This is a genomic window from Xanthomonas sp. WCS2018Noco2-27 (genome assembly GCF_031843525.1).
GTDB lineage: Bacteria > Pseudomonadota > Gammaproteobacteria > Xanthomonadales > Xanthomonadaceae > Xanthomonas.
On record NZ_JAVTIK010000011.1, the window covers coordinates 115344 to 172197 of the forward strand.

The window sequence follows — 56854 nt, forward strand, 5'->3', positions numbered from 1 at the left end:
GACAAAGCCGCACAACTGCTGCGGTTGCAAGCCTTGTGCTTGCAGCCAGCTGCGATCGGTCGCCAGCAGCCCGGCGATGTGGGCACCGGCCGAGTGCCCCATCACGGCCAGCCGCGTGGGGTCGCCGCCGTACGCATGCGCGTGCCGATAGCTCCAGGCGGTTGCGCTGGCGGCGTCGGCCATGAACCCTTGCAGGCCCACCTGCGGGAACTTGCGGTAGTCGGCCACCATCGTGACGACACCTTGACGGGCCAGCGCGCGGCCCATCCAGCGATAATTGGCGCGCTTGCCGTGTTTCCAGGTGCCGCCATAGAAAAACACCACCACCGGAGCGTCCACCACACCCCGTGGCTGGTAGACGTCCAGTGCCAGACCATGTTCGGGATCGAAGACCTGGTTGGGATGTTCGACGACGCCATCGCGGCTGGAGGCGGCATTGATGCCACCGAAGAACACGCTGCTGCAGGCCGTCAGGCTGAGCGAGCCGAGCAGCAGGAGGGCGGGACGGATCCAGCGGAATGCGCGAAGAGGCATGGGCGATGTCGGTCAGGAAGGGGCTTGAGTCGGTCGGGTGCGAACGAGTGGTGCGCGCTGGATCGCGTGCACGTCCATCGGCAGCGATGTCCGCCAATTGCGCATTGCATCGGCGGCCGTGTGGCGATTGCGACGCGTATTAGCGGTGATCTGTTGTCGCCAGCATGTGCAGGAGGAGCTCGCTTGGTGTTGGTATGCGAAGTGAAGATACGCTGCGCACGCGCGCCCGGATGCGGGGTAGCCCATGTCAAGTTCACCGTCGGTGGCCTAGGCTTGCGTTATGACAACGCTGCACTTTGATAATCGCCTGCGCCAACAGTTGCCCGGCGACCCAGAAAACGGTTCGCGCCGTCGCGAGGTCAGCGCCGCCTGGTCGTCGGTGCTGCCGACCCCGGTTGCTGCGCCGCGCGTGATCGCCTATTCGGCGGAGATGGCGCAGACCCTCGGGTTGGACGCGGCCGAGATTGCGAGTGCGCGCTTTGCCGAGGTCTTTGGCGGCAATAGCCTGTATCCGGGCATGCAGCCATGGGCTGTCAATTACGGGGGTCACCAGTTCGGCCATTGGGCTGGTCAATTGGGCGACGGCCGGGCGATTTCCTTGGGCGAAGCGATCGGAGTGGATGGCGGGCGTTACGAGTTGCAGCTCAAGGGCGCCGGTCCGACGCCGTATTCGCGCGGTGCCGATGGCCGGGCAGTGCTGCGGTCGTCGATTCGCGAATTCTTGTGCAGCGAAGCGATGCACCATCTCGGCGTGCCGACCACGCGTGCGTTGAGCCTGCTGACCACTGGCGATGCAGTGGTACGCGACATGTTCTACGACGGCCGGCCGCAGCGGGAGCCGGGGGCGATTTTGTGCCGGGTGGCGCCATCGTTCATCCGCTTCGGCAATTTCGAATTGCCGAGTGTGCGCGGCGATGTTGCCCTGTTACGGCACTGGGTGGAGTTCACCATTGCGCGCGATTTCCCTGAACTGGGCGGCAGTGGCGAGGCGCTCTATGCGGCGTGGTTCGCGCAGATCTGCGAACGCACTGCGGTGATGGTGGCGCACTGGATGCGGGTGGGGTTCGTGCACGGAGTGATGAATACCGACAACATGTCGATTCTGGGCCTGACCATCGATTACGGCCCGTATGGGTGGATAGACGATTACGACCCGGACTGGACCCCGAACACCACCGATGCGCAGGGCCGCCGCTATCGCTTCGGCACCCAGCCGCAGGTGGCGTACTGGAACCTGGGCCGTCTGGCGCAGGCGCTGGCGCCGCTGTTCGCCGACGCCGCACCCCTGCAGCAGGGGCTGGACCGGTTTCGCGACACGTATCTGGCGTGCGACCGCAATGACGCCGCTGCCAAGTTGGGGCTGGCCGAGTGCCGCGACGAGGACCTGCAACTGCTCGATGCGCTGCGCGATCTGATGCGCGAGGCGGAAATGGACATGACGCTGACCTTCCGCGCGTTGATCGACCTCACGCCTGAGCAGCCGGACCCACAGCTGCTGCACGAGGCGTTCTACGACGAACACAAGCGCCTGGCCACTGCGCCGCAGCTGCACGACTGGTTACAGCGTTATGCCGCTCGGCTGCAGCAGGACAGCTTGTCGCCGGAGCAGCGGCGCGAGCGGATGCGCCTGGCCAACCCGCGCTACGTGCTGCGCAATTACCTGGCGCAGCAGGCGATCGACAAGGCCGAGCAGGGCGACCCATCGGGCGTGCAGGAAGTGCTGGAGGTCATGCGCCGGCCATATGACGACCAACCAGGCAACGCGGCGTTCGCTGCCCGCCGGCCGGAGTGGGCGCGCGATCGCGCCGGGTGTTCGATGCTGTCCTGCAGTTCCTGACGCGCTCAGACGCACGGATGCCATAAATGCCGCGTCAAGCGCTGCGCAGCCTAGAATAGGGCGGTCCCCACTGGCAACGACGCCATCCCACCATGACAGACTGCACGCGCTGCGCCGGCACCAACTCCTCCGGCCCCAATCACTGGTCGGAACGGATTCGCGACATCGGCGATTTCCCCAAGCCGGGCATCGTCTTCAAGGACATCACGCCGCTGCTGTCCGATGGCCCGGATTTCGCTTCTGCGCTGGATGAGATGGCGCAGCCCTGGCGCACCACGCCGCTGGACGCGGTGCTGGGCATCGAAGCGCGCGGCTTCATCCTGGGCGCGGCCTTGGCACGCGAACTGCGTACCGGGTTCGTGCCGGTCCGTAAGCCGGGCAAGCTGCCGGGGCGCACCCTGATCCAGGAATATGCCCTGGAATACGGCACCGATCGCATCGAAATGCACGAAGACGCATTGCCACGCGGCGCGCGCGTGCTGATTGTCGACGACGTGCTGGCCACCGGCGGCACGTTGCGTGCTGCGCTGAGCCTGGCCGCACAGCTGGAGCTGGAAATCGTCGGCGCGGCGGTGCTCGTCGAGCTGAAAGCACTGCAGGGCCGCGCGAAGTGGGTCAACGATGTGCCGCTGCTGGCGACCTTGGCTTACTGAGGTCGACCGCCTGACCTAGCGCGCTTGGCGGTAGATAGGCGCGGTGCGTGTTCGGAGTGCGCTTGCCAGCAGGCAGGCGCAATGGCCCTCGGGGTGCACAGCGAATGCGTCTGCATTGCAGCTCTCCGCCATGCTCTGGTGCCTGCCTAGAACTGCGCGCTCCCGGTTGTTGGCGGCGCCGAATCGTGTATCGCCGCAGTCAATGCTACGAGCAAGTGCACGCATCGGCGTAACGCCAGCAAGGCCTCGCATGCGGCCGGCATCGCACCGGCCGCCTTATCTGTCGCGCCAGACTCGCTGAACTCGGCCAACGCCGCATCCAGGTTCATGCGCTCCCGCACGTTACGACTGCTGTTTAGAGCTTGCTGACCCGGAACCGGCGTCCCTTGATCTTGCCCGCGTGCAGATGCGCCAAGGCCTTGGCGACGTGCGCGCGCGCGATGGCGACGTAGGAGCGGGTGGGGTAGATGGCGATCTTGCCGATGGCCGCGCCCGACAGTCCGGCTTCACCGGTCAGCGCGCCCAGGATGTCGCCGGCACGCAGCTTGTCGGTCTTGCCGCCGTCGATGCGCAATGTGGTCATCGCCGCCTGCGGCAGCTGCGCCGGGCGCGCGGTCGCCAACGGTGCACGCGACCACTTCAGCGGCTGGCCTTGTTCGACTTCCAGCGCCTGCGCGCGCGCTGTTTCGCGTGAGGCCACCAGGCTGAGCGCAAGCCCACGCTTGCCGGCGCGGGCGGTGCGGCCGATGCGGTGGCGGTAGGTTTCGGTATCGGTGGGCAGCTCGTAATTGACCACGGCCGCCAGGTCTTCCACGTCCAGCCCGCGTGCGGCCACGTCGCTGGCCACCAGCACATTGCAGCTGCGGTTGACGAAGCGCACCAGCACTTCATCGCGGTCGCGCTGTTCCATGTCGCCATGCAGCGCGAGTGCGGAGAAACCGAACTCCTGCAGCGAGCCGGCCACTTCATCCACTTCCTTGCGGGTGTTGCAGAACACCACGCTGGATTCGGGGTTGAAGCGCAGCAGCAGGCCGGCGACGGCCTTCTGCCGATAGGTCGGGTCGACCTCGAAGAACTGCTGATCGATTTCGGGCGCGTTGTCGGCACCTTCGACGGTGATTTCGATCGGGTCCTTCAGGATCTCGCGCGCCAAGGTGCGGATGATGTCCGGGAAGGTGGCCGAAAACAGCAGGCTCTGGCGGTGTTTGTCGCAGCGGCTGGCGATTTCGCGGATGGGTTCTTCGAACCCCATGTCGAGCATGCGGTCGGCTTCGTCCAGCACCAGCGTGCGCACACCGCCCAGATGCAGCGCGCGCTTGCGGGCTAGTTCCTGGATGCGGCCGGGCGTGCCGACCACGACTTGCGGGTCATGCGCTTCCAGCGATGCCAGCTGCGGGCCCAGCGGCATGCCGCCGGTGAGCACCACCAGCTTCATGTTGGGGATGCCGGTGGCCAGCTTGCGCAGCTGCTTGCCGACCTGGTCGGCCAGTTCGCGGGTGGGGCAGAGCACCAGCGCCTGCGCACGGGTCAAGGCAGGATCGAGCTTCTGCAGCAGGCCCAGCCCGAACGCGGCGGTCTTGCCGCTACCGGTCGGCGCCTGGGCGATGACGTCCAGCCCCTGCAGGATCGGCGGCAGGCTCTGCGCCTGGATGGGAGTAAGGACGGTGTAGCCAAGGGCGTCGATGCCGGGGGCCAGGGCCGGCGACAGCGGCAGCGCGGAGAATTCGTTCATGGCGCATTTTAGCCGGGAATCGGGAGTGGGAATCGGGAATCGCAAAGGTAGTGGCTGCGGCTTTTTCCATTCCCGATTCACCATTCCCGATTCCCGTACAATTGGCGCATGCCTTTAATCACTCTGCAAAGCGTCGACTACAGCGTCGGCGGCCCCTTGTTGCTGGAAAAAACCGACCTCACGATCGAGCCGGGCGAGCGTATCGCCCTGATCGGCCGCAACGGCGCCGGCAAATCGACCTTGATGAAATTGATCGCCGGCGAGCTCAGGCCCGACGACGGCGAAGTGCGCGTGCAGCAGGGCGTGCGCATCGCACGGCTGGAGCAGGAGGTGCCGCAGGGTACCGGCGGCAGCGTGTTCGACGTGGTGGCCGATGGCCTGGGCGAACTAGGCCACTGGCTGGCCGAGTTCCATCAGCTCAGCCATGCCGAAGTGTTCGATGCCGATGCATTTGGCAAGGTGCAGGCCAAGATCGACGCGGCCGACGGTTGGGCGCTGGATCAGCGCGTCACCGAGACCCTGACCAAGCTGGAACTGGACGGCGATGCGGAGTTTGCGCGCCTGTCCGGCGGCATGAAGCGCCGCGTGCTGCTGGCGCGCTCGCTGGTGTCCTCGCCGGATGTGCTGCTGCTGGACGAGCCGACCAACCATCTGGATATCGAAGCGATCGATTGGCTGGAGTCGTTCCTGAAGAACTGGAGCGGCAGCGTGCTGTTCGTGACCCATGACCGGCGCTTTCTGCGTGCGTTGGCGACCCGCATCGTCGAAATCGATCGTGGCCAGGTCACCAGCTGGCCGGGCGACTGGGCCAACTACGAGCGGCGTCGCGAAGAACGGCTCAATGCGCAGGCGCAGGAAAATGCGCGCTTCGACAAGATGCTGGCGCAGGAAGAAGTCTGGATCCGCCAGGGCATCAAGGCGCGTCGTACCCGCGACGAAGGCCGTGTGCGACGTCTGGAATCGATGCGCAACGAGCGCGTGCAGCGTCGCGACCTGACCGGCAATGTGCGCATGGAAGTCTCGCAGGGCGAGTCGTCCGGCAAGAAGGTGATCGAGGCCAAGGAGGTCGGCTTTGCGTTCGGTGCGCGCACGATGGTCAAGGACTTTTCGACCATCATCCAGCGTGGCGATCGCATCGGTCTGATCGGCCCCAACGGCAGCGGCAAGACCACCTTGCTCAAGTTGTTGCTGGGCGATCTGCAGGCGCAGGAAGGCGAAATCCGCATCGGTACCAATCTGCAGATTGCGTATTTCGACCAGTACCGTTCGACCCTGCGCGAGGATTGGAGCGCCATCGAAAACGTGGCCGAAGGCCGCGATTTCCTGGAGATCAATGGCAAGCGCAAGCATGTGCATGCGTATCTGCAGGACTTCCTGTTCACGCCCGAGCGCGCCCGTGCGCCGATCACGCGGCTATCCGGTGGCGAGCGCAATCGCCTGCTGCTGGCACGGTTGTTTGCGCAGCCGTCCAACCTGCTGGTGATGGACGAACCGACCAACGATCTGGACGTGGAAACGCTCGAGCTGCTGGAAGAGTTGCTTGGCGAATACACCGGCACCTTGCTGCTGGTCAGCCATGACCGTGACTTCCTCGACAACGTGGTGACCTCGACGCTGGTGATGGAAGGCGATGGCCTGATCGGCGATTACGTCGGCGGTTATAGCGATTCGTTGCGTCAGCGGCGTACGCCGGCGACCAATGCGATGGCCGTCGCCAAGGCCTCGGCGACGGCTGCGGCGACCACGCCCGTGGCGGTTGCGGTGCCAGCGGTAGATGCCGCGCCCAAGCGCAAGCTCAGCTACAAGGATGCACGCGAACTGGAGCAGTTGCCGGCCTTGATCGACAGCCTGGAGCAGCAGGTCGCAGCGCTCACCAATGCGATGAACGACCCGGCCTTCTATCAGCGCGACAGCGCAGCGATGGCCGCGCATACCGCCGCGCTGGGAGATGCGCAGGCGCAGCTGGATACGGCGTTCGCGCGCTGGAGCGAGCTGGATAGTTGATTGCCGGACCGGCGCGCGACTGCGCGCCGGTCTTGTGGGTTGGTAGGCGCGTCAAACAGGCATCGCGAGGTGGGCGCGGCCTGCTTCGTGGTCCCATCAGTCTTTGATCGCTCTAACCCAACATTGCGTCATTTGTGGCCAAGACGTTGCCGCTATCGCAACAGCGTTCGGGAGGGTGTGTTAGCCGCTCTCAGTCGCAAGCACTCGCAGGCGCCACAAACGCTGCAAATGTGAGCCCGCGAGCGGCCCAGGCAGTGGCGGCTTCATCGAGAATATCCAGCAAGGTATCGCGCTCATTAGGCGCTGCCTGCGCCAATGCCTCGGCGTCGTCGATCAACAACGCATAGCCGCGCGGGGAGGGCAGCCAGGCCAGATCGCGCAGCGCATCGCTCAATGCATCCCAGTTGCGGCCGAAGCTGGCGGGGAAATCCAGTTGGGTGGCCAGGCGCATCAACAGCATGCGCTTGTCGTTGCAGGTGGCCAGATCCACGCGAAGGATGCGCAAGCCGGCATCGCGCGCCAGCGCCGCCATGGTGTCCAGATCGTCGGTGTCGGCTTGATAGACGCCCGATTGCTGCGGGTCGGACAGGTCCAGCGCAAAGTCGCCCGCGCTCATGGCGCCTGCTCCGGGGTCGGGCCCTGGAACGATTTGAAGGTTTGGTAATGATCGTCGCTGTAGTACCAGGTTTGCGGCGGGGTGCCGCCGGTGACGATGCGGCGTGCGCCGCGATCGGCGCTGCCGGGTGTGTCGACGGTGTATTCGCGGTAGTCGCCACGCGGGCGTTCCGGTAGCCGGTGTTCGCGATTGCCGAACACGCCGCCATCCTGCGGATACGGAAACGGCCCGCCGCGCTGGATCAGGACGATGGTGGCCATCGCTTCGGTCGGCAGAAAGGCCGGCAAGTGCGGCACCTGACGCGCTGGCGGTGCTGCAGCGATCGGTGCGTTGAGCTGCGGCGCAAACTGCGGCTTGGGCGTCTGCAGCGTCCGCATGCCCCATAAGCCGGCAACGAGCAGCACGATGGCGACGATCAGCAAAGCGGGCTTGCGCATGAAGACGATCCGTAAGCGAAGAGTGTGCGGCAGAGCAAGTATGCCGCTGCGCGACTGTGTCGACTTTGAACGCGGCAGGACATCTGCGCGGTTCACATCCAAGTAACCGGGGGCTGGTGCAAGGTGTGCAGCCAACAGGGCGTGGCACCCGATGCAATGGGATGAAGTTTCCCTGCCGCTGCCCTTGGTAAGCGCCGTCGGCGTCCTTACCATCTACCCCGCAACGCCCGGTCTTCGCCGGGCGGCAAGTCCAGGAGACACGCATGGCCTACACCCTTCCGCAGTTGCCCTACGCCTACGACGCGCTGGAACCGAACATCGATGCGCAGACGATGGAAATCCATCACACCAAGCATCACCAGACCTACATCAACAACGTCAACGCGGCGCTGGAAGGGACCGAGTACGCCGACCTGCCGATCGACGACTTGGTGTCCAAGCTGAAGAGCCTGCCGGAAAACCTGCAGGGCCCGGTGCGCAACAACGGTGGTGGCCACGCCAACCATTCGCTGTTCTGGACCGTTTTGTCGCCTAACGGCGGCGGCGAGCCCAAGGGCGAGGTCGCCAAGGCGATCGACAAGGACATCGGTGGTTTCGAGAAGTTCAAGGAAGCCTTCACCAAGGCCGCCGTCAGCCGCTTCGGCTCGGGCTGGGCATGGCTGAGCGTGACCCCGGACAAGAAGCTGGTGGTGGAAAGCACTGCCAACCAGGACAGCCCGCTGTTCGAAGGCAACACGCCGATTCTGGGCCTGGATGTGTGGGAACACGCGTACTACCTGAAGTATCAGAATCGCCGCCCGGAATACATCGGCGCGTTCTATAACGCGGTCAACTGGGACGAAGTCGAGCGCCGCTACCACGCTGCGATCGCCTGAGTCTTAAGCTGACGCTGTAACGAAGAAGGCCGGGAGCGATCCCGGCCTTCTGTGTTTGCTGCGGTCTGTCATGTAGGAGCGCACCTGGGCGCGAGGGGCTTTCTGGTGGAAAGCTCGGTCGCGCCCGGGTGCGCTCCTACGATTGCGGGAGCGGCAATCAGAGCTTGGCGTCGAACTTTCCTGGGTAGTCGGTGTTGCCGCTGTAACGCAAGAAGGCCGGGAGCGATCCCGGCCTTCTGTGTTTACTGCGGTCTGTCATGTAGGAGCGCACCTGGGCGCGAGGGCTTTCTGGTGGGAAGCTTCGGTCGCGCCCGGGTGCGCTCCTGCGATTGCTGGAGCGGCAATCAGAGCTTGGCGTCGAACTTTCCTGGGTAGTCGGTGTTGCCGCTGTAACGCAAGAAGGCCGGGAGCGATCCCGGCCTTCTGTGTTTGCTGCGGTCTGTCATGTAGGAGCGCACCTGGGCGCGAGGGGCTTTCTGGTGGAAAGCTCCGTCGCGCCCGGGTGCGCTCCTACGATTGCCGGCGCACCCATCAGAACTTGGCGTCGAACTCGCGCGCGTAGCCGGTGTTGACGATGACCTTCTGCAGCGCGTCGCTGATCTTGATGTTGCCGGCCACGATCTGCTGGGTTTCCGGGCCCATGTTGTCCATGCGCGGCGGGGCGGCGCCCTTGTAGTCGCAGACGCGGCCACCGGCTTCGCGCACCAGCAGCACGCCTGCCGCGATGTCCCAGGCTTTGACGCCGGCTTCGAAGTAGGCATCGGCGCGTCCGCAGGCCACGTAGGCCAGATCCAGCGCGGCCGAGCCTGTGCGGCGCACGTCCTCGGCCTGCACCAGCACCGCATCGACGCACTTCAGCTGCGCACTGATTCGTGCACGTTCGCGCGGCGGGAAGCCGGTGTGGATCATTGCGCCTTCCAGATCCTTGCGCTCGGCAATGCGGATACGGCGGTCGTTGAGCACCGCGCCGGCGCCGCGGCTGGCCGTGAACAGCTCGTTGCGCAGCGGGTCGAAGATCACCGCGTCGGTCGGTTCGCCGTTTTCCACCAGCGCAATCGACACGCAGTAATGCGGAAACCCGCGCAGGTAGTTGCTGGTGCCATCCAGCGGGTCGATGACCCAGGTGTAGCGGCCACTCTTGCCGCCCTGCACGCCGCCTTCTTCACCGAACACCGCGTACTCGGGGTAACCGCGCTTGAGTTCCTTGATGATGACTTTTTCGGCATCGGCATCGACTTCGCTGGCGTAGTCCATGCGGCCCTTCTGCACCACGTTGAGTGCGTCCAGCTTGTTGATACCACGCAACAGCACATTGCCGGCGAGGCGGGCGGCTTTGACCATGACGGTGACGGCGGGTTTCTGCATGGTTAAAGCTCCCGTGAAGGCAGAATCGAAAATGGCGAAGGTAAAAGAGCGGTCCGGCACCAAAGCCGGCCGCGCAGTTTACCATCTACGACCGAATAGCTCCCCAATCTCCGTTCATGTCCGTCAGCCAGCGCATCCGTTTTGTTCTTGTCGGTACCCAGCATCCAGGCAACATCGGCGCCGCCGCGCGTGCCATGAAGACCATGGGTATCTCGCGGCTGGTACTGGTGGCGCCCGAGCGCGCGCTCGATGAAGACGCGTATCGGCGCTCGGCCGGCGCCGAGGACGTGTTGGGCGATGCGCCGCTGTTCGCCACGCTGGGCGAGGCGGTAGCCGACTGCACGCTGGTGATCGGCTGCACGGCGCGCGCGCGTCGGGTGGCCTTGGAAGAGTTGCTGCCGGACGAAGGCGCGCAGCGTGCCTTGGCCAAGGCGAGCGAACCGGCCGAAGTGGCGTTCGTGTTCGGCCGCGAGCGCACCGGCCTGACCAACGACGAATTGCAGCTCTGCCACGCGGCGGTGCATATCCCATCCGACCCGCAGTTCAGTTCACTCAATCTGGCGGCGGCGGTGCAGGTGCTCGCCTACGAAGTACGGCTGGCACAGCTGGCAGCCGGCGAGGCCGAGCCAGCACCGGCCGCCGCCGCCGGCCTGCGCGACGGGCCGGCCAGCCATGCGCAGCTGGAAGGCATGTTCGGCCAGTTCGGCGAAACCCTGGACGAGATCGACTTCCACAAGGGGCGCGCGCCGGAGTCGGCGATGCGCAAGTTGCGGCGGCTGTTGTTGCGCGCGGAAATGACCGAGCAGGAGGTGCGGCTGATCCGCGGCATCCTGTCCGATGCGCAGCGCATGGCGATGCTGGCCAAGCGTGCCGGAAACTGACGTCTGTCACATCTTCACAGATTCGGCTAGGCTGTCCGCGGCTCTAGGGGAGTGTCCGTTTTGCGCGGTCTACAATGGTGTCTGATTGCCTGCTGGCTGGTGGCCGGGGCAGGCTTGGCCGCGACGGCTGCGGCAGCGCCCTCCTCGGTATTGGTGCTCGGGCGGATCAGCGATGACCCCGCCACGCATTACGATCAACTCAAGCCACTGCTGGACTATGTGGTGCCGCGCATGCGCGAGGTGGGCATTCGTCGTGGCGAGATCCTGATGGCGCCGGATGCGCGCCAGATGTCCAGCTATCTGCGGCGTGGCCGGGTCGACTGGGTCAGCGAGACCACCGGTGCGGCGATGTTGCTGGAGCGGCGCGGCGGCGCGCACCCGTTGCTGATGACCGAACGTGGCGGGGTGCGCGAGTTCCACACGGTTTTCTTCGTGCGCCGCGACAGCCCGATCCAGTCGCTCACGCAACTGCGCGGGCATAGCCTGGCATTGCAGACTGCGTCCTCCACCAGCGGTTACCTGGTGCCGATGCTGGAGTTGATGCGCAACGGCATCGCCTGCGACGTGCTGCTGTCGCCCGACGACCCTCAGGTGCCGGGCTCGGTGGGCTATCTGATGGTCGGCTCCAAGTTGAATGTCGCTGCGTTCGTGCACAAGCGCCTGATCGATGCCGGCGCCTTCAGTAATCTCGATTGGGACGACGAGCGGCATCTGCCGCCGGTGTTCAAACGCGATTTTCGTATCGTGTACCGCAGCGCGCCGGTGCCGCGTGCAGTGGAAATGGTGCGCTCCGGCATGGACCCGGCAGTGGAGCGTCGCCTGCGCGTGGTGTTGCTGCAGGCAGCATCCGACCCGCTGGCCGGACCGGCGCTCAAGCGCTTTTTCGGCACCACCGCGTTTCACCCGCTGGATGGCGGTAGTCGCAGGCGTCTGGATGCGTTGAGCGCCGGCTTGCGGCACGTCAGGGATGAAATCGAATGAGCCAGGTGCGCTTCGGGTTGCAGGCACGCTTTTTGTTGGTCATGGCGCTGACCTTGCTGTTGGTTGGCGCGATCCTGGCGTCGTTGCTGCAACGCCAGAGTGCGATGCAGCGCGAGGTGCGCGGGCTCAGCGCACAGATCCTGCACGAGCTGTTCGATCGCAGCCTGCGCACCCGCGGCGAGACGCTGGCGACCGAACTTGCCTCCGGCTTGGCCAATCCGCTGTATTACTCCGACCTGGGGGCGGTAGGCGCGCTGGTGCGCAATGCCTCGCGCCAGCAGGTGGTGACGTATGTGCTGGTGTTCGATCGGCGTGGGCTGCTGGTGCATGACGGCACGCCCAATCTGCAGCGCTACGGTCAGCGCATGGACGACCCGCTCGCGGCCAAAGCGGTGACCGCGCAGGCGATGCTGCTGCAATCCTCGCCCGAAGTGCTGGACGTGACGGTGCCGATCAAGATCGGCGATCAGCGCATCGGCGGGGTACGCGTGGGCATGTCGCGCGAGCGGGTGCGCAAGATCGAGTCGGGCGCCAATCTGACCCTGGTGCAGAACCTCAATGCGATCGGCAAGCGCGATCTGGGCTGGTTGCTGGTGCTGCTGGCTGCGTTGGTGGCGCTGGGCGTGCTGCTGGCGATCTATGTGCAACGCACGCTGGTGGCGCCGGTGCGGCTGTTGGCGGCGGCGGCGCGGCAGATCGAGCGCGGCGACTACGCCGTGCAATTGCCGCCGCATCCGCGTAACGACGAGATTGGCGAGCTGATTTCCGCATTCGGCCGCATGAGCGAAAGCATTGCCCGGCACGACCGCGAAGTGCGTCATATGGCCTACACCGATGCGCTAACCGGGCTGACCAACCGCCTGGGTTTTCGCGAAGGTCTGGACTACCTGCTCAATACCGCGCGCAGCAGCAACAGCAAGCTGGCGCTACTGTTTGCCGATATCGACGACTTCAAGCGCGTCAACGATACGCTTGGTCATGAAGCGGGCGACGAGGCCTTGTTGCAGTTCGCCAGCCGGATCAGTCGCGCAGTTTCTGCGCTGGGTGGCGACGATGCGATCCTGGCGCGCTTCGGTGGCGACGAGTTCGTGATCCTGCTGCAAAGCGGCGATGTCACCCTGCTCGCTGCACAGCTGGCGGACCGCCTGGTGCATGAATTGAGCCGCCCGTTGAACGTGCAGGGCCGCGAAGTGTTCCTGGGCACTTCGATCGGCATCACGCTGTTCCCCGACGATGCCAACGATGCCACCGCGCTGCTGAAGAACGGCGACATCGCGATGTACCAGGCCAAGGTCGCCGGCAAGAACTGCCACCGTTTCTACAGCCGCGCGGCCGACCATGCGGTGGAGCGTCGCGTGCATATGGAGCACGAGCTGCGCGGCGCCTGGGAGCGCGACGAGTTGCGGCTGGTCTATCAGCCGATCTACCGCACCAGCGACCGCCTGCTGGTAGGCGTGGAGGTGCTGCTGCGCTGGCAGCACCCGGCGCTGGGCACCATCGCGCCATCGACGTTTATCGATATTGCCGAGCAGAGCGGGTTGATCGAAATGATCGGCCCCAAGGTGCTGCGCGCGGCCTGCCTGGAAGCGGCGCAGTGGCCGGAAGTGGGCGAAGGCCTGTTTATTTCGGTCAACGTGTCGCCGCGGCAGCTGCGCAGCGGCGACCTGATCGACACCGTGGCCGAGTGCCTGGCCGAGTCTGGCTTGCCGGCCGCGCGCCTGCATCTGGAACTGACCGAGACGGCGGTGATCGGCGATGAGATGATGGCCGCCAGCCTGCTCGATCAGCTGCACCGCACCGGTGTAAAGGTGTGGCTGGACGACTTCGGCACCGGCTTCTCCGGGTTGAGCCATCTGCGCCAGGTGCCGGTGGATGGGGTCAAGATCGACAAGAGCTTCATCGCCGACCTGCAGCGCGACCCGGACGATCTGGCGCTGACCACGGCCATCATCAACATGGCCCACTCGTTGGGAATTACGGTAGTGGCCGAAGGCATCGAGCAAGAGGCGCAGTTCAACCTGTTGCGCGAGCGCGGCTGCGATCTGGGGCAGGGCTACTGGTTCAGCAGGCCCTTGAGCCCGGCCGATATGGTCAAGCTGATCGCGGCGGGCTGAGCACCGTAGGAGCGCACCTGGGCGCGATTGGCGTGGCCTTACCGGTGAGGCTTCGTCGCGCCCTGGTGCGCTCCTACGGCGAGCTGCGTTTGGGCGGTGTAGGTACAGCGGCGGCTTGCCGGTATCGCCCGGAATTTCGAGCACTTGATGTGGCACCGGATACCACCGTAGGAGCGCACCTGGGCGCGATGGGGCGTTACCGGTAAAGCGTCATCGCGCCCGGGTGCGTTCCTACGATGTACTGCTTGAGTTGGTTGATTACAGCGGCCGTTTGCCGGTGTCGCCTGGGATTTCGCGTACCAGGCGCGGGACTAGATAGCCGGATAGGCGCGTGGCCAGTTCCGCATGCAGGGCGCGTGCGCGGGTATCGTCCACTTCGAAATGCGCCACGCCCGCCACGCGATCGAGCTGATGCAAGTAGTAAGGCAGCACGCCGGCGGCAAAGCTGCGTTCGCTCAGCGCGGCCAGCGCGTCCACGCTGTCGTTGACGCCACGCAGCAGCACCGCCTGATTGAGCAGTTGCACACCGGCATCGCGCAAGGCGTGCATGGCGCCGTCCACGTCGGCATCGAATTCGTTGGCATGGTTGGCGTGGATCACAAACGCCACCGGCCACGGCAGGCTGCGCAGCCAGGCCAGCAGGGGCGCGTCCACGCGTGCGGGCAACACCACCGGCAGGCGGCTGTGGATGCGCAGCCGCTTGAGGTGTGGGATGGCGGCCAGGGCGTCGGTGAGTTCGACCAGTTTGGGCGTGGCCAGCGACAGCGGGTCGCCGCCGGATAGCAGCACTTCGTCGATGTCCGGGTCGGCAGCGATCGCCTCCACCGCCTCACGCCAGCCATCGCGCGCGGCGGTTTCTTCTGCGTATGGGAAGTGGCGACGGAAGCAGTAACGGCAGTGCACCGCGCAACTGCCGGTGGCGATCAGCAGGGCGCGGCCGCGGTATTTCTGGATCACCCCGGCGGCCGTCTTGGCGGCGGCATCGCCCACCGCATCCAGGCCGAAGCCCGGCACCGGCTGCATTTCTGCATCCAGCGGCAACACCTGCCGCAGCAGCGGGTCGTCGAGGTCGCCGTGCCGCATCCGCGCCACGAAGGCCTGCGGGACGCGCAGCGGAAACTGCGCGGCCGCGTCTGCACTGATGCCGGCCGCTTGCGCGTCCAGGCCCAGCAGTTCCAGCAACGCGCGCGGGTCGCGCACGGCATCGCGCCACTGCTGCTGCCAGCGCGGCGGCTGCAGGGTGGAGGGCGGGGATGGCTGTAAGGCGACGGGGGCTGCGGTTATCATGTGCGGTCACAAAACCAATGCCCGCCTGTTGCGGCGGGCGCCCCATTCTAATCCGACCGGCCACCGTGTGGCGGGTCGTGGTCTTATCGAGGAGCTGCACCATGGCCACTGTTGGCATGAACGACGTCAAGAACGGCATGAAGATCCTGGTCAACAACGAGCCGGCGGTCATCACCGAGACCGAATACGTCAAGCCGGGCAAGGGCCAGGCCTTCACCCGCATGAAGTACCGATTCATCAGGTCCGGCCGCGTGGTCGAAATGACCATGAAGGCGACCGATGACCTGGAAGTGGCCGACGTGGTCGATACCGACATGCGCTACCTGTACAGCGATGGCGAGTACTGGCACTTCATGGACCCGGAAACCTTCGAGCAGGTGCAGACCGACAAGGCCGGCATGGGCGGCGCCGAAAAGTGGCTCAAGGGCGAAGAAGACTGCATCGTGACGCTGTGGAATTCCGCGCCTATCTGGGTGCAGCCGCCGAACTTCGTCGAGTTGAAGATCACCGAGACCGATCCGGGCGTGCGCGGCGATACCTCGGGCGGCGGCGGCAAGCCTGCCACGCTGGAAACCGGTGCGGTGGTGCGCGTGCCGTTGTTCGTCAATCAGGACGAAATCATCAAGGTCGATACGCGTTCGGGCGAATACTCGGCGCGCGTCAAGTAAGCCGGATGCGCCCGCGACGCCTGTCTGTTCAAGCGGTACGCAGTGCCGGTGTTCTGGTGGGGCTGTGGGCTGCGCTCCTAGCGTCCCCGGCCTTTGCGCAATCGGCCGCCGCAACCTGCGACGCCGGTGACGTGGCCGCCGTTGCGGCCATTGCAACCTCCGGTGTCGTGGGCGGCGCTGCCGCCACGGTGCCGGTCGAGCGTGCTGTGGCCCAGACCTGCAAGCCGTGGCCGAACGATCCGGCCATCCGGCTGGCAGCAATCGCGTTTGCCGGCGACGCTCAGGCCGTGGCTGGCGAGCGCGACCTTGAGTTGCGCGTGGTCATGCTCGATGCCGCCAGCGGCAAGGTGCTGGCGTTTTATGCGCAGGAAATGGGCGAGGACGCGGCCTTCGAACTCGCTGCCGACAGCCTGCGCCTGGATACGGCGCGCTATGACCTGGCCAAGGGCGTGCGCGCGATCGGCGTGGTGGTGCATAGCGCTGCGCGTGGGCCCAGCTGCCCGGATTTTTACAGCAATCAGGCATTGACCTTGCTGGTACGCGAGGGGCGCAACTTGCGCCCGGTGCTGCAACGCGATCTCTATGCCTGGCAACGTGTGGAAGGCGAGCCGTGCATGATGGGCAGGAGCGATGTCATCACCGAAGTCGCCAATCTGAGCCTGAGCATGGCGCCGCAGGCACATGCCGGCTATGCGGACATCGTGCTGACAGCCAACGTCGCTACTACGGAGAGCACCGCTGGCAGCGACACCGATACCGAACGCACCCGTCGCGTGCGCCAGGTGCTGCGCTACAACGGCCAGCGCTATGTGCCTGTGGCCGGTGGCGAACGCAGCTGGCCGTTCGACAACTAACCCTTTATGGATACGCTCATGACCAATGCCCCTCCCGAAGCGTGCGACCTGTTGATCGAAGCCGGTTACGTGGTGCCGATCGAACCGCATGCGGTGGTGCTCGAAGACCACGCGGTGGCGGTCAGCAACGGCGTCATCGTGGCGATCCTGCCGACTGCCGAAGCACGCGCCCGGTTTGCGCCGAAGCAAACCGTCTCGCGCCCGGGGGCGGCACTGATGCCGGGTCTGGTCAATGCGCATACGCATAACCCGATGACGCTGCTGCGCGGCATTGCCGACGATTTGCCGCTGATGGTGTGGCTGCAGCAGCACATCTGGCCGGTGGAAGCGGCGGTGATCGGGCCTGAGTTCGTGGCCGACGGCACCACGCTCGCCATCGCCGAGATGCTGCGCGGCGGCACCACCTGCGTCAACGAAAACTACTTCTTTGCCGATGTGCAGGCGGCGGTCTACAAGCAACACGGTTTCCGTGCGCTGGTGGGCGCGGTGATCATCGATTTCCCTACCGCGTGGGCGTCGTCGGACGACGAATACTTCGCGCGGGCCGGCGAGCTGCACGACCAATGGCGCGACGATCCGTTGATCGGCACTGCGTTCGCACCGCATGCGCCCTATACGGTAAATGACGCCAACTTCGAGCGCGTACGCATGCTCGCCGATCAGCTGGACATGCCGGTGCATCTGCACACGCATGAAACCGCGCAGGAAGTGGCCGATTCGGTCAAACAATACGGCCAGCGCCCGCTGGCACGGCTGGATCGGCTTGGCCTGGTCAACGACCGCCTGATCGCCGTGCACATGACCCAGCTCACCGAGGCAGAAATCCATCTGTGCGCCGAACGCGGCGTCAGCGTGGTGCATTGCCCCGAGTCCAACCTCAAGCTGGCGTCGGGTTTCTGCCCGGCCTGCGCGCTGCAACGCGCAGGGGTGAATCTGGCCATCGGCACCGATGGCTGCGCCAGCAACAACGATCTGGATATGTTCAGCGAAAACCGCACTGCCGCGATCCTGGCCAAGGCCGTGGCCAACGATGCCACCGCGCTGGATGCGGCCACCACGCTGCGCGCGGCCACGTTGGGCGGTGCGCGTGCATTGGGCTTCGGCGACAAGATCGGCTCGATCGAAATCGGCAAGCAGGCCGATCTGGTCTGCGTGGATCTGTCTGCGCTGGAGACCCAGCCGTTGCATCATGTGCTGTCGCAATTGATCTATGCCGCCGGCCGTCATCAGGTCACCGATGTGTGGATCGCCGGCAAGCCCAAGCTGGTGCAGCGCGAGTTGATCGACATGGATACCGCCGCCCTGGTCGCCAATGCGCGGCAATGGCGCGAACGCATCCGCACCGTCCGCGCCTGATCGCGCGTTATCGCATCCCGGAGTTCCGCATGAATCCCACGACTCAATCCACCTCCAGTAATTTTCATCAGTCCGAGCTGGACAAATTCGCCGCCCTGGCCAACCGCTGGTGGGACGCCGACGGCCCGCAGAAGCCGCTGCATGCGCTCAACCCGGTGCGTCTTGCGTACGTGTCCGCACGCCAGGAACTGGCCGGCGCACGGGTGCTGGATGTCGGCTGCGGTGGCGGCTTGCTCAGCGAGTCGATGGCGCGCCTGGGCGCGCAGGTCACCGCAATCGATCTGGCACCGGAGCTGGTGAAAGTCGCCCGGCTGCACAGCCTGGAATCGGGCGTGCAGGTGGATTACCGCGTGCAGTCGGTGGAAGACCTGGCAGCCGAGCAGCCGGGCAGTTTCGATGCGGTGACCTGCATGGAAATGCTCGAACACGTGCCGGACCCGACCGCGATCATCCGCGCCTGCGCCAGCCTGCTCAAGCCGGGCGGCAAGCTGTTCCTGTCCACGCTCAACCGCACGCCGGCCGCATTCGCGCTGGCGGTGGTCGGTGCCGAATACATCGCACGGCTGCTGCCAAAGGGCACGCACCACTACAAGGACTTCATCAAGCCATCGGAACTTGCGGCGTGGTTGCGCAGCGCCGAACTACAGCTGCAAGACGTCAGCGGCATGCTGTACGAGCCGTGGCGCAATCGTGCGCGGCTGTCCTCGCGCACCGAGGTCAATTATCTGGCGTATGCGGTGAGGCCGTGACGGGCGGGAATTGGGGAGTCGGGATTCGGGATTGGGAAGGGCAGCTAACTGCAATCTTGATGTCTTTCGATTCCTGCCGGGCTGCTTGTCGTTGGTCACTCGTGGTGGGCGCGTGAGTTTTCCGCGTGCGGCGTTGTTCGATCTGGATGGCACCTTGCTGGACAGTGCGCCGGATATGCTGGCCACGGTCAACGCAATGCTGGCTGAGCGCGAGCGTGCGCCGATTGCGTTGGAGCAGCTGCGGCCGGTGGTGTCGAAAGGCGCGCGTGCGATGGTGGGTGTGGCCTTTGCCGAGCTCGATGACGCTGCGCGCGCCGACCTGGTGCCGGAGTTCCTGCGTCGCTACGAAGGCTTGATCGGGACCCAGTCGCAACTGTTCGATGGTGTCGAAGCGCTGCTGTCGCGTCTGGAAGCGGCCGGCTGCATCTGGGGCGTGGTCACCAACAAGCCCGAATCTCTCGCGCGCTTGATCCTGCCGCAACTGGGTTGGCAACAGCGCTGTGCCGTGTTGATCGGCGGCGATACCTTGCCCGAGCGCAAGCCGCATCCGCTGCCGTTGCTGACCGCCGCCGAACGCATCGGCGTTGCGCCTGCGCAGTGCGTCTACGTCGGCGACGACGAGCGCGACATTCTCGCGGCACGCGCGGCCAACATGCCGTCGGTGGCGGTGTTGTGGGGCTATCGCCTGCATGACGATGTGCCGGCGCGCTGGCAGGCCGATGTGCTGGTGGACCAGCCGCAGTTGCTGTGGAATCCGGCCACGTGGCCGCAGACCTGATTCTTTTGAACTTATTTCTGGACCCGCCATGAGCCAATCCAGCGCTCTCGACAGTTTTCTCGACAAGTGGCGAACCCGCTGGCCGGAGTGGTCGGTTGCCGAGCCGTTCGTTCCCGCAGCGCAGCGCCACCTGACCGCGGCCTGGTTCGCCTTGCTGCAGGAATGGGAGGACATCATGAATATCCCCGGCGACCCGTTGCCGGCCGACGCCAAGCTGGCGTGGTGGCAGCAGGAGTTGCGCGATTGGTCCAATCAACGCTCGCGGCATCCGTTGGGACGCGTGCTGGAGCCGGTGCGCGCGCCGTGGGCGCAGTTGGCCGAGACCTTGCCGACCATGCAGGTCGCACGCGCACAGCCGGCATCGCTGCAGCAAGCGCTGGACCAGTTACGGGCCTTTGCCGAGGCAGTGGTCGCAGTGGAAGCGGTGCTGTTTACGCGCACGGTGCCAAGCGATGCCACTGCGGTGTCGGTGCAATGGCTGGACGCGCGGCAACGTGTGGCCGGCGATAGTGCCGCGCCTGGCGGTGTCACCACGGTGGCCTGGCGCACGCAGCTGTTGCACGCATGGCCACGCAAGCCGGCCCTGGCGCGACCGCATCGGGTGTGGTCGCGTCTTGCGCGGTTGCGCTTGCAGCGCGAGCTGGGCGGCAAGGCGGCCTATCCACCGCCGGTGCAGCAGTTGTGGCATAGCTGGCGCGCGGCCAGCGGCGCTGACTGAGCGTAACTGCGTCGGCCGTATGGCGGCCGTACCGTGCAAGCGCACTGGTGCGCGCCGCCGGTTGGCCGGATGCGTGCCCGTTGAAGTGTTGGCTTTGAGCCGATGACTTGCTGCGATCGGTTGATCGCAGCAAGCGATGCATCAGTGTGTGACTGCTGTGCTGCAGCGCAGAACATTCGACTCAGATCGGCGAATCCGGCAGCACCGAGTGATAGGCAATGAAGGCGTCATTGCATTGCAGTGGCGCGCCCGGGCCGGGTTTGCCTTGCAGCTGCACATCGTTGGGCACCGATTCCGTCAGCTGATCGTAAAAGCTCACCGGGCCGCCCTTGAAGGTGAAGTGCGTCGCCCCCGGATTACTCGCAGGCCCACCGAAATGCGGCTGCGCGAAGCTGACCTTGCCACCTTCCAGCACGACATTGTCCAACGAGATGGTGATCGGCCGGGTGGTGCTGGCATCGCGATACCCATAGAAACTCAGTTCGCCGCCACCCAATGTGGTCGAACCCAGCGAATGCACGTTACTGAGCGAAATGCCGTTGAACTGCGGGATCTTGTCGCGCGTCGCCGCATTGGCGTAATTGGCATCGAACACCAACGGGCGCGCAACCCCGCGCATGCAGATGTTCTCGAAACTGATGTCGTAGACCTGCCCGCCACGGGAGGCATCGGACTTGATGCGCAGGCCATTAGCCGAGTAGGGATCGCGCTGTACATCGTTGGCGTTGAAGCCGTCGATGCTCAACCCGCGCACGGCGATATGGCGCATGCCCGAATCGGTTTCGCTGCCGAGCGAGAACCCGTGGGTGTAGTAGAACTGGTTGTAGGCGAACAGCATGTTTTCCGAGGCGATGCTGCGCTTGCTGTTGGCATGCGCCTTGATCGCCACGCCGTCGTCGCCGGTGCCGATGTAGGAGTACGCCAGCAGCACATTCTTCGACTGACCGGGGTCGAAACCGTCGGTGTTCTTGGCGGTTTCTGGCGTGAAGCAGGTAGCGTGCGGATTGACGTCCGGGGTGCTGCCGGCCGGGCATTGGTAGCCAGGGCGCGAATAGACCAGGCTGGGTGCCAGAATCTTGATGCCCCACGCGGTCAGGCCCACCACGTTGTCGCTGATGACATGGAAATTGGGCGAGTTTTCCAGGGTAATGTCGTACAAGGTGACGTCGGTGCTGTTGTCGATCTGCAACAGACGCGGCACGTGCTGACTCAAGCCCTTGGTGACGTTGAGGTATGCAAGATCCCACCAGCTGGCCTTGCCGGCATTGGGTCCGGCCGTGAGCGTGCTGCCGCCGCGGCCGTCGATCTTACCCGCACCGACGATGGCGCTCTTGGCCGCATCGGAGATGTGGATCAGCGGATTGCACGACTTGGCCTTGTCGCTGGTGGCGGTGCCGCAGGTGCCCAGGCCGTTGTCGTAGTCCTGAGGATTACGCGAGCCGAACAAGGTGACGCCGCGGTCGATCCATAGCGTGACCCCGCTCTTGATGGTCAGCGGCCCACTGAGCAGGCCGGACTCTCCGGCATCGCCGGGGACCAGATGCACCGCGCTGCCGGCAGGGCAATCGTCGATGGCCGCCTGCAGGCGTGCGGTATCGCGCTTGGAGTGGGCCGGATCGGGATCCAGCGTGTCCAGCGAACCGGCCACCGGCACCAGCGCGGCCTTGAGCGTGGCGCAACTCTGCGTTGGCAAGCTCGGCTGCTGGACCACGCCCCAGCGGGTGGAGATGCTGTGCGCGGTGTCTGGCACATCCTGCCCATGCGGTCGCGCCGCGTCGGCCTGGAAGGCCGTCATGCCGAACAAGGCGAATGTGAGCGGCGCGATGGCTGGAAAGGGAAAGGTGGATTGCATGGGGAGTGCTCCGATGGGGCGCGGCGGCGCAATCTGCGCGCGGCATCGATACGTTGCATGACAACTGGATGACCGTGCGGGGAGGCACAGTGCATGCAGTGTGGGTATCGATGTCGCTACGTCGATCGCTTAGGGGAGCCGCAAGCGTGGCGCCTCGTGCCGGCTGCCGACGTCGGAGGGGCGAACTCGGCACCGCATCCCCGAAGCCAACCAACGCATTGCCTCATCCAGCAATGCGCCGCCATCAGTGGAGCGGAGACGTGCCAAACAACATCGCCTGCTGGCAGGCCGCATCACGCGGGTTGCCAACAGGCGACGAGTGCAGTGCTAAACGCACGTTTTGCTGCGAGGCTGCCGGAGAGCGGCGCAGCTGTCCTGGCTAACGCTCAGTCGGCGGCGCCCGCACCGCTATTGCCGTGCTCGTAAAAGCGGTTTGCCGAATTGGTGCAGCTGCTGCTGCAATAAGGGCGGCTTGCGGTGGAGGCATTCCAGGGCGTGGTCTTGCGGATATGGCTGCCCAGCGTGGAGTTGCGCACCGTCACCTGACCATTGGGCGAGGTGCCGTTGACGTAAGCGCCCAGATTGCTGATGCCTTCGTCCCAGGCGCGGCCCAGATAGGTCTGGTTGTCGGGCGAACCGGACAGGCTGACGAAAGTGCTGTTGATGGCAAGAAAGCCGTACGCGCTGCCGGGGCGCGTGCTGGGTGCAAAGATATAGCCGCCCCGGCTGGTTCCCAGGCGCGCGCCGGTGGAGCGGATATTGGCAGTGTCGAACACGCCGACGCCGGAGCCGAAGATGAAATCCACATCGCCATCGATGGTGCTGTTCTTGAAATACGCACGAATGACATTGGCTGCATTTGTCGCACTGATCAGCAAGGTGTCCTGGTTGCCGGTCACCAGTACATCTTCAAAGCTCGCCTTGTCGCCGCGCACTGCCAGCGCGACAGCCGCCTGGTTGTTGTCCGCGTATGTGCCTTCGACGTAATTGTTGTCCACACGCAGATGGCGCGCCTGGAAGTCGGCCGCGCGTACCGTCAGCGTGGCGCTGTTGGACGTTCCCACCGTGGCGGCCGAGGCATTGCTGGCACACGCATGGCTCGCCGTCCCGGTGGGCTTGGGCGTGGGGTTGGCATTGTTGAAGCGGATGATGGTATCGGCCTTGGCCGCACCCAGCCCGAACAGGGTCAACGGCGGCGCATTGGTCGGCACGCACACCAGTTCGGTATAGGTACCCGCCTTGATGCTGATGTAGCGACGCGTGCTGCCGCCTGCGGCCACTGCCGCATCGATCGCCGACTGCACGGTGCGGTAGCGCGTGGAGCCATCCGCGGCCACCGCATAGTCCGCGCTGAGCAAGGCAACGCCGGCAGTGGGATTCCAGTTGTCGGTGACCAATGCAGTGATCGGCCCGGCCTTGGCCAGCGCTTTGGCGATCGTATAAGTGCTTGCTTCGCTGCTGGTGAGCTGCGGACGTGAAGCGGTGCCGGTGAGTGCTGCCGCATCAACGCTGACAAGACTCAATAGTGCAGCGGCGATGCAGGTCGTGCGGATGTGCGAGACGGACATGGTGTGGCGCTCTTTTGGGAAGGGACGCATACAGACACGTGGGGGCGCCGCAGATGTCGTGCGCTGCGTGAGTCGTCGAGCGCGGTTGCCTGTGATGGAGCAGGCGTCGTGGTCGGGTTGGAGTTCACGTCGGCGCCGCCTGCGGTGCAGAGCGATGGTACTGCCGGGGTCGCTTGTTGGCGCCGGCGACGCCAACCAATGTGCAGGATGTGCGCTGTGGTCACGCTTTACACCAGCTACAGGTCGCAACGCGCACCACTAGAGCGGCTCTCATAACGTAGCGAGCAGTCGTCAGTTGGATGCGGGCGACGCGAAGGAAACGGCGTGCACGCGTGGTCCCTGCCGTACCTGGCGCCGCTAGCGCCCGTCTGGCGGCTACGCAGTCATGTTGTTAGCCGCTCCTAGTCGTGTTGTCAGTCGCGCATGGCCGCTGACTCGATACGGCTGCCTTATACCGATGCGTTGCCTGTGCGTCCTCACATGCCGTGGGCGTGCGGCCTTCCAGACTCAAGGGCCCGCGTAAAAGCGCGTATGTCAGGAATCGAAATGGCAGATCCCAAAGAACTGCAGGAAAAATTCTGGAAGGCCTTGAAGTCCGACCGCACCGTGATGCTGGGCCTGGATGGCGTCGAAGACGGCCATGCGCGTCCGATGACCGCGCAGATCGAGGGCGACAGCGGTGGTCCGATCTGGTTTTTCACGTCCAAGGACAATGCCTTGATCGCAATGCTGGGGCAGGGCCGTCGCGTCATCGGCGCCTTCAGCAGCAAGGGCCATGATCTATTCGCCAGCATCAGCGGATCGCTGCGCGAGGACACCGACCCGGCAGTGATCGAGCGGTTGTGGAACCCGTACGTCGCAGCGTGGTACGAAGGCGGCAAGGACGATCCGAAGCTGGCGCTGCTGCGTCTGGACCCCGATCACGCGCAGATCTGGCTCAACGGCTCCAGTCTGCTCGCCGGCATCAAGGTGCTGTTCGGCGTCGACCCGAAGAAGGATTACCAGGACAAGGTAGCGGACGTTCCGCTGCGTTGACGGTTGCACACACACGCGGCCGTCAATGCCGCGTGTGTGTGTCGATTGCATCACCACGATTGCGCATCGGTACGCGACGACAGCGTTGGGGATTTCGCTCGCACGGTGTTGTCGGGAGGAACGCTTGGTTAGGCGCGGCCCGCGCGCCTGTCAGCCGTGCTGCATGCGCCGCACTGATCTGCGCTTCACCACGGCAGAACACCGAGCAGCGCGATGATCAACCCCCACGGCACGGCGCGCTTGCGCCGGTGCTTCATGAGGAGAGTGACATGCAGCAGATCGAGATCGGCCAGATGGTATTCCTGCGCGACGGCGAAGTTGGTGTTGGCGCAGTGCGCGATATCCGCAACGATGGCGCCGAGCTGGTGATCAATATCGAGAACGGCGGCGATTTCGTCCTGCCGGCATCGGTGGTGCGCGATGTGCATTCTGGCAAGGTGTTATTGGATGTGGATCAGTTGCCAGAGGATGTGCGCAATGCGCTGCGTCATGTGCATGACAGCGAGCTGCAGACCAGCACATATGCTGCAAGCAATCCGCAGGATGGTGCGCTGAGGTAGACCTCCTGTAGATCTATGATTGCGTCAACGCCGCGCTTGCGGCCTGGCGTTTGCCATGCGACGTGCTTTACGTAACGCATACCGCATCGCGAACTGTGAACCGCCTCGCGCACTGTTCGGCAAAGCGAGCGACCGGTCGGCATGGTGACTTCCGGGGGACGGCGAGAGCTCGACTAACGTTTACCGTCGGACTTCATCCTCTCTGGATCCGACATGAAACTCGCAGGTCTGGCTATTGTCTTGTCGCTCGTTGTTGCATGCGATGCGGTCGCATTCGACGCACCAGCTGCATCTGGCGCGGACGACGAACGCGAGGTTCGAAACGCCGACACGCTGTTCTGGGACGCGTACAACGCCTGCGACATGCGTCGCATCGGCGAGCTGGTCACCGCAGACATCGAGTTCTATCACGACAAGACCGGACTCACGACCTCGCGGGCTGCCGTGGTCGATTCCTTGCGCAACGGACCTTGCGCCGATCCGACATCGCGACTTCGACGCGCGCTGATCGATGAAAGCCTGGCGTTTCATCCACTCAAGGATGGATATGCAATCTTGTCGGGCCGCCACCGTTTCTACGTGCAGCAGCGCGATCAGCCAGAACGCCTGGACGGGCAAGCCGATTTCACCACCGTGTGGAAACTCGACGACGGGCACTGGCGCATGCATCGCGTGCTCAGCTATGCGCATGCGCCCGTAGCGTACGTGCCTCCATCTGTCACCGTGATGCTGCCGGCCGCGACCCTGTCGCGCTATGCCGGCCGTTACCATTCGAAGCGTGCCGGGAATATTGTGGTCAGCATCGATGGCGACCACCTGGAACTGGTTGCGGGCAGCTTCGTGGCCACGCTCTATCCCGAATCGACCACGCGTTTCTTTGCGATCGAGCGCGACATCCGCTTCGACTTCGAAACAGACGATAACGGGTCTCCAGCGGCGTTGGCCGTTTACGAAAACGGCGTCGTCAGTGAACGGGCGCTGCGCGAAAAATAGTCTATTGCAGGCGCCAGCCGCGCTATCGCATCGACCGGCCTGCAATGATCGCGTATTGCATCTTGCAGGCGGCGGCAAGCGGGCTAGCAAGTACTTGTCATGGGTGATTAGCCTTGTTGACGACCCATCTCCGATCCATCGGCCAGAGCGTTATGCATCCGGTAACAGGAACGTGCGCGGCACCGCATCGGCAGGCCCCGCCGACGGCAACGCCGGTTGCTCCGCTTCGTCCTTGAGTTGCACACCGGACAACTTACGGCGGAACGCTTCGCGCAACAGATATGCCAGCTTGTGCGTGGCTTCTGCGTAACTCAGTCCTTCGGTACGGATATTGGAGATGCAATTGCGTGCGGCATCGGTCAAGCCGACGCGTGGCGTGTAGGTGAAATATAGGCCGAGACTGTCGGGCGAACTCAGGCCCGGCCTTTCGCCGATCAAGACGATCACCACGCGTGCCTTGAGCAGCTCGCCGACCTCGTCGCCTATCGCGACGCGCCCTTGTGCAACCAACACCACCGGCGCTAACGACCAGGCTTCATGTGCAGCCAGGGCATCGATTTGTTCGAGCATGTGCGCCGCGTGCCGATGCACGGCCAGCGCCGAGAGCCCGTCGGCAATCACCACGGCGACATCATGTCCGCCGCCATGCACAGCAGTGAGTCCGCGCAGATGCGTGGCAGCGTCGTCGGCCAGGCGGCGGCCCAGATCCGGGCGTTGCAGATAGGAATGCCGGTCCACCGCAGCGCTGTGCAACAGAATGCTGCTGCGCCCACGTTGTTCCAGTGCGGCCTGCAATGGTGCCGGGTCGAATGCCAGATGCACCGCATCGCGTGCCTGCGCATGCGCGAGCTGGAAATCCAGGTGCGCGGCAGTGGGCAAACTAGTGCCGACCCGCCCGAGTGCGATGCGCGCAGGGGTAAGCCGACGCAGTTGCGCCCAGGCATCGTGCGGGGGTGTCGTCGGGCTGCTCATTGCGACGATTCGGTGGGGAAGTGCGACAGCGCACGGCGAAACGCTGCAGGTACCTCGCTGCCCAGTTCAAACCGCCCATCGGCGTGGAGCCGCAGAATGCCTTGCTGGTCCAGCCATCGCTCGAATTCGGGCGCCGCGCGTAGGCCAAGTGCCTGACGCGCATACAGCGCATCGTGGAAAGAGGTTGTCTGGTAATTCAGCATCACATCGTCCGAGCCGGGAATTCCCATGATGAAGTTGATGCCGGCGGTGCCGAGCAGGGTCAGCAACATATCCATATCGTCCTGGTCGGCTTCGGCATGGTTGGTGTAGCAGATATCGCAGCCCATCGGCACGCCAAGCAATTTGCCGCAGAAATGATCCTCCAGCCCCGCACGAATGATCTGCTTGCCGTCGTAGAGATACTCCGGGCCGATGAAGCCAACCACGGTGTTCACCAGCAGCGGCTTGAACTGTCGTGCCACCGCATAGGCGCGTACTTCGCAGGTCTGTTGATCCACGCCATGATGTGCGTTGGCCGACAGCGCGCTGCCCTGGCCGGTTTCGAAATACATCACGTTGTCGCCGACGCTGCCGCGCCGCAAGGACAGCCCCGCCTCGTAGCCCTCCTGCAGTACCGCCAGGTTGATGCCGAAGCTGGCATTTGCAGCCTCCGTGCCTGCGATGGACTGGAACACCAGATCCACCGGTACGCCGCGATTGATGGCCTCGATGGTGGTGGTGATATGCGCCAGCACGCACGACTGCGTGGGGATCTGGTAGCCGGTGATCACCGCATCGAGCATGCGCAACAACGTGGTGGTGGCTGCAAGGCTATCGCTGGCCGGATTGATGCCGATCACCGCATCGCCATTGCCGTACAACAACCCATCGAGCACACTTGCGGCAATGCCGGTGGCATCGTCGGTAGGATGATTGGGTTGCAGGCGCGTGGATAGCCGCCCGCGCAATCCCAGAGTATTGCGAAAGCGCGTGACCACCCGGATCTTTTGTGCCACCAAAATCAGGTCCTGCACGCGCATCAATTTGGAAACTGCGGCCACCATTTCCGGGGTCAGCCCGGGGGCCAGCGCAGCCAGTGCGGCTTCATCGGCCTGCGCGCTCAGCAACCAATCGCGAAACCCGCCGACGGTGAGGTGCGCCACTGCGGCGAATGCGTGGGCGTCGTGCTGGTCGACGATCAGCCGGGTGACTTCATCGGTGTCATACGGCACCACGGCTTCATCAAGGAAATGCCGCAACGGCAGGTCTGCCAGCGCCATCTGCGCCGCGACGCGCTGCAGCTCGGAATCGGCCGCAAGCCCGGCCAGTTGATCGCCCGAACGTGCCGGCGTCGCTTTGGCCAGCAATGTTTTGAGATCGGCAAACTGGAACCGCTCGCCGCCGGCCGTAAACGCAAAGCCGCTCATCTGCCGCTGGCCACGGTGGACGTCTGGCTGCGCAGGCTCAGCACGCAACACAGCGCGCCAAACAGCAGCAAGCCGACAAAGATCAACGCCACGATCGGGTTGAACCACACCATCGCCACCAGACAGACCAACGCGAGCAACAGCGCAATCGCCGGCACCACCGGATACCCGGGTGCGCGGAAGCTGCGCTCCAGCCCAGGTTCAGAGCGTCGCAGCTTGAACAAACTGAGCATGCTCATGACATACATCACGATGGCGCCGAACACCGACATGGTGATCATTGCCGCCGTCAGCGACATGCTCTGAATCTTCACCACGCTGTCGCTGCAGATTGCGGCAATGCCGATCACGCCGCCGGCCAGAATCGCGCGATGCGGCGTACGAAAGCGCGACAACTTGGCCAGCCCGTGCGGTAAAAAGCCGGCACGCGCCAGCGCGAAAAATTGCCGCGAATAACCCAGGATGATGCCGTGGAAGCTGGCAACCAGCCCGAACAAGCCGATCCACACCAGCATGTGCAACCAGGTCGAACTATTGCCGACCACGGCCTTCATCGCCTGCGGTAGCGGGTCGTTGATGTTGGATAGCTGGCGCCAGTCGCCCACGCCGCCGGCAAACACCATCACGCCCAGCGCCAACACCACCAAGGTGAGAATGCCGGCGATGTAGGCGCGTGGGATCGTGCGCTTGGGGTCCTTGGCCTCCTCGGCCGCCATCGCTGCGCCTTCGATCGCCAGAAAAAACCAGATCGCAAACGGAATCGCGGCAAAGATGCCGGAGATGGCCGCCGGGCCGAACACGTCGCTGCCGGCCCAGCCATTGGCGGCGAAGCGCGCAACGCTGAAACCCGGCGCCACCACGCCCATGAAGACCAACAGTTCGATCACTGCCAGCAAGGTAACGATCAGCTCGAATGCAGCCGCAATCGCCACGCCGACAATGTTCAAGCTCATGAAGATCACATACGCGCCGATGGCAGCGATGCGCGGGTCCAGCGTGGGGAACTGCACATTCAGATATGCACCGATCGCCATCGCGATGGCCGGTGGCGCGAACACGAATTCGATCAACGTGGCCAGGCCCGCGAGCATCCCGCCATAGGTGCCGAACGCGCGCAGGCTGTAGGCGAATGGCCCGCCTGCATTTGGAATGGCCGTGGTCAACTCGGTAAAGCTGAAGATGAAACAGGTGTACATCACTGCGACCAGCACGGTGGTGACCAGAAATCCGAGCGTGCCGGCGGTGCCCCAGCCGTAACTCCAACCGAAGTATTCGCCGGAGATCACCAGACCCACCGCAATGCCCCACAGCTGCCAGGTGCCGAGGGTGGGCTTGAGTTGCTCGTTGCGCATGTCGCACATCTCCTGCAGTCGGGGGAGGGGAGACGAAGCACGTCGGTTGCAAGGGCGTGATCGCCAGCGCGGGCTGACCGTCGCTGGCCGATCCGCCGCTGTCATCGGCGATGATCGACGTTCGTCCGGTTATACCCCAAAGCCCGGCGACGGACACAAGCGCAGCGGGTAGGTGTGGCGGAACGTGGTGGCGGTCCAATCCGATCAATCGACAAGTGGGTGGAATCGCCGACAGTCCGCTGTGCGGCTGCAATCGCTGAAAGCCCCTCTCCCCTCGGGAGAGGGGTTGAGGTGAGGGTACGGTTACTCAGTTAACCAACCGCCGCCGCACCCTCATCCGGCGCTACGCGCCACCTTCTCCCGGAGGGAGAAGGGAGGTGTCCACGAGTGGCTGTGAGTGCGCACGCGTTGAGCGCCTGATGCGCAATGCTGGCATCGCCACAGCCCACGCATTCGGTCAATCAACACTTGTGTGGACTCGTCGAGGGCCCGCTTCGCTGCCGGTAAGTGAAAGCCCCTCTCCCCTAGGGAGAGGGGTTGGGATGAGGGTACGGTTACTCAGTTAACCAGCCGCTGCCGCACCCTCATCCGGCGCTGCGCGCCACCTTCTCCCGATGGGAGAAGGGAAAAGCCGCCCATCCGGAGTTACTTCCCGCGCTGAAGCACCAGTAGTGGGTCGACACGCACATCGAACCGCGCCGCAGAGATATCTGGCGGCCAGCATGGCCACCACGCCGCTGCGCGCCAGTGTTCCAACAGCCAGCAGAGCTACTTCCCGCGCTCAAGCACCAACAATGGGTCGATACGCACATCGAACCAATTCATCCCCCAATGCAGATGCGGTCCGGTCGCACGCCCGGTAGCCCCCACCGCTGCAATCACCTGACCCTGTTCCACCCGATCCCCCACTTTGACGTCGATCCGCGACAGATGCAGAAAGTTGGAGCTGATGCCGAAGCCGTGATCGAGCAGGACCGTGCCACCGGTCAGATACAGATCCGGCGCAGCAAACGTGACCACGCCCGCAGCCGGGGCCTTGACCGGCGTGCCGGTCGGCACGGCGATGTCCATGCCAGAGTGACCGGCGCCGGGCTGGCCGTTGTACACGCGCGCATTGCCGAAGCGCCCACTGATACGGCCCTGCACCGGCCAGATAAAGGGCTGCGCAAAATCCGTGCGTGCATCGTCGCGATCGCGCGCGGCGGTGACTTGCGCCTGCTCGCGCTTGATGCGCTCGGCAATGGCCGCAGGCGGGTTCACGGTCTTGGGCGGCACGCCGTTGACGCGCTCGGTTGGCCAATCGCGCGGCGTCACTGCGATGCTGCTGGTGCGCTGGGTGCCATCTGGCAAGGTGATTTGCACCTGCAGCGGGCCGGTCGCGTCGCGGCCGATGCCGAACACCACGCTGCCGTAGCCACTGACGCGCAAGGTGCGCCCCGCATATTGCACGGTGCTGCCGGCAGGCACCTTGCCGATCACCATCGCCCCTTGCGAGGCGTTGGCCGGGAACACCACGCCAGCCTCGCTCGCGGCCTGCGCCTGCACTGCGCCCGCACTCAGCATGGCCGGCGCCAACGCCAGCCATGCACCAAACAGTGCTGCGCGCATCAGCGGTCGAAGGTCAGGCGCTGGCCAGCGGCACTGCCGACCAACTGCTCGCCGTCCCACACCTGCTGCCCGTTGACCCAGGTTGCGGCAATGCGCGAGCGGAACGTGGTGCCCTCGAACGGCGACCAGCCGCATTTGGACAGCACCTGCTCGCGCTTCACAGTGAATGGGGTGTTGTCGATCATCACCAGATCGGCGAAATAGCCTTCGCGCAGAAAGCCGCGTTCTTCCACATCGAACAACTGCGCCGGTGCATGCGCGAACTTCTGCACGATACGGGTGATCGGCAGCTTGCCTTCATGCACCAGCTCCAGCGCGGCGACCAGCGCGTACTGCACCAGCGGCAGCCCGGACGGCGCCTGCACATAGGGCTTCTGCTTCTCTTCCCAGGTATGCGGGGCGTGGTCGGTGGCGAGCACGTCGATGACGTCTTCGGCCAGCGCTTCGATCAGGGCCAGGCGGTCGTCGGCGTCCTTGATCGCGGGGTTGCACTTGATCAGGTTGCCCAGCCGCGCGTAATCGCTGCGGTCGAAGCGCAAGAAGTGGATGCAGGTCTCGGCGGTGATGCGCTTGCGCAGTTTGCCGTCGGCGTCCACCAGCGGGCCGGCTTCGAACAGCCCCAGCTCGTCGGCGGTGGAGATATGCAGCACATGCAGACGGGTGTTGTGCTTGCGCGCCAGCGACACGGCCAGCTGCGACGACTTCAGGCAGGCCTGCCGCGAGCGGATGTCCGGATGCATGTCCGGGGTCAGCGCATCGCCGTACTTTTCCTTGTACTGCGCCATCGTCGCGTCGATGGTCGGGGTGTCTTCGCAATGGGTGATGATCGGCGTCGGCGCGTCGCGGAAGATCGCGTCCAGCGTCTCGGGGTTATCGACCAGCATGTTGCCGGTGGAGGCGCCCATGAACACCTTGATGCCCGGCGCGGTCTTGGGGTCCAGCGACTGGATCGCGGCCAGGTTGTCGTTGCTGGCGCCCATGTAGAAGCCGTAGTTGGCCCAGGCGCGTCCGGCCGCAGCATCGTACTTGGACTGCAGCGCGGCCGCGTCCAGCGTGGGCGGGTTGGTGTTGGGCATGTCCATGAAGCTGGTCAGGCCGCCGGCCACGGCGGCGCCGGATTCGGTGGCGATGTCGCCCTTGTGGGTCAGGCCCGGCTCGCGGAAGTGCACCTGGTCATCGATCATGCCCGGCAGCACCCAGCGCCCGGCCGCGTCCACCACGGTGTCGCCGGCGGCAGGCGTGATCTTGCTGTCGATCTTGGCGATGCGACCGCCCTCGATCAGGAGATCGGCGTCGAACTCCTTGCCTTCGTTGACCAGGCGGGCGTTGATGATGACGGTTCGGCTCATGGATGAGGTCCTTTGCAACTGCAGGAAGAAGAGGGGGAAGGGGCGGCGGACGCGGATGCGTCGGGCACCGGATCGAAGCCGCCCGGATGGAAGGGATGACAGCGGCCGAGCCGGCGCGCAGCCAGCCAGCTCCCGCGTAGCGGGCCGAAGCGGCCGATGGCGGTCATCGCATACTCCGAGCAACTGGGCGCAAAACGGCAGCGCGGCCCGAGCAGCGGGCTGATGAACAGCTTGTAGAAGCGCAACAGCGCGATGAGCAGGCGTCCGATCACTTGCCAATCATATGCCACTTGCATTAATAGGTGGTTGCCGGGGGTCAGTGGGGTACGTTATAAAGGCCCGCTTTCCCGGGCCCCGGGGGAACCAAGGAAGAGCGTTTCGTGGCTGCTAAAAAACCTGCAAAAAAGGCCGTAGAGGCCGCCAAGAAGTCCGCCAAACCCGCTGCGAAGAAGGCAGCGGCGCCTGCCGCTGCAAAACCGGCCGCCAAGAAGGCGACTCCGGCTCCTGCGCAACCGGTTGCCAAGAAGGCATCTGCGACCAAGGCCGCTGCCAAGCCGGCGCCGGCTTCCAAGGCCGCAGCGCCCAAGCCCGTGAAACCTGTCGCCAAGACCGCTGCCAAGCCGGCGGCGAGCAAGGCAGCTCCGGCTGCCGCCAAACCGGCTGCCAAGCCGGTGGCGTCCAAGTCCGTACCGAAGCCGGCCACCAAGCCGGTTCCGGCCAAGTCAGTCCCGGTCAAGGCTGAGAAGCCCGCGCCCGCACCGGCCCCCAAGGCCGTCCCTGCGAAGCCGGCAAAGCCCGCGACCCCGTCACTTAAGAATCCCGTGCCCGTTTCGAAATCTTCCGCAAAAACGCCAACCAAAACCGAAGCCCCCGCCAAGCCCGCCGCGACCCGTCCGGTCGGCAAGGTGGCAGTGGCCGTGACCGCCAAGTCATCCAGCCCGACGCCCAAGACCAAGTACAAAGTGGTCGACTACAAGAACGACGAGACCACCGGTCGCCCGATCCTCCCGCAGGGCTACAAGCCTTCGGCGGACGAGGAGTACATGAGCAAACTGCAGCAGGAATACTTCCGTCAGCGTCTGCAGAGCTGGCGCAACGAGATGGTGGAGGAATCCAAGCAGACCATCGAAAACCTGCGCGAAGAAGTGCGGGACATCGGCGATGAAGCCGAGCGTGCTACGCGCGAGACCGAGAATTCGCTGGAACTGCGGGCGCGCGACCGTGCACGCAAGCTGATCTCCAAGATCGACAGCACGCTCAAGCGTCTGGAAGACGGCGACTACGGCTACTGCGTGGACACCGGTGAAGAAATCGGACTGGACCGTCTGGACGCGCGTCTGACTGCCGAGCGCACCATCGACGCCCAGGAGCGTTGGGAGCATCTGCAGAAGCAGCAAGGCGACTGATCGTCTTTCTCCGTTCGCATAAAAAACCCCGCCATGTGCGGGGTTTTTTTGTGGGCGGTGGGTTGCTGCGGGCCGTTGTCGTGGCGCGTCGTTGCAGTGGGGCAGGCGACGCGGTGCCTTGCGGATTCGGTGGATCCCGTTGCATCGACCATCGCGGCGCGAGTACGCGCAAGCGGTGCAGGGCACTGGCGGCCTCTGCGACCAGCGCCTCGCCAGGCTTGGCCTGGAGCGGCTGGACAACACGTCGCGGGCACACCGGCAGCATTTGCAGCCGATGCCTCACCAGGCTTGGCCTGGAGCGGCTGGACAACCCGTCGCGGGCACACCGGCAGCATTTACAGCCGATGCCTCGCCAGGCTTGACTTGAAGCGGCGGACAACACGCAGCGCGCTGAGTCATCAGGCGGACTCGGCCGCCGCGCTCAGAACCCACGTGCACGCGGTGTACCTACAGCGCCGAGCACCGACTGCGCCCGTGTTGCAGTGAGCGCAGTCGTCTTGCCGGCTGCGCTTATTGCAGATCGCGTAAGTCCAGCTTGCGCAACCGCGGCGCCTTCCAGGCCGTGGTTGCCACCACGCCCAGGGTGACGCAGCCGCCGATGACGACCGCCGGCACTAGCCCGACCAGCCGTGCCATGACGCCGTCGTAGAACGCACCCAGCTCGTTGGACGAGCCGATGAAGATGCCGTTGATCGACGACACCCGGCCACGCATCGCGTCCGGTGTAGCGAGCTGCAGAATGGTCTGCCGCACCACCACCGACACGCCGTCGCACATGCCGTAGACCAGCAGGATCGCCGCCGACAGCCAGAAGTGCCGCGATAGGCCGAAGGCGATCGTGCACAGCCCGAAGCCGGCCACCGACAGCATCAGGATGCGGCCGGCATTGCGCTGCAGCGGGTGCCGCGCCAGCCACACGCCGACCACGATCGAGCCCAGCGCCGGCGCACCGCGCAGGATGCCCAGTCCCTCGGGGCCGTAATGCAGGATTTCCTGGATGAAGGCCGGCAACATCGACACCGCGCCGCCCAGCAGCACCGAAAACATGTCCAGCGCCATCGCGCCCAGCATGATCTGGTTGGAGAGCACGAACTGCGCCCCTTCGGCGATGCTGCGGAAGATCGGCGCACGTGGGCCGGCGTTGACCGGCTCGCTGACGCGCAACAACGCTAGCGCCAGGATCGCCACCAATGCCACGCCTGCGGCCACGCCATAAGCCAGGCCCTTGCCGCCCCAGCCGACCAGCACGCCGCCCAGTGCCGGGCCGATCACCATGCCCGCCTGGAAGGTGACGCTGCCGATGCTGGCGCCGCGTGCGAACGCTTCGCGCGGCAACGCACGCGCGAACAAGGCGTTGTAGACCGGCGACAGGAACGAGCGCGCCGCGCCGGTCAATGCGATGGCGGCATAGATCGGCCACACGCCTTGGATGGGCAGCCAGCCCTGTGCGATCGCCATCAACAGCAACGCGGTGGCGACCAACCCCAGGACTGCGACCATGCCCAGGCGCCTGCGTGGCAGATGATCGACCAGATAGCCGGCAAACGGCGCAATGCAGAAGAACGGCAGGATTTCCGCAAGGCCGATCAGCCCGAGCGACAGCGGATTGCGCGTGATCTCATAGATGTGCCAACCGACCGTGACCGCCACGATCTGGTACGACAGCATTGCCGCGACGCGGTACAGCAACACCAGGCCGAAGCCCGGATGGGCGAACAGCGTGCGCAGCGAGTCGGTGGGCGAGGGCGTCGGCGTGCTCACTGTTGTGCGCGTGCAGTGTCGCGAATGAAGGCCAGCATGGCGGCCACGCCGTTGCTACGCGTCGGCGACAGGTGCTTGGCCAGGCCAATGCCGGCGATGTAGTCCGGCTCGGTGGCCAGGATTTCTTGCGCGCTCCGCCCGGAATACACGCGCAGCGCCAGATAGATCAGCCCGGACACGATGGCCGAATCGCTGACGGCATGGAAGTCCAGCCGTTCGGCATTGCCTTCCGGCACGATCCACACCATCGACTGGCACCCATGCAGGCGATGTTCTTCGGTCTTCCACTGCTCGGGGAAGGTGGGCAATTTGCGGCCCAGATCGATCAGGTACTGGTAGCGCTCGGACCAGTCGTTGAAGAAGGAAAACTCGTCGGCAATAGCGGACTGCGCTTCGACGGCAGTGGGTTCAAGCGGGAAGGGGGTGGTGGTCATCAAAATTCCAGAATCGTTCGCAAAATCTAGGGGCATTCGGTCAAAGCCCCTCTCCCTCCGGGAGAGGGGTTGGGGTGAGGGTACGGGCGAAGCCTCGCTGGAATTCGATGCGGACTTCGTCCAGCCCTCAAAAAAGCGGTACACGCGGCTTCGCCTGCACCCTCATCCGCCCCTTCGGGGCACCTTCTCCCGCGCGCGGGAGAAGAAATCTGACGGACGCAGGCAAGAGGTCAGCTGCGCTTCCAGCGCACGCCTTGCGGGGTGTCTTCCAGCACGATGCCTTCGTCGGCGAGTTGCTTGCGGATGGCGTCGGCACGGGCAAAATCCTTGGCCTTCTTCGCCGTGCTGCGTTCTTCGACCAGGGCGGTGATGCGTGCATCGTCGCCGGCATCGGTGCCGCGCGAGAACCAGGCGGCCGGGTCCTGCTGCAACAAGCCCAGCGCCATTCCGGCACCCAGCAGCTCGGCCTTGGCGCGTTGCAATGCTGCAAGATTCTCTTGGCTAAGCCCATCGATTGGGCCGCCGGCCGGAGCAAACTCCAGCAGCGTCCGGTTCGCATCCTTGGCAAGCTTTGCCAGCACCGCCAGCGCCAGCGGCGTATTGAGATCGTCGTTGAGCGCGTCTTCCATCTGCTCGGGAATGACAGGCTCCGCTTCGATCGCGCTGAGGCTTCGCAAGGTCCCGTACAAGCCATCGAGCCGCTTGACCTGATCGTCGATCAACGCATCCGACCAATCCAGCGGTTGCCGGTAATGCGCGCTCAATAGCGCGAGACGCAGCGCTTCCGGCGGATGTTTGGCGATCAGATCGTGCACCGTTTCGACGTTGCCCAGCGACTTGCTCATCTTGGCGCCGCTGAAATTGAGCATGCCGTTGTGCAGCCAGAAGCGGGCGAAGGTGGCGCCGCCATGCGCGCACTCGCTTTGCGCGATTTCGTTTTCGTGATGCGGAAACTGCAGGTCTACGCCACCGGCATGGATGTCGATGGTCGGGCCCAGGTGCGCGGCGGCCATGGCCGAGCATTCGATATGCCAGCCAGGGCGGCCGCGGCCCCACGGCGAGTCCCAGCCGGGTAGGTCGTCGGTGGACGGCTTCCACAGCACGAAGTCGCCGGGGTCGCGCTTGTACGGCGCCACGTCCACGCGCGCGCCGGCCAGCATTTCATCAGGGTCGCGACGCGACAGCTTGCCGTAGCCGTCGAAACTGGCCACGGCAAACAGCACATGGCCTTCGGCGGCATACGCATGGCCGTTGGCGATCAGCTGCTCGATCATCGCCACGATCTGCGGGATATGCGCGGTGGCTTCCGGTTCGATGTCCGGCGGCACGACACCCAGTGCGGCCATGTCCTGCCGATAGATCGCGGCGAAACGGTCGGTGATGGTGGAGATCGGGACGCCCTGCGCCTGTGCGGCGGCATTGATCTTGTCGTCCACGTCGGTGATGTTGCGCGCGTAGCGCAGTGCCCCAAAGCGGCGCCGTAGCAGCGCGGCGAGCACGTCGAACACCACCGGGCCGCGGGCGTTGCCGATATGCGCGTAGTTGTAGACGGTAGGGCCGCACACATACAGAGTGGGGCTGGACGGATCGAGCGGCGCGAACGGTTCGACCCGCCGCGTCAGGTTGTTGTGCAGGCGCAGGCTCATCGGCATCTGAAAAAGGGTAACCGCACGATTCTAGCCCCTCGCGGCAGGATGGCGAACCGGCATGCCGACACCGGCGACCGGATGGGCTGCGTTCAGCCCCGGAGATCACAAGCTCCATACACTAACGTATTGCCCGGCTATGCCTTCCTGGTACTGATGCGACCTTCTCTGTTCTTCATGCTGCTGTGTGTGTTCGCCTGGCCGGCGGTCTCGGTGCACGCGGCAGAGCCGGACCCCAAGAACCGGGTCGTGGTGATCGAGAACGTCAAGCTGGACTATGCGCAAGTGCTCAATGTCGAGCCGGTCTATCAGACGCTGCGCGCCACCCGTATCGAAGAGCAGTGCGAGGCCGAACAGGCAGCACCGGTGGCGGTTGCGTCGGTCGAAGACGAGGGCCGCATCAACCGCATGGTGGATTCGGTCAAAGAGATGTTCACGCGCAGGCCCGAGCCCGCCCCGGCTGCAGTGCCGCCGACCAGTACCCGCCGCAATTGCCGGGTAGTGGAAGTGCCGCGCGAGTTCCGTCGGCCAATCGCTTTCGACGTGGATTACGTCTACAAGGGCACCAAGTACCGCTCGCGGCTGCCGGAAGATCCGGGCAACCGGCTGCGCATCCGGGTCTCGGTGACCCCCTATATTCCCGACGCCATCGTCGCGCCGCCGCGCTGAGGGGCATGGCGGTTGCGCCGTACCCGCATGCATGCGAGGATTCGCGCCCTATGCAAGCAATCCCCTTTCAGCACGACACCAGCGCGGCCCGGATGGCCTCCGGCATGACCTCGCGTGCCCGCCGACCGGAATCCCACATTTTCGCTGGGTAACCGGGGCGTTTTGCTGTCCGTTCTGAAAACCCAGCCCACCGGCTGGGTTTTTTCGTTCTGGCGTCACAAAAGTTTCAACCGCAAGAAACGCGCATGTCGCGCACCCCGTCGCTCCTGGCGGACCACGCAGCAGAAGCACGCAGCAAAGGATCGATCGATGTCACTGAAGCACTTCTTGAACACCCAGGACTGGAGCCGCGCCGAACTGGACGCGCTGTTGACCCAGGCCGCGTTGTTCAAACGCAACAAGCTGGGAAGCGAGCTGAAGGGCAAGTCGATCGCGCTGGTGTTTTTCAACCCGTCCATGCGCACGCGGACCAGCTTCGAGCTGGGTGCGTTTCAGCTGGGCGGGCATGCGGTGGTGTTGCAGCCGGGCAAGGATGCCTGGCCGATCGAGTTCAACCTGGGCACGGTGATGGACGGCGACACCGAGGAGCACATTGCCGAAGTGGCGCGCGTGCTGGGCCGCTATGTCGATCTGATCGGCGTGCGCGCGTTTCCCAAGTTCGTCGACTGGTCCAAGGACCGCGAAGATCAGGTGCTGAAGAGCTTCGCCAAGTATTCGCCGGTGCCGGTGATCAACATGGAGACCATCACTCACCCGTGCCAGGAGCTGGCGCACGCGATGGCATTGCAGGAACACTTCGGCACGCAGGATCTGCGCGGCAAAAAGTACGTGCTGACCTGGACCTATCACCCCAAGCCGCTCAACACCGCGGTGGCCAATTCCGCGTTGACGATTGCCACGCGCATGGGCATGGACGTGACCCTGCTGTGCCCGACGCCGGACTACATCCTGGATCAGCGTTACATGGACTGGGCGGCGCAGAACGTGGCCGAAAGCGGCGGCTCGCTGCAGGTGAGCCACGACATCGCAAGCGCCTACAGCGGCGCCGATGTCGTCTACGCCAAGAGCTGGGGTGCGCTGCCGTTCTTCGGCAACTGGGAGCCGGAAAAGCCGATCCGCGACCAGTACCAGCACTTCATCGTCGACGAAGCCAAGATGGCGCTGACCAACAACGGCGTGTTCTCGCACTGCCTGCCGCTGCGTCGCAACGTCAAGGCCACCGACGCGGTGATGGATTCGCCCAACTGCATCGCCATCGACGAGGCGGAAAACCGCCTGCATGTGCAGAAGGCGATCATGGCTGCCCTGGTAGGCCAGGGCAGCCGGGATTCGTGATTGGGGATTGGGGATTCGCAACGGCGAACTCCGCTCCCGACCCAACTTAGTCAACTTCCACAGAGAGCCCCCATGTCGCAGCAGACCGCTTCCACCAATCCCGAATCCCCACTCTCCACTCCCGGTACCAAGGACATCGTCCTGGCGTTCTCCGGTGGTCTGGACACCAGCTTCTGCATTCCGTATCTGCAAGAGCGCGGCTATGCGGTGCACACGGTGTTTGCCGATACCGGCGGTGTGGATGCCGACGAGCGCGACTTTATCGAGAAGCGTGCCGCCGAGCTCGGTGCAGCCAGCCATGTCACCGTCGATGGTGGCCCGGCGATCTGGGAAGGCTTCGTCAAGCCGTTCGTATGGGCAGGCGAGGGCTACCAGGGCCAGTACCCGTTGCTGGTGTCCGACCGCTATCTGATCGTCGATGCCGCGCTCAAGCGCGCCGAAGAGCTGGGCACGCGCATCATTGCGCACGGCTGCACCGGCATGGGCAACGACCAGGTGCGTTTCGACCTGGCGGTGAAGGCGTTGGGCGATTACCAGATCGTCGCGCCGATCCGCGAAATTCAGAAAGAACACACCCAGACCCGTGCCTATGAGCAGAAGTATCTGGAAGCGCGCGGCTTCGGCGTGCGTGCCAAGCAGCAGGCTTACACCATCAACGAGAACCTGCTGGGCCTGACCATGTCCGGCGGCGAGATCGACCGTTGGGAAGCGCCGGGCGAGGGGGCACGGGGCTGGTGCGCGCCGCGCAGTGCGTGGCCGACCGAAGCATTGACGGTGACCTTGAAGTTCGTCGAAGGCGAAGCGGTGGAACTGGATGGCAAGCCGCTGCCGGGTGCCAAGATCCTGGCCAAGCTCAACACTTTGTTCGCGCAGTACGGCGTGGGCCGTGGCGTCTACACCGGCGACACCGTGATCGGCTTGAAGGGCCGCATCGTGTTCGAAGCGCCGGGCCTGATTTCGCTGCTCACCGCGCACCGTGCGCTGGAAGATGCGGTGCTGACCAAGCAGCAGAACCGCTTCAAGCCGGACGTGGCGCGCAAGTGGGTGGAGCTGGTGTACGAAGGCTTCTATCACGACCCGCTCAAGACCGATATCGAAGCGTTTTTGAAGTCTTCGCAGTCCAAGGTCAACGGCGAAGTGACGCTGGAAACCCGCGGCGGCCGCGTCGATGCGGTGGCGGTGCGTTCGCCGCACCTGCTCAACACCAAGGGCGCGACCTACGCGCAGTCGGCCGATTGGGGCGTGGAAGAGGCGGAAGGCTTCATCAAGCTGTTCGGCATGAGCTCCACGCTGTACGCGCAAGTCAACCGCTGAGGCGACCGCCGCGTCGGCAACCCGCATCTTCCTTCTCCCGCGTGCGGGAGAAGGTGGCGCAGAGCGCCGGATGAGGGCGGCCTGACGCACGCCCCCATCCGCCCTGTCGGGCACCTTCCCCCGCAGGCGGGGGAAGGGCTAGATGGGCTTAGAAAGACCAACCATACGCTGCCGGACGCAATCAAGACGCGATCAATGACCACACTGCTCGACAACACACTGACGCATCTACAGGCACTGGTGTCCTTCGACACCCGCAATCCGCCGCGGGCGATCGCTGCCGAGGGCGGCATCTTCGATTACCTGCGCGCGCAGCTGCCCGGTTTCCAGATCGAAGTGATCGATCACGGCGCCGGTGCGGTGAGCCTGTACGCGGTGCGCGGCACGCCAACGTATCTGTTCAACGTGCATCTGGACACGGTGCCGGATTCGCCGCATTGGAGCGCCGACCCGCACGTGATGCGGCGCACCGAGGACCGGGTGATCGGTCTGGGTGTGTGCGACATCAAGGGCGCGGCGGCGGCGTTGGTGGCTGCGGCCAATGCCGGTGATGGCGATGCGGCGTTCCTGTTTTCCAGCGACGAAGAAGCCAACGACCCGCGTTGCATCGCTGCATTTCTGGCGCGTGGGTTGCCATACGAGGCGGTGCTGGTGGCCGAGCCGACCATGAGCGAAGCGGTGCTGGCGCATCGCGGCATCAGTTCGGTGTTGATGCGCTTTGCCGGCCGTGCCGGGCATGCATCGGGCAAGCAGGATCCGTCTGCAAGCGCGTTGCACCAGACAATGCGGTGGGGCGGCAAGGCACTGGACCATGTCGAGTCGTTGGCGCATGCACGCTTCGGCGGTTTGACCGGCTTGCGCTTCAATATCGGCCGCGTCGATGGTGGCATCAAGGCCAACATGATCGCGCCGGCCGCCGAGCTGCGCTTCGGCTTTCGTCCGTTGCCGTCGATGGACGTGGACGGCTTGCTGGCCACTTTTGCCGGCTTTGCCGATCCTGCGGCAGCGCACTTCGAAGAAACCTTTCGTGGGCCGAGCTTGCCGTCGGGCGACATTGCGCGCGCCGAAGAACGCCGCCTGGCCGCGCGCGATGTGGCCGATGCGCTGGATCTGCCGATCGGCAACGCGGTGGACTTCTGGACCGAAGCCTCGCTGTTTTCGGCCGGCGGCTATACCGCGCTGGTCTATGGTCCGGGCGACATCGCCCAGGCGCACACCGCCGACGAATTCGTGACGCTGGAGCAGTTGCAGCGTTACGCCGAATCGGTCAATCGCATCATCAACGGCGCGCACTGACGCCGATTCCTGCGCCTGGCGCATCCTTCTCCTCTTTCGATCACGGCAATGTCCCTCTCCGCACAGCCCCACAAACAGACCCGCCAGACCATCGTGCGCCTGCTTTCGAGCATGGCCAGCGCCAAGGAAATCAGCCAGTACCTCAAGCGTTTTTCGCAGCTGGACGCCAAGCGCTTTGCGGTGGTCAAGGTCGGCGGCGCAGTGCTGCGCGACGACCTGGACGCGCTGACGTCGTCGTTGTCGTTCCTGCAGGAAGTGGGGCTGACCCCGATTGTGCTGCATGGCGCCGGCCCGCAGCTGGATGCCGAGCTGTCTGCGGCGGGCATCGAAAAGCAGACCGTCAACGGCTTGCGGGTGACCTCGCCGCAAGCGCTGGCGATCGTGCGCAAGGTGTTCCAGGCGTCCAATCTCAAGCTGGTGGAAGCGCTGCAGCAGAACGGTGCCCGTGCCACCTCGATCACCGGCGGCGTATTCGAAGCGGAGTATCTGGACCGCGACACCTACGGCCTGGTCGGTGAGGTCAAGGCGGTGAATCTGGCGCCGATCGAGGCCAGCCTGCAGGCCGGTTCGATCCCGGTGATCACCAGCCTGGGCGAAACCCCGAGCGGGCAGATCCTCAACATCAATGCGGACTTCGCCGCCAACGAACTGGTGCAGGAACTGCAGCCGTACAAGATCATCTTCCTCACCGGCACCGGCGGGCTGCTGGATGCCGATGGCAAGCTGATCGATTCGATCAACCTGTCCACCGAATACGATCACCTGATGCAGCAGCCGTGGATCAATGGCGGCATGCGCGTGAAGATCGAACAGATCAAGGATCTGCTCGATCGCCTGCCGCTGGAATCGTCGGTGTCGATCACCCGTCCGGCGGACCTGGCCAAGGAACTGTTCACCCATAAGGGCTCTGGCACGCTGGTGCGGCGTGGCGAGCGCGTGCTGCGCGCGACCTCCTGGGATGAGCTGGATCTGCCGCGGTTGACGTCGCTGATCGAATCCAGCTTCGGGCGCACATTGGTGCCGGATTATTTCGCCAACACCACGCTGCTGCGCGCTTACGTCAGCGAGAACTATCGCGCTGCGGTGATTCTCACCGACGAAGGCCAGTTCGGCGCAGGCCGGCTGACCTATCTGGACAAGTTCGCCGTGCTCGACGATGCGCAAGGCGAAGGCCTGGGCCGTGCGGTGTGGAATGTGATGCGCGAAGAGACCCCGCAGCTGTTCTGGCGCTCGCGTCACAACAACCAGGTCAACATTTTCTATTACGCCGAATCCGACGGCTGCATCAAGCAGGAAAAGTGGAAGGTGTTCTGGTACGGGCTGGAGAATTTCGAACAGATCCAGCACTGCGTGGCGCACTGCGCGACGCGTCAACCGACCTTGCTGGGCTGAGCGCAATGACACCCGCCGCCTTGCCATCGGCCTGGAGCGAGATGCCCATCTTGCGCGGGCAGCACGCCACCCTGGAGCCGCTGCAGCCTGCCCATGCCGATGGCCTGCGTGCGGCGCTGGGCGACGGCGCGCTGTCGCGCTTGTGGTACACCGGCGTGCCGGCACCGGCCCAGGTCGATGTCTACATCGCGGCGGCAATGGCAGCCCGCGCCGATGGCGCGGCGTTGCCGTTGGTGGTGCGCGATGCGGCAGGTGACACCGTCGGCTGCACGCGCTACTACGCGCTGGATGCCGCCGTGCCCCGGCTGTCGATCGGCTACACCTGGTACGCGCCGCGCGTGCAACGCAGCGGCGTCAATACCGAAGCCAAGTTGATGCTGCTGCAGCACGCCTTCGAAACGCTGGGCTGCCTGAGCGTGGTGTTCGAAACCAGCTGGTTCAATCACACCTCGCGCGCGGCGATCGCGCGGCTGGGCGCAAAGCAGGACGGCGTACTGCGCAATCACACCCGCCACGCCGACGGTACGCCCCGCGATACCGTGGTGTTCTCCATCATCGATACGGAATGGGCCGGGGTGAAACGCCACCTGCAGTTCCGCCTGGAAGCAAACGCATGAGTGTTCAAACAACAACCATCGGCATCGTTGGTGCCCGCGGGCACACCGGTTCTGAACTGATCAAGCTGGTCGTGGCGCATCCGCATCTGCAGCTGGTGTTCGTGTCCTCGCGCGAACTGGCGGGGCAGGCCGTGGCCGACCACAACGACGGCTATCGCGGCGATCTGCGATTCGAGAGCCTGGATGCCGACGCGGTGGCCGCCAAGGGCGCCGATGTGGTGATCCTGGCGCTGCCCAATGGCAAGGCCGAACCGTTTGTTGCCGCAATCGATGCACGCCGGCCGCAGATGCTGCTGATCGATCTGTCGGCAGACTATCGCTTCGACCCTGCGTGGTATTACGGCTTGCCGGAGCTCACCCGTGGCAAGTATGCGGGGCAGCGCCGCATCAGCAACCCCGGCTGCTATGCCACTGCAATGCAGCTGGCGATCACCCCATTGCTGGATCAGCTGGCCGGCCCGCCGCAATGCTTTGGCGTGTCCGGTTATTCCGGTGCGGGGACGACACCATCGGACAAGAACAATCCCGAGCTGCTCGCCGACAATCTGATGCCTTATGCGCTGACCAACCACATGCATGAGCGCGAAGTGTCGGCACAGCTCGGCGTGCCGGTGGAGTTCATGCCGCATGTGGCGCCGCATTTCCGCGGCATCACCATGACCGTCAACCTGTGGCTGCAGCAGCCGCTGACGCGCGAGCAGATCCAGGCGCGCTATGCGCAGCGTTACGCGGGCGAGCCGCTGATCGAGCTTGTCGACGAGGCGCCGTGGGTGAGCCGCATCGCAGGCAAACACGGCGTGCAGATTGGCGGCATCACCCTGGCGCCCGGCAACAAGCGCGTGGTGGTGGTGGCGACGCTGGACAACCTGCTCAAGGGCGCGGCAACCCAGGCCATGCAGAATCTCAACCTGGCGTTTGGCTGGGACGAGTTGACCGCAATTTCGATGTGATTCTCGGGACCAGGGACCAGGGACCGGGGACCCGGGAAGAGCAAGGGCAAACGCTCCTGCTTTTCCGGGTCCCCGGTCCCCAGTCCCCAGCCCCGCAAAAAGGACCCAAATGACTAATCTGTTGTGGCAAAAGCCCGGTGTTGCGGTGGACGCCAAAATCCAGACGTTTCTGGCCGGCGACGACGTGATCCTGGATCGCGAGTTCTTCCTGCACGACATCGCAGCCAGCAAGGCGCATGCGCAGGGGCTGCAGCACATCGGCATCCTGTCCTTGCAGGAGCTGGGCGGCTTGAGCGAACAGCTCGATCTGCTGGCGGACGATTTCCGCAGCGGCGCGTTCGTGCTCGATGCGCAGTACGAAGATTGCCATTCGGCGATCGAAGCGCGCTTGACCGAGCGGCTGGGCGATGCCGGGCGCAAGATCCACACCGGGCGCAGTCGTAACGATCAGATTCTGGTCGCCACGCGGCTATGGCTGAAGGACAAGCTGCAGCGCGTGGCCGAGCTCAGCCGCGAGATCGCCAAGGTGGCGCTGGATCGCGCGCAGGCCGAAGCCGCATTGCCGGTGCCGGGCTATACGCATATCCAGCGTGCGGTGGTGTCGTCGGCGGGCATGTGGTGGGCGGGCTGGGCAGAGGCATTTATCGATAACGCCGTGCGCGCGACCGATACCCTGCACCTGGTGGACAGCAACCCGCTCGGCACCGCCGCCGGGTACGGCGTCAATCTTCCGCTGGACCGTGCGCACACCACCGCCGAGCTCGGCTTTGCACGTCTGCAGGTCTCGCCGATCTACGCGCAGCTGTCGCGTGGCAAATACGAGCTGGCCGCACTCGAAGCACTGGGCAGCGCCACGCTGGACCTGCGCCGTATCGCCTGGGATCTGTCGCTGTTCACCAGCGGCGAATTCGCTTTCGTCGCGTTGCCGGCGCAGTACACCACCGGTAGCTCGATCATGCCGAACAAGCGCAACCCGGACGTGATCGAACTGATGCGTGCCACCCATGCCAGTGTGGCGGCGGCGCGTACCGAGATCGAACAACTGCTGTCGCTGCCTTCCGGCTACCACCGCGATCTACAGAGCAGCAAGGGCGCCATCGTGCACGGTTTCGGCCGTGGTCTGGCTGCGCTGGAATTGCTGCCTGCGTTGCTTGCCAATCTGGAATGGCGCCCGGACAAGTTGCATGCAGCGATCGACTCGGGCATGTACGCCACGGATGTGGCGGTGGAAGCGGCCGTGGCCGGTGTACCGTTTCGCGATGCCTACAAGGCTGCTGCGGAAGTATCCGAGACCGCAGGGCAGGGACGCACGCCGGAAGGCAGCCTGGCTGCGCGCGTCTCGCCTGGTGCCGCAGCCGATCTGCAGCTGGATGTGTTGCGCGCGCGTTGGCAGGCGCTGCGCTGATGGCCATGATCAGCACCGACACGGCCGAGCATTACCCCTGGGGTGAGGCCTGCGAAGGCTGGCATCTGTTGCGCGACCCCAACTTGAGCGTGCTCGAAGAACGCATGCCGCCAGGCGCCGCAGAGTTGCGCCATCGGCATAGTCGCGCACGGCATTTTTTCTACGTTGTGGCCGGTGAAGTGATGCTGCAACTGGACGGTGCGCAACATGTGCTGCGTGTCGGGCAGGGCTTGCACGTGCCGCCGGGGTCTACCCATCAGATGCACAATCTGTCGGACGTAGAAGCGCGCTTTCTGGTGATTTCCGCACCGCATGGTCGCGAACGCACGTCAGCGGCCGCACGCATCAAGGACGCAGGCTGATGAAGACGCGCTATCTGGTGTTGGCGATCCGCAATGCCACGTTTCCCGCCGATGTGGTGGAGCCGCATCTGGCGTTTCTGGAGGAACTGCGAGCCGCCGCGCAGCTTGAGTTGACCGGTGGTTTCAGCGATCGCTCCGGTGGGGCGTATGTGCTGGTCAACGTCGACAGTCTGGAGGAGGCCAAGCGGATCGTCGCGCGCGACCCCCTGGTGCTGCGTGATGCGTCCACACTGACCGTCTACGAATGGAACACGTTCTGAGTACCTTGCCCCCATGAGTACGCCCGCCGGCACGTCATCGCCCTTTACCGAGCAACCGCTGCCGCCATGGCGGCGTGCGGTGCTCAAGGTCGGCAGCAGCCTGCTTGCCGCCGATGGCGGTGGCCTGTCGCCGCGTTTTGCGCTGGGGTTGGCGCAGTTTGTCTCGGCCAATCTGGCGGCCGGACGTGAACTGGTGATCGTGTCGTCGGGCGCAGTGGCCGCAGGCCGCGCAATCTTGCCGAAGGCTGCCGAGATCGGCGCGCCGATCGCAGCGCGACAGGCGCTGGCTGCGCTGGGTCAGGCGCAGTTGATTGCGCTGTGGCAACGCTTTTTCGAACGGCCGGTCGCGCAGGTGTTGCTCACGCACGACGACCTGCGCAACCGTCGTCGTTATCTCAATGCACGCGCCACCCTGGGCGAGTTGCTGCGGCTGGGCGCGCTGCCGGTGATCAACGAGAACGACACCGTGTCGGTGGACGAGCTCAAGCTGGGCGACAACGACAATCTGGCTGCAATCGTCGCCGCGCTGGTCGATGCCGATGCGCTGTTCATCGCCACCGACATCGACGGCCTGTACAGCGCCGACCCACGCAGCAACCCATTGGCGCGGCCGCTCGACGATGTTCCCGAGCTCACGCCGCAGGTGATGGCGATGGCCGGCGGCAGCGGCAGCAGCGTGGGCACCGGCGGCATGCGCACCAAGCTCGAAGCCGCCGCAAAGGCGGGCGCGGCCGGCATCGAAACCTATCTGTTCAATGGCCGCAGCGGCGAGGTAGTACGCGGGCTGGCGCAGGATCGCCTGAGCGGTACGCGCATCCACGCCGCACGTACGCGCATCGCTGCACGCAAATACTGGTTACGTCATTCACCGGTGGAGGCGGGCGCCATCCTGATCGATGCGGGCGCTGCAACCGCGCTGTGCGACAAGGGCGCGTCGCTGTTGCCGGGCGGCGTGGCCGGTGCCGAAGGCGACTTCCGTCGCGGTGACATGGTGGAGATCCGTCTGCGCGATGCCGACGGCGAGCGGTGTCTGGCACGTGGCGTCAGCCAGTATTCGGCGCTGGATATCCGCCGGATTGCGCGCCGACACTCGCGCGAGATCGACAGCGTGCTCGGTTACAGCTATGGCGAGAACGTGGTGCATCGCGACGATTTGGTGCTTTTGTAGCGGGGATTCGGGAATGGGCATTCGGGATTGGCAACAGCATGTGCACTGCATTTCTCAAATGCCGCTTCTACGTCCCAGCGACTGATTGCCTTGCGGTGATAAAACGATAGCCCTGCTTTTGCGAATCCCAAATTCCCAATCCCAAATCCCGGCCCCCAAATGACCATCAAAACGCTCGCTCTGCAATGTCGCGATGCCGCGCAGGTGCTGTCGCAACTCTCTGCCGACGCAAAGCAATCCTTGCTCGAAGCGATGGCTGCGGCACTGGAAGCTGATGCCGTATTGATCCTGGCTGCCAACGCGCGCGATCTTGAGGCGGCGCGTGCGAAGGGAACGGCTAGCGCCATGCTCGATCGGCTGGCGCTGGACGACGCGCGCCTGGCCGGCATCGCGGCGGCATTGCGCGAGGTGGCGCAGTTGCCGGACCCGGTCGGTCAGATCACGCGCGACGACACCCGCCCCAACGGCATCCGCGTGCAAAAGGTACGCGTGCCGCTGGGCGTGATCGCGATGATCTACGAGGCCCGCCCCAACGTCACCGCCGATGCGGCCGCGCTATGCATCAAGGCGGGCAATGGCGTGATCCTGCGTGGCGGCTCCGAAGCGATCCAGTCCAACACCGCCATTGCGCGTGCGTTGCAGCGCGCCTTGCGCGAGGCCGGCGTTCCGGAAGCGGCATTGACGCTGGTCGAGGATCTGCGCCGCGAGACCATGCTGGAGCTGCTGCAGCTCAGCGACATCATCGACCTGGCGATTCCGCGCGGTGGCGAAGGGCTCATCCGTTTTGTCGCCGAGCACGCGCGTGTGCCGGTGATCAAGCATTACAAGGGCGTGTGCCATCTGTTTGTAGATGCATCGGCCGATATGGAGCGTGCAGTGCGTCTGCTGGTCGATGGCAAGGCGACCCGGCCATCGGCATGCAATTCGCTGGAAACGCTGTTGGTGCATGCGGACATCGCCGAGCGCTTTGTGCCGCTGGCCGCCGCTGCGCTGCGCGCCCGCAACGTGGAGTTGCGGGGCGATGCGGCAACGCGCGCGCTAGTGCCCGACATCGCGCCCGCCAGCGACGACGACTATGCCGCCGAGTTTCTGGATCTGATTCTGGCAATCCGCGTGGTTGCGGACCTGGACACCGCGCTGGCCCATATCCGTCAGTACGGCTCGGACCATACCGAAGTCATCGTCACCGAAGACGCCGCAAACGCCGAGCGTTTCGTGCACGCGCTGCGCTCGGCGGTGGTGATGGTCAACGCCTCTTCGCGCTTCTCCGATGGAGGCGAACTTGGCCTGGGCGCCGAGATCGGCATCTCGACCACGCGTCTGCACGCGTATGGCCCGATGGGCCTGGAAGCGCTCACCGTGGAGCGCTTTGTGGTGCGTGGGCAAGGCCAGGTGCGGCACTGATCGGCACGCCGCGGATCAGGCGTGTGGTTGCCCGTCAGCGAGCCTTGAGCTGTTGAGGCATCGATGTCGCGCCCTTGGTTGAAGGGGGTTGGCATCGTGAGCTTACGCAACACTGCATGTGCCACGGTCCGCAACCAGCGTGCGTGCAAAGCCGTGCACCGCATCCAGGCCCATTCGCAGCCACTGCCGCACGCCCAACCTTCCAACCACGACCTTTGACACTCCCCCGGCAGCCCGCCACCTGCCTACAGTCGACGATTACCCCGCACTTTCCGGAGTCGTCGATGCGCCGCTTTGCCGCCTGCCTGCTTGCCACCGCCATTGCCGCCGCCACCGGCAGCGCAGTTGCACAGACCTCGCCGATGACGCCGGACATCACCGGCAAGCCGTTCGTGGCAAGCGACGCCGCCAACGACTACATCAAGCGCGAGGTGATGATCCCGATGCGCGACGGCGTGAAGCTGCACACCGTGATCGTGATGCCCAAGGGCGCGCGCCATGCGCCGATGGTGCTGACGCGCACGCCCTACGACGCCAGCGGCCGCAGCGAGCGGCTGGCATCGCCGCACATGAAGGATCTGCTGCCGCTCGGCGACGACGTGTTTGTGGAAGGCGGCTACATCCGCGTGTTCCAGGACGTGCGCGGCAAGTACGGCTCCGAAGGCGACTACGTGATGACCCGCCCGTTGCGTGGCGCACTCAATCCCAGCGCTGTGGATCACGCCACCGATGCGTGGGACACCATCGACTGGCTGGTCAAGAACGTCGCCGAATCCAACGGCAAGGTCGGCATGATCGGCTCGTCCTACGAGGGCTTCACCGTGGTGATGGCGCTGACCAATCCGCATCCCGCATTGAAGGTGGCCGCGCCGGAAAGCCCGATGATCGATGGCTGGATGGGCGACGACTGGTTCAATTACGGCGCGTTCCGCCAGGTCAACTTCGACTACTTCACCGGACAGCTCAGCAAGCGCGGCAAGGGTGCCGGCATCCCGCGCCAGGGACAGGACGATTACAGCAATTTCCTGCAGGCCGGGTCGGCCGGGGATTTCGCCAAGGCAGCAGGGCTGGAGCAACTGCCGTGGTGGCACAAGCTCACCGAACACCCGGCCTACGATGCGTTCTGGCAGGAGCAGGCGCTGGACAAGGTGATGGCGCGCACGCCGCTCAAGGTGCCCACGATGTGGCTGCAGGGGCTGTGGGATCAGGAAGACATGTGGGGCGCGATCCACAGCTACGCGGCAATGGAACCGCGCGACACGCGCAACACGCTCAACTATCTGGTGATGGGGCCGTGGCGGCACAGTCAGGTCAATGCCGATGGCGGGACGTTGGGCGCGCTCACGTTCGATGGCGATACCGCGCGTCAGTTCCGCCGCGATGTGTTGCGCCCGTTTTTCGACCAATACCTGGTCGATGGCGCGCCCAAGGCGAGCACGCCGCCGGTCTTCATCTACGACACCGGCGAGAACCGCTGGGATCGTCTGCAGTCCTGGCCGCGCAGTTGCGACAAGGGCTGCGCGTCGGCGAGCAAACCGCTGTATCTGCAGGCCGGCGGCAAGCTGTCCTTCGACAAACCCGCTGCCGGGCAGAGCGCGTTTGAAGAATATGTTTCCGACCCGGCCAAGCCGGTGCCGTTCGTGCCGCGCCCGGTGGATTTTGGCGACCGCAGCATGTGGACCACCTGGCTGGTGCACGACCAGCGCTTTGTGGACGGCCGCCCCGACGTGCTGACCTTCGTCACCGAACCGCTGACCGAACCGCTACAGATTGCCGGTGCGCCGGATGTGCATCTGCAGGCCTCCACCAGCGGCAGCGACAGCGACTGGGTGGTCAAGCTGATCGATGTCTACCCGGATGAGATGGCGTCCAGCCCGAAGATGGGCGGCTATGAGCTTCCAGTGTCGCTGGCGATTTTCCGCGGCCGGTATCGCGAGAGTTTCAGCGCGCCCAAGCCGCTGGCGGCCAATCAACCGCTGGCGTTCGAGTTCGGTCTGCCCACCGCCAATCACACCTTCCAGAAGGGCCATCGGGTGATGGTGCAGGTGCAATCCAGCCTGTTCCCGCTGTACGACCGCAACCCGCAGACCTACGTGCCGAATCTCTTCTTCGCCAAGCCGGGCGATTATCAAAAGGCCACCCAGCGCATCTATGTGACGCCGGAGCAGCCCAGCTACATCAGTCTGCCGGTGCGCTGACTGCACGGGCGCCGCGTGCCGGCGGCGCCCATAGGTCTTCCAGCAGCTGTGGACGGCAGGCCACCCAGGCGGCGGCCAGCTGCACCACGATGCAGATCACCAGAAATCCGAACGGCGCTGTCCAGCCGCCGCGATGCGCATGCAGCCAGCCGAACAGAAACGGCCCCAGGCAGCTCACCGCATAGCCCACGCCTTGCGAAAAACCCGAGAGCGCGGCCGAGCCCGCAGCAGTGCGGCTGCGTTGGTTGACCAGCACCAGCGCCAGCGGAAAGGTGCTGGGCCCCAGGCCGAGCAAGGTCACCCACAGGATCGGCGCCGCCAGCGGTGCCCAGCACAGCCCGGCGAACGCGATCAGATGGCAGGCCGCGCACAGCAGCACGATCGGGAACGGGTTGCGCATGCGCACTGCCAATGCCGGCATGGTCAACGCACCGACCATGCCCAGCGCGGCGAACAGCGCGACCATGGTACCGCCGAATGCAGGCGAGGCGCCGGCCTCGCGCAGCAGCGTGGGGAGCCAGGTGAACATCGAATAGGTCACCAGCGAGGTCATGCCGAAGGTGATCGCCATGCTCCAGCCCAAGGCGGTGCGTGCGACCCGTCCTTCGGCCTCGGGGGTTGGCGTGACCGGCGCCGGGCCGGTCGCGCGCAGACGGCCCTGGTTGGTGTGCACCAGCGCCCAGGCCGCCAATGCAAGCAGCGCCGGCAGTACCCACACCACCATCGAGCTGCGCCAGCCCAGCGCGTCGGCCACCGGCACCGCCATCAATGCCGGCAACAGGGTGCCGACCTGCAGCACGGTGATGTACAGCGTGCTGACGCGGCCCACGCGGTCGCCGAAGTAACGCTTCACCAATGGCGGCAACACCACGTTGCCCATGCCCATGCCGGCCAGCGCCACCAGCGAGCCCACCAGGAGCCCGCCAGTGCCCGGCAGCAGCGGGCGCAATACCAGCCCGAGCGTGGCCAGCGCCATCGACAACAGCGCCGTGCGCAGCAGGCCGAAGCGACGCAAGACGGCTGGCGTTGCAACGCCGGTCAACGCAAACGCGGCAGTGGGCAACATGCCGAGCGCGCCCATGGTCGGCGCACCGAACGCGTATTCGTCGGCGATGCGTTCCAGCAGCGGAGTGAGTGAGGTCACCGCCGTGCGCAAGTTGAATGCGGACAACAAAATGGCGGCCAGCACCAAACCTCGCCCACGCAATTGGGCAGACGGGGACGAGGCGGCAGTGACAACAGACATGACAGACCATCCGCACCGTGCACAGCCGTGCGACGGCGCCTGAAAACACAAAACCGGCACGAGGCCGGTTTTGTGTTTTGAAACTGGTCGGGGAGACAGGATTCGAACCTGCGACCTCTACGTCCCGAACGTAGCGCTCTACCAGACTGAGCTACACCCCGAAGGAGCCGCGTATGTTACATAGGGAATGCGGAATCGGCAAGCATCTGTCGCAATTATTTTTCCTGCGGCCGATGCGCACGCTCGGGCTCGCGTGCTTCGAACCACATGCCGTTGAGGACAGCGGCCAATGCCGCCAGGCCGGTGCCGAGAATCCAGGCGAAGTACCACATCGTTGTGCTCCTGAAAAACGGTGAGAGAGTGGGAAGGCGAGCGCGGCTGCGACGACGTGCTGGCGTCGCAGCCATTGCGTCGGCTAATACGCATTGGGATTGACTGAGAGTTCCTCCGCAGTGACCTTGCCCCTGAGTACGCGATACACCCACGCCGTGTAGGCCAGGATGATCGGCATGAAGACGGTGGTGGCCAGCAACATGATCCATAGCGTAAGGCGGCTGCTGGAGGCATCCCACAGCGTCAGGCTGGCGCTTGGTGCAGTGGACGACGGCAGCAGGAACGGGAACAGCGCAAAGCCCACTGTAAAGACAATGCCGACGATGGCGCTGCCCGACGCAATGAACGCCAGGCCGCCGCGTCGCGCGCGCAACAGCACTGCGCTCATTGCGAGCCCGAGCAGGCCGAGCAGCGGCGCCATCAAGGTGGCCGGCATGCTGCTGTAGTTGTGCAGCCAGCCACCAGCGGCCGTGAGTGCTGCGGTCTTGGCCAACGGATTGGTCTGTGCATCGGTCGCCAGCACCGATGTCACCGCATAGCCCGGCAAGCCAAGCGCCACCCAGACACCGGCTGCAGCAAACAACGCCAGCGCAGCCATCGCGGCGGTGCTGCCGACACGCGCGGCACGGTCGGCCACCGGTCCATCGGTCTTGAGCACCAGCATCGCCGCGCCGTGGGCGATCAGCATCGCCACGCTGAGCAGACCGGCGAGCAAGGCAAACGGCGTCAGTAGCCCGAACAGATTGCCGGTGTAGAACGTGCGCATGCTGTCGTCGAAATGGAACGGCACACCCAGCACGACATTGCCAACCGCCACGCCCATGATCAACGCCGGAACGAACCCACCGACGAACAAGGCCCAGTCCCAGGTGCTGCGCCAGCGTTGATCCACCAGTTTGCCGCGGAACTTGAAGCCGACCGGCCGCAGGATGAGCGCAAACAACATCACGAACATCGCCAGATAGAAACCGGAAAAACTCACCGCATACAGCGGCGGGAACGCGGCGAAGATCGCGCCGCCGCCCAGGATCAACCATACCTGATTGCCTTCCCAGACCGGGCCGACGGTGTTGATCACCAGCCGGCGTTCGGCATCGTTTTTTGCAACGAACGGCAGCAGCGCGCCGACGCCCAGATCGAAGCCGCCCATCACTGCGTAACCGGACAGCAGCACGCCGAGTAGCAGCCACCAGATCACACGTAAGGTTGTGTAGTCGAGCAATACGAAATCCATCACGGTCTCTCCTGGGTTACGGTGCGCTGCCGGCCACGGCGCCGGAGCTCAACGGTGGGTGACTCAACGGGGCATGACTCATCGGGGCATGACCTTGCGGCAAGGAAGGCGACGCGCTGGGTTGCGTCGGCGGGAACAGCACGTCCGGGCCACTGCGGATGGTCTTGAGCGATAACTTGATCGCGATCACCAGCAGCGTGGTGTACAGCGCGGTAAAGCCCACCAGCGTCAGCACGATCTCGTACAGATCCAGACCCGATGCGGCGTAGAACGTGGGCAATACGCCTTCCACCGCCCACGGCTGGCGGCCGTATTCGGCCACGAACCAACCGCATTCGATCGCGATCCACGGCAGCGGCAGCGTCCACACCGCCAAGGTCAGGAACCAGCGCTTTTCCTGGAAGGTGTGCTTGCACGCGAACCAGAACGCAATGGCGAAGAAGGCGATGAGATAGATGCCGATGCCGGCCATGATGCGAAAGGTCCAGAACAGCGGGAGTACGCGTGGCACGGTGTCCATCGCCGCCTGCGCGATCTGCTCGGGCGTGGCATTGCCGATATCGTCGCGATAACGCTTCAGCAGCAAGCCGTGGCCCAGGTCCTGCCAATGGGCGTCGAAGACCTTGCGTGCTTCGGCATCATTGGTGTCGGCGCGAATACGCTGCAGCGCGCCGTAGGCGATCTGCCCACCGCGAATGCGATGCTCGGCACGCCCAACGAGTTCCAGAATGCCGGGAATCGGCGTATCCAGCGAGCGGGTGGCGATCAAGCCCATCAGATACGGAATCTTGATCGCGTAGTCGTTGCGATGGGTCTGCTGATTGGGAATGCCGAAGGCAGTAAAGTCGGCTGGCGCGGCTTCGGTCTCCCACATCGCTTCGATCGCGGCCAGCTTCATTTTCTGGTGCTCGTTGGCGGCATAGCCGCTCTCGTCGCCCAGCACCACCACCGACAGCGACGACAGCAGGCCGAAGGCCGCGGCCACCGCAAACGAGCGGCGCGCCATCTCGGTGTGCTTGCCGCGCAGCAGGTAAAACGCGCTGATCGACATCACGAACACTGCGCCGAGCACGTAACCAGCACTGACGGTATGCACGAACTTGGCCTGCGCCACCGGGTTGAACAGCACCGCCATGAAATCCACCACTTCCATGCGCATGGTGTCCGGGTTGAATACCGCGCCAGTCGGGTTCTGCATCCAGCCGTTGGCGATCAGGATCCATAGCGCGGAGAAGTTGCTGCCCAAGGCCACCAGCCAGGTGGTGATCAGATGCTGCACCTTGCTCA

Annotated in this window: 51 protein-coding genes, 1 tRNA gene and 1 other RNA gene (2 of these 53 only partly in view); 30 read left to right on the plus strand and 23 right to left on the minus strand. The window is 64.7% G+C overall.

Going from position 1 to position 56854, the window contains the following annotated elements:
- A protein-coding gene (locus RQH86_RS16955) for an alpha/beta hydrolase (protein WP_311238604.1) crosses the window boundary here: on the minus strand, positions 1-534 show its 5' portion. The gene continues 342 nt to the left of window position 1, outside the view; 534 of the gene's 876 nt are visible here — the first part of the coding sequence; it begins with the start codon at positions 532-534; the stop codon falls past the left edge of the window.
- A gap of 280 nt (positions 535-814) precedes the next feature.
- Here RQH86_RS16955 and RQH86_RS16960 point away from each other — a divergent pair, with 280 nt between their 5' ends.
- Entirely contained in the window at positions 815-2371 is a 1557-nt protein-coding gene (locus RQH86_RS16960) for a YdiU family protein (RefSeq protein WP_311238603.1), read from the plus strand.
- A 92-nt stretch (positions 2372-2463) separates the two neighbouring features.
- Complete coding sequence (locus RQH86_RS16965) at positions 2464-3024, plus strand: adenine phosphoribosyltransferase (protein ID WP_115513178.1); 561 nt, start codon at positions 2464-2466, stop codon at positions 3022-3024.
- 355 nt (positions 3025-3379) lie between these two features.
- Here the strand turns inward: RQH86_RS16965 and dbpA are convergent, their stop codons facing one another.
- Complete coding sequence (gene dbpA / locus RQH86_RS16970) at positions 3380-4756, minus strand: ATP-dependent RNA helicase DbpA (RefSeq protein WP_055851976.1); 1377 nt, start codon at positions 4754-4756, stop codon at positions 3380-3382.
- 108 nt (positions 4757-4864) lie between these two features.
- Here dbpA and RQH86_RS16975 point away from each other — a divergent pair, with 108 nt between their 5' ends.
- Positions 4865-6760, plus strand: coding sequence for an ATP-binding cassette domain-containing protein (locus RQH86_RS16975; RefSeq protein ID WP_311238602.1), 1896 nt, complete (start codon positions 4865-4867; stop codon positions 6758-6760).
- Positions 6761-6950: 190 nt separating this feature from the next.
- On the opposite strand, the gene RQH86_RS16980 is transcribed toward RQH86_RS16975, so the two are convergent.
- Together RQH86_RS16980 and RQH86_RS16985 are read right to left on the minus strand one after the other, a co-directional pair.
- Positions 6951-7376, minus strand: a complete 426-nt coding sequence (locus tag RQH86_RS16980) for a barstar family protein (RefSeq protein ID WP_311238601.1) — start codon at positions 7374-7376, stop codon at positions 6951-6953.
- On the minus strand, positions 7373-7813 hold the full coding sequence (locus RQH86_RS16985; RefSeq protein WP_311238600.1) for a ribonuclease: 441 nt from the start codon (positions 7811-7813) through the stop codon (positions 7373-7375). Before RQH86_RS16985 ends, RQH86_RS16980 begins: the two co-directional genes overlap by 4 nt.
- A 263-nt stretch (positions 7814-8076) precedes the next feature.
- On the opposite strand from RQH86_RS16985, the gene RQH86_RS16990 reads away from it, so the two are divergent.
- Positions 8077-8688 (plus strand): superoxide dismutase, encoded by a 612-nt coding sequence (locus RQH86_RS16990; RefSeq protein ID WP_311238599.1) that lies wholly within the window; start codon positions 8077-8079, stop codon positions 8686-8688.
- A gap of 531 nt (positions 8689-9219) precedes the next feature.
- On the opposite strand, the gene RQH86_RS16995 is transcribed toward RQH86_RS16990, so the two are convergent.
- Positions 9220-10053, minus strand: coding sequence for an inositol monophosphatase family protein (locus RQH86_RS16995; RefSeq protein ID WP_311238598.1), 834 nt, complete (start codon positions 10051-10053; stop codon positions 9220-9222).
- Between the two features lie 116 nt (positions 10054-10169).
- On the opposite strand from RQH86_RS16995, the gene RQH86_RS17000 reads away from it, so the two are divergent.
- From RQH86_RS17000 to RQH86_RS17010, 3 genes are read left to right on the plus strand one after another with little or no spacing between them, the layout of a single operon-like run.
- Entirely contained in the window at positions 10170-10934 is a 765-nt protein-coding gene (locus RQH86_RS17000; protein ID WP_115559012.1) for an RNA methyltransferase, read from the plus strand.
- Positions 10935-10985: 51 nt separating this feature from the next.
- The gene (locus tag RQH86_RS17005) at positions 10986-11915 is read left to right on the plus strand and encodes a phosphate/phosphite/phosphonate ABC transporter substrate-binding protein (protein WP_311238597.1); all 930 of its coding nucleotides are present in this window, start codon (positions 10986-10988) and stop codon (positions 11913-11915) included.
- Positions 11912-14029 carry an EAL domain-containing protein gene (locus RQH86_RS17010; protein ID WP_055851992.1) on the plus strand — a complete coding sequence of 706 codons (2118 nt, stop codon included), beginning with the start codon at positions 11912-11914 and terminating at the stop codon, positions 14027-14029. Before RQH86_RS17005 ends, RQH86_RS17010 begins: the two co-directional genes overlap by 4 nt.
- Before the next feature lie 258 nt (positions 14030-14287).
- Here the strand turns inward: RQH86_RS17010 and epmB are convergent, their stop codons facing one another.
- Complete coding sequence (epmB, locus tag RQH86_RS17015) at positions 14288-15316, minus strand: EF-P beta-lysylation protein EpmB (RefSeq protein WP_311238596.1); 1029 nt, start codon at positions 15314-15316, stop codon at positions 14288-14290.
- Between the two features lie 101 nt (positions 15317-15417).
- Here epmB and efp point away from each other — a divergent pair, with 101 nt between their 5' ends.
- The 6 genes from efp to RQH86_RS17045 all read left to right on the plus strand — a co-directional run bounded on the left by efp (position 15418) and on the right by RQH86_RS17045 (position 20439).
- Positions 15418-15984 carry an elongation factor P gene (gene efp, locus RQH86_RS17020; protein WP_055851998.1) on the plus strand — a complete coding sequence of 189 codons (567 nt, stop codon included), beginning with the start codon at positions 15418-15420 and terminating at the stop codon, positions 15982-15984.
- A 5-nt stretch (positions 15985-15989) separates the two neighbouring features.
- Positions 15990-16838: a hypothetical protein gene (locus RQH86_RS17025; protein ID WP_311238595.1), complete on the plus strand. Its 849-nt coding sequence runs from the start codon at positions 15990-15992 to the stop codon at positions 16836-16838.
- A gap of 18 nt (positions 16839-16856) precedes the next feature.
- A complete protein-coding gene (locus tag RQH86_RS17030) occupies positions 16857-18194 on the plus strand; it encodes a TRZ/ATZ family hydrolase (protein WP_311238594.1) in 1338 nt (445 codons plus the stop codon).
- Positions 18195-18223: 29 nt separating this feature from the next.
- Positions 18224-18943 carry a bifunctional 2-polyprenyl-6-hydroxyphenol methylase/3-demethylubiquinol 3-O-methyltransferase UbiG gene (ubiG, locus tag RQH86_RS17035; protein ID WP_055852321.1) on the plus strand — a complete coding sequence of 240 codons (720 nt, stop codon included), beginning with the start codon at positions 18224-18226 and terminating at the stop codon, positions 18941-18943.
- 112 nt (positions 18944-19055) lie between these two features.
- Positions 19056-19721, plus strand: coding sequence for a phosphoglycolate phosphatase (locus RQH86_RS17040; RefSeq protein WP_115527920.1), 666 nt, complete (start codon positions 19056-19058; stop codon positions 19719-19721).
- A 28-nt stretch (positions 19722-19749) separates the two neighbouring features.
- On the plus strand, positions 19750-20439 hold the full coding sequence (locus RQH86_RS17045; protein WP_311238593.1) for a phytoene/squalene synthase family protein: 690 nt from the start codon (positions 19750-19752) through the stop codon (positions 20437-20439).
- Positions 20440-20620: 181 nt separating this feature from the next.
- On the opposite strand, the gene RQH86_RS17050 is transcribed toward RQH86_RS17045, so the two are convergent.
- From RQH86_RS17050 to RQH86_RS17060, 3 genes are all read right to left on the minus strand, one after another.
- On the minus strand, positions 20621-22291 hold the full coding sequence (locus tag RQH86_RS17050) for a glycoside hydrolase family 28 protein (RefSeq protein WP_311238592.1): 1671 nt from the start codon (positions 22289-22291) through the stop codon (positions 20621-20623).
- 386 nt (positions 22292-22677) lie between these two features.
- The gene (locus tag RQH86_RS17055) at positions 22678-23859 is read right to left on the minus strand and encodes a putative acyl-CoA thioester hydrolase (protein ID WP_311238591.1); all 1182 of its coding nucleotides are present in this window, start codon (positions 23857-23859) and stop codon (positions 22678-22680) included.
- 265 nt (positions 23860-24124) lie between these two features.
- Positions 24125-24200, minus strand: a non-coding RNA gene (locus RQH86_RS17060) — sX9 sRNA.
- A 190-nt stretch (positions 24201-24390) separates the two neighbouring features.
- On the opposite strand from RQH86_RS17060, the gene RQH86_RS17065 reads away from it, so the two are divergent.
- From RQH86_RS17065 to RQH86_RS17075, 3 genes are all read left to right on the plus strand, one after another.
- Positions 24391-24894 (plus strand): pyridoxamine 5'-phosphate oxidase family protein, encoded by a 504-nt coding sequence (locus RQH86_RS17065; RefSeq protein ID WP_193552451.1) that lies wholly within the window; start codon positions 24391-24393, stop codon positions 24892-24894.
- A gap of 269 nt (positions 24895-25163) precedes the next feature.
- Positions 25164-25454 (plus strand): hypothetical protein, encoded by a 291-nt coding sequence (locus tag RQH86_RS17070; protein WP_311238649.1) that lies wholly within the window; start codon positions 25164-25166, stop codon positions 25452-25454.
- 213 nt (positions 25455-25667) lie between these two features.
- Positions 25668-26447 carry a DUF4440 domain-containing protein gene (locus RQH86_RS17075; protein WP_311238590.1) on the plus strand — a complete coding sequence of 260 codons (780 nt, stop codon included), beginning with the start codon at positions 25668-25670 and terminating at the stop codon, positions 26445-26447.
- Between the two features lie 150 nt (positions 26448-26597).
- On the opposite strand, the gene eutC is transcribed toward RQH86_RS17075, so the two are convergent.
- The 6 genes from eutC to yidD all read right to left on the minus strand — a co-directional run bounded on the left by eutC (position 26598) and on the right by yidD (position 33433).
- Entirely contained in the window at positions 26598-27419 is an 822-nt protein-coding gene (eutC, locus tag RQH86_RS17080) for an ethanolamine ammonia-lyase subunit EutC (RefSeq protein ID WP_311238589.1), read from the minus strand.
- Complete coding sequence (locus tag RQH86_RS17085) at positions 27416-28828, minus strand: ethanolamine ammonia-lyase subunit EutB (protein ID WP_311238588.1); 1413 nt, start codon at positions 28826-28828, stop codon at positions 27416-27418. The genes eutC and RQH86_RS17085 overlap by 4 nt, the downstream gene beginning before the upstream one ends.
- Positions 28825-30189 carry an ethanolamine permease gene (gene eat / locus RQH86_RS17090; RefSeq protein WP_311238587.1) on the minus strand — a complete coding sequence of 455 codons (1365 nt, stop codon included), beginning with the start codon at positions 30187-30189 and terminating at the stop codon, positions 28825-28827. The genes RQH86_RS17085 and eat overlap by 4 nt, the downstream gene beginning before the upstream one ends.
- Positions 30190-30948: 759 nt before the next feature.
- A complete protein-coding gene (locus tag RQH86_RS17095) occupies positions 30949-31788 on the minus strand; it encodes a M23 family metallopeptidase (RefSeq protein ID WP_311238586.1) in 840 nt (279 codons plus the stop codon).
- Complete coding sequence (locus tag RQH86_RS17100; protein ID WP_311238585.1) at positions 31788-33137, minus strand: dihydroorotase; 1350 nt, start codon at positions 33135-33137, stop codon at positions 31788-31790. Before RQH86_RS17100 ends, RQH86_RS17095 begins: the two co-directional genes overlap by 1 nt.
- Positions 33134-33433, minus strand: a complete 300-nt coding sequence (gene yidD / locus RQH86_RS17105) for a membrane protein insertion efficiency factor YidD (protein WP_161963062.1) — start codon at positions 33431-33433, stop codon at positions 33134-33136. Before yidD ends, RQH86_RS17100 begins: the two co-directional genes overlap by 4 nt.
- Positions 33434-33517: 84 nt before the next feature.
- On the opposite strand from yidD, the gene dksA reads away from it, so the two are divergent.
- Entirely contained in the window at positions 33518-34543 is a 1026-nt protein-coding gene (gene dksA / locus RQH86_RS17110) for an RNA polymerase-binding protein DksA (RefSeq protein ID WP_311238584.1), read from the plus strand.
- Positions 34544-35053: 510 nt separating this feature from the next.
- On the opposite strand, the gene RQH86_RS17115 is transcribed toward dksA, so the two are convergent.
- The 3 genes from RQH86_RS17115 to cysS all read right to left on the minus strand — a co-directional run bounded on the left by RQH86_RS17115 (position 35054) and on the right by cysS (position 38384).
- Positions 35054-36304, minus strand: coding sequence for an MFS transporter (locus RQH86_RS17115; RefSeq protein WP_055852050.1), 1251 nt, complete (start codon positions 36302-36304; stop codon positions 35054-35056).
- The gene (locus RQH86_RS17120; protein ID WP_311238583.1) at positions 36301-36738 is read right to left on the minus strand and encodes a SufE family protein; all 438 of its coding nucleotides are present in this window, start codon (positions 36736-36738) and stop codon (positions 36301-36303) included. Before RQH86_RS17120 ends, RQH86_RS17115 begins: the two co-directional genes overlap by 4 nt.
- Positions 36739-36968: 230 nt before the next feature.
- A complete protein-coding gene (gene cysS, locus RQH86_RS17125) occupies positions 36969-38384 on the minus strand; it encodes a cysteine--tRNA ligase (RefSeq protein ID WP_311238582.1) in 1416 nt (471 codons plus the stop codon).
- A 177-nt stretch (positions 38385-38561) separates the two neighbouring features.
- Here cysS and RQH86_RS17130 point away from each other — a divergent pair, with 177 nt between their 5' ends.
- From RQH86_RS17130 to RQH86_RS17190, 13 genes are all read left to right on the plus strand, one after another.
- Positions 38562-39053, plus strand: coding sequence for a hypothetical protein (locus RQH86_RS17130; protein ID WP_055852058.1), 492 nt, complete (start codon positions 38562-38564; stop codon positions 39051-39053).
- 309 nt (positions 39054-39362) lie between these two features.
- Positions 39363-40388, plus strand: a complete 1026-nt coding sequence (locus tag RQH86_RS17135; RefSeq protein ID WP_311238581.1) for an N-acetylornithine carbamoyltransferase — start codon at positions 39363-39365, stop codon at positions 40386-40388.
- A gap of 72 nt (positions 40389-40460) precedes the next feature.
- Positions 40461-41702 (plus strand): argininosuccinate synthase, encoded by a 1242-nt coding sequence (locus tag RQH86_RS17140; RefSeq protein WP_311238580.1) that lies wholly within the window; start codon positions 40461-40463, stop codon positions 41700-41702.
- Positions 41703-41897: 195 nt separating this feature from the next.
- Positions 41898-42998, plus strand: a complete 1101-nt coding sequence (locus RQH86_RS17145; protein ID WP_311238579.1) for an acetylornithine deacetylase — start codon at positions 41898-41900, stop codon at positions 42996-42998.
- Positions 42999-43046: 48 nt separating this feature from the next.
- On the plus strand, positions 43047-44390 hold the full coding sequence (locus tag RQH86_RS17150) for an acetylglutamate kinase (RefSeq protein ID WP_115513153.1): 1344 nt from the start codon (positions 43047-43049) through the stop codon (positions 44388-44390).
- 5 nt (positions 44391-44395) lie between these two features.
- On the plus strand, positions 44396-45007 hold the full coding sequence (locus RQH86_RS17155; RefSeq protein ID WP_055852073.1) for a GNAT family N-acetyltransferase: 612 nt from the start codon (positions 44396-44398) through the stop codon (positions 45005-45007).
- On the plus strand, positions 45004-45957 hold the full coding sequence (gene argC / locus RQH86_RS17160) for an N-acetyl-gamma-glutamyl-phosphate reductase (protein ID WP_311238578.1): 954 nt from the start codon (positions 45004-45006) through the stop codon (positions 45955-45957). The genes RQH86_RS17155 and argC overlap by 4 nt, the downstream gene beginning before the upstream one ends.
- Positions 45958-46066: 109 nt before the next feature.
- On the plus strand, positions 46067-47362 hold the full coding sequence (locus RQH86_RS17165; RefSeq protein ID WP_311238577.1) for an argininosuccinate lyase: 1296 nt from the start codon (positions 46067-46069) through the stop codon (positions 47360-47362).
- The gene (locus tag RQH86_RS17170; protein WP_055852323.1) at positions 47362-47724 is read left to right on the plus strand and encodes a cupin domain-containing protein; all 363 of its coding nucleotides are present in this window, start codon (positions 47362-47364) and stop codon (positions 47722-47724) included. The genes RQH86_RS17165 and RQH86_RS17170 overlap by 1 nt, the downstream gene beginning before the upstream one ends.
- Positions 47724-47984 carry a YciI family protein gene (locus tag RQH86_RS17175; RefSeq protein ID WP_115527903.1) on the plus strand — a complete coding sequence of 87 codons (261 nt, stop codon included), beginning with the start codon at positions 47724-47726 and terminating at the stop codon, positions 47982-47984. The genes RQH86_RS17170 and RQH86_RS17175 overlap by 1 nt, the downstream gene beginning before the upstream one ends.
- 13 nt (positions 47985-47997) lie before the next feature.
- Positions 47998-49152, plus strand: a complete 1155-nt coding sequence (proB, locus tag RQH86_RS17180; RefSeq protein WP_115527902.1) for a glutamate 5-kinase — start codon at positions 47998-48000, stop codon at positions 49150-49152.
- A gap of 159 nt (positions 49153-49311) precedes the next feature.
- Positions 49312-50556, plus strand: a complete 1245-nt coding sequence (locus tag RQH86_RS17185) for a glutamate-5-semialdehyde dehydrogenase (RefSeq protein WP_311238576.1) — start codon at positions 49312-49314, stop codon at positions 50554-50556.
- Positions 50557-50840: 284 nt separating this feature from the next.
- Positions 50841-52754: a CocE/NonD family hydrolase gene (locus RQH86_RS17190; RefSeq protein ID WP_311238575.1), complete on the plus strand. Its 1914-nt coding sequence runs from the start codon at positions 50841-50843 to the stop codon at positions 52752-52754.
- Here RQH86_RS17190 and RQH86_RS17195 read toward each other — a convergent pair.
- From RQH86_RS17195 to RQH86_RS17215, 5 genes are all read right to left on the minus strand, one after another.
- Complete coding sequence (locus RQH86_RS17195; RefSeq protein ID WP_055852092.1) at positions 52735-53961, minus strand: MFS transporter; 1227 nt, start codon at positions 53959-53961, stop codon at positions 52735-52737. The genes RQH86_RS17190 and RQH86_RS17195 overlap by 20 nt on opposite strands.
- Positions 53962-54084: 123 nt before the next feature.
- Positions 54085-54161 (minus strand) — tRNA-Pro (locus RQH86_RS17200).
- Between the two features lie 54 nt (positions 54162-54215).
- On the minus strand, positions 54216-54332 hold the full coding sequence (gene cydX, locus RQH86_RS17205) for a cytochrome bd-I oxidase subunit CydX (RefSeq protein ID WP_055852095.1): 117 nt from the start codon (positions 54330-54332) through the stop codon (positions 54216-54218).
- A gap of 83 nt (positions 54333-54415) precedes the next feature.
- On the minus strand, positions 54416-55567 hold the full coding sequence (gene cydB, locus RQH86_RS17210; RefSeq protein ID WP_311238574.1) for a cytochrome d ubiquinol oxidase subunit II: 1152 nt from the start codon (positions 55565-55567) through the stop codon (positions 54416-54418).
- 16 nt (positions 55568-55583) lie between these two features.
- Positions 55584-56854, minus strand: partial view of a cytochrome ubiquinol oxidase subunit I gene (locus RQH86_RS17215; protein WP_311238573.1) — the 3' portion only. Its footprint extends 367 nt past the window's final position; the window shows 1271 of its 1638 coding nt (coding positions 368-1638); the start codon falls outside the window, past its right edge; its stop codon occupies positions 55584-55586.

Coding starts and splice junctions, on each gene's coding strand:
- RQH86_RS17045 (WP_311238593.1), top strand. CDS start 19,750: ATGAGCCAATCCAGCGCTCTCGACAGTTTTCTCGACAAGTGGCGAACC.
- RQH86_RS17150 (WP_115513153.1), top strand. CDS start 43,047: ATGTCCCTCTCCGCACAGCCCCACAAACAGACCCGCCAGACCATCGTG.
- yidD (WP_161963062.1), bottom strand. CDS start 33,433: ATGCAAGTGGCATATGATTGGCAAGTGATCGGACGCCTGCTCATCGCG.
- eutC (WP_311238589.1), bottom strand. CDS start 27,419: ATGAGCAGCCCGACGACACCCCCGCACGATGCCTGGGCGCAACTGCGT.
- ubiG (WP_055852321.1), top strand. CDS start 18,224: ATGAATCCCACGACTCAATCCACCTCCAGTAATTTTCATCAGTCCGAG.
- dbpA (WP_055851976.1), bottom strand. CDS start 4,756: ATGAACGAATTCTCCGCGCTGCCGCTGTCGCCGGCCCTGGCCCCCGGC.
- RQH86_RS17170 (WP_055852323.1), top strand. CDS start 47,362: ATGGCCATGATCAGCACCGACACGGCCGAGCATTACCCCTGGGGTGAG.
- RQH86_RS16990 (WP_311238599.1), top strand. CDS start 8,077: ATGGCCTACACCCTTCCGCAGTTGCCCTACGCCTACGACGCGCTGGAA.
- RQH86_RS17055 (WP_311238591.1), bottom strand. CDS start 23,859: ATGTCCGTCTCGCACATCCGCACGACCTGCATCGCCGCTGCACTATTG.
- RQH86_RS17145 (WP_311238579.1), top strand. CDS start 41,898: ATGACCACACTGCTCGACAACACACTGACGCATCTACAGGCACTGGTG.
- RQH86_RS16975 (WP_311238602.1), top strand. CDS start 4,865: ATGCCTTTAATCACTCTGCAAAGCGTCGACTACAGCGTCGGCGGCCCC.
- cydX (WP_055852095.1), bottom strand. CDS start 54,332: ATGTGGTACTTCGCCTGGATTCTCGGCACCGGCCTGGCGGCATTGGCC.
- RQH86_RS17140 (WP_311238580.1), top strand. CDS start 40,461: ATGTCGCAGCAGACCGCTTCCACCAATCCCGAATCCCCACTCTCCACT.
- RQH86_RS17065 (WP_193552451.1), top strand. CDS start 24,391: ATGTCAGGAATCGAAATGGCAGATCCCAAAGAACTGCAGGAAAAATTC.
- RQH86_RS17025 (WP_311238595.1), top strand. CDS start 15,990: ATGCGCCCGCGACGCCTGTCTGTTCAAGCGGTACGCAGTGCCGGTGTT.
- epmB (WP_311238596.1), bottom strand. CDS start 15,316: ATGATAACCGCAGCCCCCGTCGCCTTACAGCCATCCCCGCCCTCCACC.
- RQH86_RS16960 (WP_311238603.1), top strand. CDS start 815: ATGACAACGCTGCACTTTGATAATCGCCTGCGCCAACAGTTGCCCGGC.
- RQH86_RS17095 (WP_311238586.1), bottom strand. CDS start 31,788: ATGCGCGCAGCACTGTTTGGTGCATGGCTGGCGTTGGCGCCGGCCATG.
- RQH86_RS17070 (WP_311238649.1), top strand. CDS start 25,164: ATGCAGCAGATCGAGATCGGCCAGATGGTATTCCTGCGCGACGGCGAA.
- RQH86_RS17075 (WP_311238590.1), top strand. CDS start 25,668: ATGAAACTCGCAGGTCTGGCTATTGTCTTGTCGCTCGTTGTTGCATGC.
- RQH86_RS17175 (WP_115527903.1), top strand. CDS start 47,724: ATGAAGACGCGCTATCTGGTGTTGGCGATCCGCAATGCCACGTTTCCC.
- RQH86_RS17155 (WP_055852073.1), top strand. CDS start 44,396: ATGACACCCGCCGCCTTGCCATCGGCCTGGAGCGAGATGCCCATCTTG.
- efp (WP_055851998.1), top strand. CDS start 15,418: ATGGCCACTGTTGGCATGAACGACGTCAAGAACGGCATGAAGATCCTG.
- RQH86_RS17010 (WP_055851992.1), top strand. CDS start 11,912: ATGAGCCAGGTGCGCTTCGGGTTGCAGGCACGCTTTTTGTTGGTCATG.
- RQH86_RS16995 (WP_311238598.1), bottom strand. CDS start 10,053: ATGCAGAAACCCGCCGTCACCGTCATGGTCAAAGCCGCCCGCCTCGCC.
- RQH86_RS17030 (WP_311238594.1), top strand. CDS start 16,857: ATGACCAATGCCCCTCCCGAAGCGTGCGACCTGTTGATCGAAGCCGGT.
- proB (WP_115527902.1), top strand. CDS start 47,998: ATGAGTACGCCCGCCGGCACGTCATCGCCCTTTACCGAGCAACCGCTG.
- cysS (WP_311238582.1), bottom strand. CDS start 38,384: ATGAGCCTGCGCCTGCACAACAACCTGACGCGGCGGGTCGAACCGTTC.
- RQH86_RS16965 (WP_115513178.1), top strand. CDS start 2,464: ATGACAGACTGCACGCGCTGCGCCGGCACCAACTCCTCCGGCCCCAAT.
- argC (WP_311238578.1), top strand. CDS start 45,004: ATGAGTGTTCAAACAACAACCATCGGCATCGTTGGTGCCCGCGGGCAC.
- eat (WP_311238587.1), bottom strand. CDS start 30,189: ATGTGCGACATGCGCAACGAGCAACTCAAGCCCACCCTCGGCACCTGG.
- RQH86_RS17100 (WP_311238585.1), bottom strand. CDS start 33,137: ATGAGCCGAACCGTCATCATCAACGCCCGCCTGGTCAACGAAGGCAAG.
- RQH86_RS16980 (WP_311238601.1), bottom strand. CDS start 7,376: ATGAGCGCGGGCGACTTTGCGCTGGACCTGTCCGACCCGCAGCAATCG.
- RQH86_RS17130 (WP_055852058.1), top strand. CDS start 38,562: ATGCTGCTGTGTGTGTTCGCCTGGCCGGCGGTCTCGGTGCACGCGGCA.
- RQH86_RS17190 (WP_311238575.1), top strand. CDS start 50,841: ATGCGCCGCTTTGCCGCCTGCCTGCTTGCCACCGCCATTGCCGCCGCC.
- cydB (WP_311238574.1), bottom strand. CDS start 55,567: ATGGATTTCGTATTGCTCGACTACACAACCTTACGTGTGATCTGGTGG.
- RQH86_RS17000 (WP_115559012.1), top strand. CDS start 10,170: ATGTCCGTCAGCCAGCGCATCCGTTTTGTTCTTGTCGGTACCCAGCAT.
- RQH86_RS16985 (WP_311238600.1), bottom strand. CDS start 7,813: ATGCGCAAGCCCGCTTTGCTGATCGTCGCCATCGTGCTGCTCGTTGCC.
- RQH86_RS17085 (WP_311238588.1), bottom strand. CDS start 28,828: ATGAGCGGCTTTGCGTTTACGGCCGGCGGCGAGCGGTTCCAGTTTGCC.
- RQH86_RS17135 (WP_311238581.1), top strand. CDS start 39,363: ATGTCACTGAAGCACTTCTTGAACACCCAGGACTGGAGCCGCGCCGAA.
- RQH86_RS17120 (WP_311238583.1), bottom strand. CDS start 36,738: ATGACCACCACCCCCTTCCCGCTTGAACCCACTGCCGTCGAAGCGCAG.
- RQH86_RS17165 (WP_311238577.1), top strand. CDS start 46,067: ATGACTAATCTGTTGTGGCAAAAGCCCGGTGTTGCGGTGGACGCCAAA.
- RQH86_RS17050 (WP_311238592.1), bottom strand. CDS start 22,291: ATGCAATCCACCTTTCCCTTTCCAGCCATCGCGCCGCTCACATTCGCC.
- RQH86_RS17185 (WP_311238576.1), top strand. CDS start 49,312: ATGACCATCAAAACGCTCGCTCTGCAATGTCGCGATGCCGCGCAGGTG.